At 67.3% G+C, this 57,671-nt stretch carries 51 protein-coding genes and 1 other RNA gene (1 of these 52 running past the window's edge); 25 read left to right on the top strand and 27 right to left on the bottom strand.

Annotated features, from left to right (window positions below):
• Positions 1–89: 89 nt before the first annotated feature.
• Positions 90–1,604, bottom strand: a complete 1,515-nt coding sequence (locus tag NV1_RS26265; RefSeq protein ID WP_067896797.1) for an MFS transporter — start codon at positions 1,602–1,604, stop codon at positions 90–92.
• Between the two features lie 115 nt (positions 1,605–1,719).
• Between NV1_RS26265 and NV1_RS26270 the strand changes: the two genes are divergently transcribed.
• Positions 1,720–2,394, top strand: a complete 675-nt coding sequence (locus NV1_RS26270; RefSeq protein ID WP_067896800.1) for a TetR/AcrR family transcriptional regulator — start codon at positions 1,720–1,722, stop codon at positions 2,392–2,394.
• A 94-nt stretch (positions 2,395–2,488) separates the two neighbouring features.
• The gene (locus tag NV1_RS26275) at positions 2,489–3,787 is read left to right on the top strand and encodes a D-arabinono-1,4-lactone oxidase (protein ID WP_067896804.1); all 1,299 of its coding nucleotides are present in this window, start codon (positions 2,489–2,491) and stop codon (positions 3,785–3,787) included.
• A gap of 6 nt (positions 3,788–3,793) precedes the next feature.
• On the opposite strand, the gene NV1_RS26280 is transcribed toward NV1_RS26275, so the two are convergent.
• From NV1_RS26280 to NV1_RS26300, 5 genes are all read right to left on the bottom strand, one after another.
• Positions 3,794–4,354, bottom strand: coding sequence for an Asp23/Gls24 family envelope stress response protein (locus NV1_RS26280; protein ID WP_067896807.1), 561 nt, complete (start codon positions 4,352–4,354; stop codon positions 3,794–3,796).
• 127 nt (positions 4,355–4,481) lie between these two features.
• Entirely contained in the window at positions 4,482–5,114 is a 633-nt protein-coding gene (locus NV1_RS26285; RefSeq protein ID WP_067896810.1) for a DUF6286 domain-containing protein, read from the bottom strand.
• The gene (locus NV1_RS26290) at positions 5,111–5,449 is read right to left on the bottom strand and encodes a hypothetical protein (RefSeq protein WP_084525785.1); all 339 of its coding nucleotides are present in this window, start codon (positions 5,447–5,449) and stop codon (positions 5,111–5,113) included. The genes NV1_RS26285 and NV1_RS26290 overlap by 4 nt, the downstream gene beginning before the upstream one ends.
• Positions 5,450–5,580: 131 nt before the next feature.
• Positions 5,581–7,107, bottom strand: coding sequence for a glycerol kinase GlpK (glpK, locus tag NV1_RS26295; RefSeq protein ID WP_067896813.1), 1,527 nt, complete (start codon positions 7,105–7,107; stop codon positions 5,581–5,583).
• Positions 7,108–7,133: 26 nt separating this feature from the next.
• Entirely contained in the window at positions 7,134–7,898 is a 765-nt protein-coding gene (locus NV1_RS26300) for an IclR family transcriptional regulator (RefSeq protein ID WP_067896816.1), read from the bottom strand.
• Positions 7,899–8,155: 257 nt separating this feature from the next.
• On the opposite strand from NV1_RS26300, the gene NV1_RS26305 reads away from it, so the two are divergent.
• The 3 genes from NV1_RS26305 to NV1_RS26315 all read left to right on the top strand — a co-directional run bounded on the left by NV1_RS26305 (position 8,156) and on the right by NV1_RS26315 (position 12,339).
• On the top strand, positions 8,156–8,983 hold the full coding sequence (locus NV1_RS26305) for an MIP/aquaporin family protein (protein ID WP_067896819.1): 828 nt from the start codon (positions 8,156–8,158) through the stop codon (positions 8,981–8,983).
• A gap of 97 nt (positions 8,984–9,080) precedes the next feature.
• Entirely contained in the window at positions 9,081–10,601 is a 1,521-nt protein-coding gene (glpK, locus tag NV1_RS26310; RefSeq protein ID WP_067896822.1) for a glycerol kinase GlpK, read from the top strand.
• Positions 10,602–10,665: 64 nt separating this feature from the next.
• Positions 10,666–12,339, top strand: coding sequence for a glycerol-3-phosphate dehydrogenase/oxidase (locus NV1_RS26315; RefSeq protein WP_067896825.1), 1,674 nt, complete (start codon positions 10,666–10,668; stop codon positions 12,337–12,339).
• 136 nt (positions 12,340–12,475) lie between these two features.
• Here NV1_RS26315 and NV1_RS26320 read toward each other — a convergent pair whose 3' ends face one another.
• Positions 12,476–13,309 carry an MmyB family transcriptional regulator gene (locus NV1_RS26320; RefSeq protein ID WP_245713930.1) on the bottom strand — a complete coding sequence of 278 codons (834 nt, stop codon included), beginning with the start codon at positions 13,307–13,309 and terminating at the stop codon, positions 12,476–12,478.
• A gap of 93 nt (positions 13,310–13,402) precedes the next feature.
• Between NV1_RS26320 and NV1_RS26325 the strand changes: the two genes are divergently transcribed.
• Positions 13,403–13,936, top strand: a complete 534-nt coding sequence (locus tag NV1_RS26325; protein ID WP_067896829.1) for a YceI family protein — start codon at positions 13,403–13,405, stop codon at positions 13,934–13,936.
• A gap of 104 nt (positions 13,937–14,040) precedes the next feature.
• Here the strand turns inward: NV1_RS26325 and NV1_RS26330 are convergent, their stop codons facing one another.
• Positions 14,041–14,901: a helix-turn-helix transcriptional regulator gene (locus NV1_RS26330; RefSeq protein ID WP_067896832.1), complete on the bottom strand. Its 861-nt coding sequence runs from the start codon at positions 14,899–14,901 to the stop codon at positions 14,041–14,043.
• Positions 14,902–14,970: 69 nt separating this feature from the next.
• On the opposite strand from NV1_RS26330, the gene NV1_RS26335 reads away from it, so the two are divergent.
• From NV1_RS26335 to NV1_RS26345, 3 genes are all read left to right on the top strand, one after another.
• Positions 14,971–16,641, top strand: a complete 1,671-nt coding sequence (locus NV1_RS26335) for an AMP-binding protein (RefSeq protein ID WP_067896835.1) — start codon at positions 14,971–14,973, stop codon at positions 16,639–16,641.
• Positions 16,638–18,359, top strand: coding sequence for an AMP-binding protein (locus NV1_RS26340; protein ID WP_067896840.1), 1,722 nt, complete (start codon positions 16,638–16,640; stop codon positions 18,357–18,359). Before NV1_RS26335 ends, NV1_RS26340 begins: the two co-directional genes overlap by 4 nt.
• Positions 18,360–18,580: 221 nt before the next feature.
• Positions 18,581–18,790, top strand: a complete 210-nt coding sequence (locus NV1_RS26345; protein WP_084525803.1) for a hypothetical protein — start codon at positions 18,581–18,583, stop codon at positions 18,788–18,790.
• Here the strand turns inward: NV1_RS26345 and NV1_RS26350 are convergent.
• Positions 18,787–19,767, bottom strand: a complete 981-nt coding sequence (locus tag NV1_RS26350) for an AraC family transcriptional regulator ligand-binding domain-containing protein (RefSeq protein WP_245713931.1) — start codon at positions 19,765–19,767, stop codon at positions 18,787–18,789. The genes NV1_RS26345 and NV1_RS26350 overlap by 4 nt on opposite strands.
• A 203-nt stretch (positions 19,768–19,970) precedes the next feature.
• Between NV1_RS26350 and NV1_RS26355 the strand changes: the two genes are divergently transcribed.
• Positions 19,971–20,351, top strand: coding sequence for a VOC family protein (locus NV1_RS26355; protein ID WP_067896846.1), 381 nt, complete (start codon positions 19,971–19,973; stop codon positions 20,349–20,351).
• Here NV1_RS26355 and NV1_RS26360 read toward each other — a convergent pair.
• Positions 20,333–21,070: a helix-turn-helix domain-containing protein gene (locus NV1_RS26360; RefSeq protein WP_245713932.1), complete on the bottom strand. Its 738-nt coding sequence runs from the start codon at positions 21,068–21,070 to the stop codon at positions 20,333–20,335. The two genes, NV1_RS26355 and NV1_RS26360, sit on opposite strands and share 19 nt — an antisense overlap.
• 149 nt (positions 21,071–21,219) lie before the next feature.
• On the opposite strand from NV1_RS26360, the gene mscL reads away from it, so the two are divergent.
• Entirely contained in the window at positions 21,220–21,705 is a 486-nt protein-coding gene (gene mscL / locus NV1_RS26365) for a large conductance mechanosensitive channel protein MscL (protein WP_067896849.1), read from the top strand.
• Between the two features lie 27 nt (positions 21,706–21,732).
• Here mscL and NV1_RS26370 read toward each other — a convergent pair whose 3' ends face one another.
• The 4 genes from NV1_RS26370 to NV1_RS26385 form a co-directional block, all read right to left on the bottom strand.
• Entirely contained in the window at positions 21,733–22,392 is a 660-nt protein-coding gene (locus NV1_RS26370; protein WP_245713933.1) for a PP2C family protein-serine/threonine phosphatase, read from the bottom strand.
• A 202-nt stretch (positions 22,393–22,594) separates the two neighbouring features.
• A complete protein-coding gene (locus tag NV1_RS26375; protein ID WP_067896857.1) occupies positions 22,595–23,371 on the bottom strand; it encodes an ABC transporter permease in 777 nt (258 codons plus the stop codon).
• Positions 23,371–24,027: an ABC transporter ATP-binding protein gene (locus tag NV1_RS26380; protein ID WP_245713934.1), complete on the bottom strand. Its 657-nt coding sequence runs from the start codon at positions 24,025–24,027 to the stop codon at positions 23,371–23,373. The genes NV1_RS26375 and NV1_RS26380 overlap by 1 nt, the downstream gene beginning before the upstream one ends.
• 94 nt (positions 24,028–24,121) lie before the next feature.
• Positions 24,122–25,396 carry a hypothetical protein gene (locus NV1_RS26385; protein WP_067896860.1) on the bottom strand — a complete coding sequence of 425 codons (1,275 nt, stop codon included), beginning with the start codon at positions 25,394–25,396 and terminating at the stop codon, positions 24,122–24,124.
• A gap of 359 nt (positions 25,397–25,755) precedes the next feature.
• Between NV1_RS26385 and NV1_RS26390 the strand changes: the two genes are divergently transcribed.
• Together NV1_RS26390 and NV1_RS26395 are read left to right on the top strand one after the other, a co-directional pair.
• Positions 25,756–26,985: a cytochrome P450 family protein gene (locus NV1_RS26390; RefSeq protein ID WP_067896862.1), complete on the top strand. Its 1,230-nt coding sequence runs from the start codon at positions 25,756–25,758 to the stop codon at positions 26,983–26,985.
• Positions 26,986–27,158: 173 nt separating this feature from the next.
• Positions 27,159–27,920: a 3-hydroxyacyl-CoA dehydrogenase gene (locus tag NV1_RS26395; protein WP_067896893.1), complete on the top strand. Its 762-nt coding sequence runs from the start codon at positions 27,159–27,161 to the stop codon at positions 27,918–27,920.
• A 114-nt stretch (positions 27,921–28,034) separates the two neighbouring features.
• On the opposite strand, the gene aspA is transcribed toward NV1_RS26395, so the two are convergent.
• Positions 28,035–29,450 carry an aspartate ammonia-lyase gene (aspA, locus tag NV1_RS26400; protein WP_067896895.1) on the bottom strand — a complete coding sequence of 472 codons (1,416 nt, stop codon included), beginning with the start codon at positions 29,448–29,450 and terminating at the stop codon, positions 28,035–28,037.
• 229 nt (positions 29,451–29,679) lie between these two features.
• Between aspA and NV1_RS26405 the strand changes: the two genes are divergently transcribed.
• Positions 29,680–30,597 (top strand): aldo/keto reductase, encoded by a 918-nt coding sequence (locus tag NV1_RS26405; RefSeq protein WP_067896897.1) that lies wholly within the window; start codon positions 29,680–29,682, stop codon positions 30,595–30,597.
• A gap of 173 nt (positions 30,598–30,770) precedes the next feature.
• Here NV1_RS26405 and NV1_RS26410 read toward each other — a convergent pair whose 3' ends face one another.
• The 5 genes from NV1_RS26410 to NV1_RS26430 all read right to left on the bottom strand — a co-directional run bounded on the left by NV1_RS26410 (position 30,771) and on the right by NV1_RS26430 (position 37,246).
• Positions 30,771–31,535: a 3-oxoacyl-ACP reductase gene (locus NV1_RS26410; RefSeq protein ID WP_067896899.1), complete on the bottom strand. Its 765-nt coding sequence runs from the start codon at positions 31,533–31,535 to the stop codon at positions 30,771–30,773.
• Between the two features lie 67 nt (positions 31,536–31,602).
• Positions 31,603–32,964 carry an aldehyde dehydrogenase family protein gene (locus tag NV1_RS26415; RefSeq protein WP_067896902.1) on the bottom strand — a complete coding sequence of 454 codons (1,362 nt, stop codon included), beginning with the start codon at positions 32,962–32,964 and terminating at the stop codon, positions 31,603–31,605.
• Between the two features lie 19 nt (positions 32,965–32,983).
• Positions 32,984–34,357 (bottom strand): glutamine synthetase family protein, encoded by a 1,374-nt coding sequence (locus NV1_RS26420; RefSeq protein WP_067896904.1) that lies wholly within the window; start codon positions 34,355–34,357, stop codon positions 32,984–32,986.
• Positions 34,358–34,710: 353 nt separating this feature from the next.
• The gene (locus NV1_RS26425) at positions 34,711–35,769 is read right to left on the bottom strand and encodes a zinc-binding dehydrogenase (RefSeq protein ID WP_218027213.1); all 1,059 of its coding nucleotides are present in this window, start codon (positions 35,767–35,769) and stop codon (positions 34,711–34,713) included.
• Between the two features lie 100 nt (positions 35,770–35,869).
• Positions 35,870–37,246, bottom strand: a complete 1,377-nt coding sequence (locus tag NV1_RS26430; protein ID WP_067896909.1) for an MFS transporter — start codon at positions 37,244–37,246, stop codon at positions 35,870–35,872.
• A gap of 220 nt (positions 37,247–37,466) precedes the next feature.
• On the opposite strand from NV1_RS26430, the gene NV1_RS26435 reads away from it, so the two are divergent.
• The 4 genes from NV1_RS26435 to NV1_RS26450 are packed head-to-tail and all read left to right on the top strand — an operon-like array spanning position 37,467 to position 41,223.
• The gene (locus tag NV1_RS26435) at positions 37,467–38,006 is read left to right on the top strand and encodes a MaoC family dehydratase (RefSeq protein WP_067896911.1); all 540 of its coding nucleotides are present in this window, start codon (positions 37,467–37,469) and stop codon (positions 38,004–38,006) included.
• Positions 38,003–39,232: a CaiB/BaiF CoA transferase family protein gene (locus NV1_RS26440; protein ID WP_067896912.1), complete on the top strand. Its 1,230-nt coding sequence runs from the start codon at positions 38,003–38,005 to the stop codon at positions 39,230–39,232. The genes NV1_RS26435 and NV1_RS26440 overlap by 4 nt, the downstream gene beginning before the upstream one ends.
• Positions 39,233–39,235: 3 nt before the next feature.
• Positions 39,236–40,402: an acyl-CoA dehydrogenase family protein gene (locus NV1_RS26445; protein WP_067896914.1), complete on the top strand. Its 1,167-nt coding sequence runs from the start codon at positions 39,236–39,238 to the stop codon at positions 40,400–40,402.
• A complete protein-coding gene (locus NV1_RS26450; protein ID WP_067896916.1) occupies positions 40,399–41,223 on the top strand; it encodes an HpcH/HpaI aldolase/citrate lyase family protein in 825 nt (274 codons plus the stop codon). Before NV1_RS26445 ends, NV1_RS26450 begins: the two co-directional genes overlap by 4 nt.
• A 153-nt stretch (positions 41,224–41,376) precedes the next feature.
• Here the strand turns inward: NV1_RS26450 and NV1_RS26455 are convergent, their stop codons facing one another.
• Positions 41,377–42,762, bottom strand: coding sequence for an MmgE/PrpD family protein (locus NV1_RS26455; protein ID WP_067896918.1), 1,386 nt, complete (start codon positions 42,760–42,762; stop codon positions 41,377–41,379).
• 203 nt (positions 42,763–42,965) lie between these two features.
• On the opposite strand from NV1_RS26455, the gene NV1_RS26460 reads away from it, so the two are divergent.
• A complete protein-coding gene (locus NV1_RS26460) occupies positions 42,966–43,712 on the top strand; it encodes a FadR/GntR family transcriptional regulator (protein ID WP_067896920.1) in 747 nt (248 codons plus the stop codon).
• Between the two features lie 110 nt (positions 43,713–43,822).
• Entirely contained in the window at positions 43,823–44,656 is an 834-nt protein-coding gene (locus tag NV1_RS26465) for a helix-turn-helix transcriptional regulator (RefSeq protein WP_067896922.1), read from the top strand.
• 20 nt (positions 44,657–44,676) lie between these two features.
• Here NV1_RS26465 and NV1_RS26470 read toward each other — a convergent pair whose 3' ends face one another.
• Entirely contained in the window at positions 44,677–45,093 is a 417-nt protein-coding gene (locus NV1_RS26470; RefSeq protein WP_218027214.1) for a nuclear transport factor 2 family protein, read from the bottom strand.
• 101 nt (positions 45,094–45,194) lie between these two features.
• Between NV1_RS26470 and NV1_RS26475 the strand changes: the two genes are divergently transcribed.
• From NV1_RS26475 to NV1_RS26485, 3 genes are all read left to right on the top strand, one after another.
• Entirely contained in the window at positions 45,195–45,767 is a 573-nt protein-coding gene (locus NV1_RS26475; protein ID WP_067896929.1) for a PadR family transcriptional regulator, read from the top strand.
• Positions 45,768–45,890: 123 nt separating this feature from the next.
• Positions 45,891–46,577 carry a DUF899 domain-containing protein gene (locus NV1_RS26480; RefSeq protein ID WP_067896932.1) on the top strand — a complete coding sequence of 229 codons (687 nt, stop codon included), beginning with the start codon at positions 45,891–45,893 and terminating at the stop codon, positions 46,575–46,577.
• A gap of 126 nt (positions 46,578–46,703) precedes the next feature.
• On the top strand, positions 46,704–47,600 hold the full coding sequence (locus NV1_RS26485) for an alkaline phosphatase family protein (protein ID WP_067896934.1): 897 nt from the start codon (positions 46,704–46,706) through the stop codon (positions 47,598–47,600).
• Positions 47,601–47,879: 279 nt separating this feature from the next.
• Here NV1_RS26485 and car read toward each other — a convergent pair whose 3' ends face one another.
• Positions 47,880–51,422: a carboxylic acid reductase gene (gene car, locus NV1_RS26490; protein WP_067896937.1), complete on the bottom strand. Its 3,543-nt coding sequence runs from the start codon at positions 51,420–51,422 to the stop codon at positions 47,880–47,882.
• An 803-nt stretch (positions 51,423–52,225) separates the two neighbouring features.
• Positions 52,226–52,595: a transfer-messenger RNA gene (gene ssrA, locus NV1_RS26495) on the bottom strand.
• A 346-nt stretch (positions 52,596–52,941) separates the two neighbouring features.
• Between ssrA and NV1_RS26500 the strand changes: the two genes are divergently transcribed.
• Complete coding sequence (locus tag NV1_RS26500) at positions 52,942–54,363, top strand: WGR domain-containing protein (protein WP_067896939.1); 1,422 nt, start codon at positions 52,942–52,944, stop codon at positions 54,361–54,363.
• Between the two features lie 94 nt (positions 54,364–54,457).
• Here the strand turns inward: NV1_RS26500 and NV1_RS26505 are convergent, their stop codons facing one another.
• The 3 genes from NV1_RS26505 to NV1_RS26515 form a co-directional block, all read right to left on the bottom strand.
• On the bottom strand, positions 54,458–55,321 hold the full coding sequence (locus NV1_RS26505; protein WP_174557486.1) for a DMT family transporter: 864 nt from the start codon (positions 55,319–55,321) through the stop codon (positions 54,458–54,460).
• On the bottom strand, positions 55,318–55,791 hold the full coding sequence (smpB, locus tag NV1_RS26510; RefSeq protein WP_067897081.1) for an SsrA-binding protein SmpB: 474 nt from the start codon (positions 55,789–55,791) through the stop codon (positions 55,318–55,320). The genes NV1_RS26505 and smpB overlap by 4 nt, the downstream gene beginning before the upstream one ends.
• Before the next feature lie 171 nt (positions 55,792–55,962).
• On the bottom strand, positions 55,963–56,949 hold the full coding sequence (locus tag NV1_RS26515) for a YeiH family protein (protein WP_373864657.1): 987 nt from the start codon (positions 56,947–56,949) through the stop codon (positions 55,963–55,965).
• Positions 56,950–57,119: 170 nt separating this feature from the next.
• Here NV1_RS26515 and NV1_RS26520 point away from each other — a divergent pair, with 170 nt between their 5' ends.
• Positions 57,120–57,671, top strand: the 5' portion of a protein-coding gene (locus NV1_RS26520; RefSeq protein WP_067896943.1) for a LysR family transcriptional regulator. Its footprint extends 381 nt past the window's final position; 552 of the gene's 933 nt are visible here — the first part of the coding sequence; it begins with the start codon at positions 57,120–57,122; the stop codon falls past the right edge of the window.

Consider the following 57,671-nt stretch of genomic DNA (forward strand, 5'->3'; position numbering starts at 1 on the left):
AGCGAAGCGGAGGCCAAAGATACAGCGCCCGCCTGCATGCGCAGGCGGGCGCTGGTACGGACGGCATTGTCCGGAAAGGGAATTCGCGATCAGTGGACGATGACGGGCTCACCTTCCGCCGGGGCGGGGGCGGTGTTCGGCATCAGGGCCAACATGACCGCGGCGCCGGCCAGGAAGATCCCGGCGGCCCACCAGAAGCTGGTGGTGTAGCTCTCGATCAACGACTGCGCGACGTTCAGCGGGGTGGGCTGACGGTGCGTCAGATAGTCCGACGCGGCCGAGGCGGCGATGGTGCTCAGCAGTGCGGTACCGATCGAGCCGCCGACCTGCTGGCTGGTGTTGATGGTCGCCGAGGCGACACCCGCGTCCTCGTGGTGCACTCCGGCCGTCGCGCTCTGGAACGCGGTGGACATCGCACCACCGAGGCCCAGGCCCAGCAGGATCAGCGCCGGCAGGATGTGCGAGGCGTATCCGGTGTGCAGACCGATTCGCGTCAGCCACACCATACCCACCGCGGCGATCAGGAATCCGCCGCTGACAACGAGTTTCGGCCCGATCTTGGGCAGCACCAGGGACGGGACGGTCGTGGACGAGGCGATCATCGCGGCCACCATCGGCAGGAAGGCCACACCGGTCATGATCGGCGAGTAGTGCAGGGTCAGCTGCATGTAATAGGTCAGGAACAGGAAGATCGCGAACATCCCGATGCCCATCACGAAGATGGTCAGATAGGACCCGCCGCGGGTGCGGTCGAGCACGATCCGCAAGGGCAGCAACGGGTTCGACACCCGCGTTTCCAGCCAGGCGAACACACCGAGCAGCACGACGCCGCCGATCAGGAAAGTCAGGGTCAGGCCGTTGGTCCAGCCGTGCGATTCCGCGTGCGAGAAGCCGTAGACGATGCCGAACAACGCCGCGGTCACCGCCACGGTGCCGGGGATGTCCAGCTTCGGCCGCTCGGTCGTGACGTGCTTGGCCAGCAGCGCGACCGCACCGACCAGGGCGATGGCGGCGAAGACCAGGTTGACGTACATCACCCAGCGCCAGGACGCCCATTCGGTGAGCGCGCCGCCGAGCAGCAGACCCAGCGCGCCGCCGGTTCCGGCGACCGCGCCGAAGATGCCGAATGCCTTCGCCCGTTCGGATGCCTCGGTGAACGTCACGGTCAGCAGGGCCAGTGCGGCGGGAGCCAGCAGTGCGCCGAACGCCCCCTGTGCGACGCGCGCTGCGACGAGCATCACGAAACCGTTCGCCGCACCGCCGACCGCGGAGGCGACGGCGAATCCGACCAGCCCGACGATGAACGTCGTACGCCGCCCGAACAGGTCACTCAGTCGTCCGCCGAGCAGCAGCAGGCTGCCGAACGCCAGGGCGTAGCCGGTGACGACCCATTGCCGATCCGCATTGGAGAAGCCGAGATCCAACTGCGCCGCGGGCAGCGCGATGTTCACGACGGTAGCGTCGAGCACGACCATCAACTGGGCCACGCCGAGGACGGCGAGCACCCACCAGCGCAGGGCGTGCGAACCGCGGCGGCTCTCGCCGCGGTCGCGCCGGGACGAGGATGTCGCCCGGTCTTTCCGGAGATCTGTCGAAGTGGTCATTGGGTCCCTTGTCCGATGCCGTTATGCGGAGGATGTCCCTCCGCTTAGTTGGAAAGCTACCACAATAACGGAGGTATTGCCTCCACTTAATCCCGGATCTTGGTAATATGGGGATGTGAACCCCGCCACTACCCCCGCACCACCCCGGCGCCTGCGCGCCGACGCCGCCCGCAATCAGCAACGCATTCTCGAGGCGGCGCGCAGACTCTTCGCCGAACGCGGCCTCGAGGTCACCCTCGACGACGTGGCCGAGGCGGCGGGCGTCGGCGTGGGCACGGTGTACCGGCGGTTCGCGAACAAGCAGGAACTGATCGTCGAGGTGTTCGAGCACAACATCGCGGAGATGGCGGAGATGGTCGAGTCGGCCAACCGCAACCCGGATCCTTGGGCGGGGTTGACCGAGGTGTTCGAATACGCCTGCCAGCACATGGCCCAGAACCGCGGCTTCGGTGAGGTGATGCTCGAAATCCCCGATGCGCAGGCACGTTTCGCCTGGGTACGGGATCGGATCAAGCCCGCGATCGAGCATCTGATCGAGCGCGCGCGCAGCGCGGGGGTCCTGCGCGAGGGTATCGCGCCCTCGGATTTCTTCGTCCTGGTCAGCATGGTGGAGACGATCGCGGCCTTCGCGCGCCCGGTCGATCAGCAGGTCTGGCGGCGCTATATGACCATCGTGCTGGACGGCGTGCGAGCCGACACCGTCCCCCGCAGCCCCCTCACCATCCCCCCGCTCGACGAAGAGGCGATCGACCGCGCCAAGGCCGCCTGCTTCCCGCCTCGCAAGAAGTAGTCACACCCGGCCGATACGGTCGGGCCGCCCACGAACGTCGCCGACAGGGGTGCCGAAGTGGCGTGCCACACACCTATCACTTAAAGTTGGACGCGTGACCAACTCGTGGGTGAACTGGGCAGGCGATCAGCGATGCGAGCCGGATGTCATCGCCGCGCCCGAGTCCGCCGATGAAGTCGCCGAACTGGTTCGCGAGGCGGGAGATGCGGGGCGGACCGTGCGGGTCGCCGGCGCGGGGCATTCGTTCACCGACACCGTGCTCACCGACGGCACGCTGCTGCGGCTCGAGAAGATGAACCGGATTCTGGAGGTCGATCGCGCCAGTGGGCTGGTACGGGTCGAGGCGGGGGCGACGCTGAACGCGCTGAGCAGTGCGCTGCATCCGCTGGGGCTGGCGTTTCCCAACCTGGGCGATATCGATGTGCAGACCATCGCGGGTGCGACCGCGACCGCGACGCACGGCACCGGGTCCCGACTGCGAAACATCTCCGCCGCATTGCATTCGGTGGAGCTGGTGCTGGCCGACGGCAGCCGATTGGAACTCGACGAGCAGAGCGATCCCGAGGGGTGGCGCGCGGCACGGGTGAATCTGGGCGCACTCGGCGTGGTCACCGCGGTCACGCTCGAGCTGGTGCCCGCCTTCGTGCTCGAGGCGATCGAACGTCCGTTGCCGCTGGCGGACGTGCTCGCTGATCTGGACGAATTCGTCGACGGTAACGAGCATTTCGAGTTCTACATGTTCGCGCACAGCCCGATCGCGATGACCAAGCGCAACAACCGGGCCGACCTTCCGGAGCAGCCACGCGCCAAACCAGTGGACTGGTTCGCCGACATCCTGCTGTCCAATTACACGTTCGACGCGCTGGCCCGGCTGTGTCGCGTTCGGCCACAACTGATTCCGTGGATACAGCGGGCGGCCGCCTATGCCGGTTCGTACCGTCGCCAGGTGGATCGGTCGTACCGAGTCTTCGCCTCCCCCAGACTTTTTCGCTTCACCGAGATGGAATACGCGGTGCCGCGCGAACATTCGGTGGACGCCATTCGCGAGATCAAGGAGGTGTCCCGGCGGTTCGCCGGCCCGATGCCGATCGAGGTGCGCTGGGTGGCCGCCGACGATGCCTACCTGTCCCCCGCGGCCGGCCGGGACACCTGCTATATCGCGGTGCATCAGTACCACGGCATGGAGTACGAACCGTATTTCCGTGCCTGCGAAGCGATTTTCGATCGTTACCAGGGCCGCCCGCACTGGGGTAAGCGACACTTCCAGACCGCGGACACGCTGCGCGAACGGTACCCGGAGTGGGAGCGGTTCCAGCAGGTCCGCCGCCGCCTGGATCCGCAGGGGCGCTTCAGCAATCGGTATGTGAACCGGGTACTGGGCCCGCTCGGCTGACCTCGATCAGCGAGACCGCTCGCGCGCGAGGCGCAATTCCATCTCCACGGGCAGTTCCTCCAGTTCGAGGGCCTGCCGCAATCGGGGAACCGCGTGCGTGCGGATCCGGTCGCGCAGGGCCGTGACGTCGGCGTCGGGGGCCGCCGTCACGACCAGGTGCAGACCGGGCCCGCGCCCCGGCCCGGACAGCCGGGCCGTGGCGCTGCGCACCCCGTCGTACGATTCGATGTCGGTGGCCACCGGAGCACAGGCGACCGCCGTATCGAGCGCGACGGTATCCGCGCAATCCCTTGCGCGAGCACGCCATCGGGCCGGTCGCGGCGTCCGGGGAATCTGTGCGACCGCCCACCGCACGGCACCCAGCGCGGCCAGGCAACCGACACCCACGACCGTCCACAACACCCAAACAGGCGGCACGCCGTTCGGCACCAGAGCTGATCGACGCCCCACCCATCCGAGCCGGCCGAAGTGCGCGGCAAGCGCGTACCCGCCCACCGCTGTCAATGCCAGCCCGAACACCGCGAGCAACGTCCGGTTCAACCGAGCCGCACCATTGCGAGTCGTCATGGCGCACCCACCCCGCCATCCCGCCGCGCCTCGCAGGCAGCGGCCGTATTGCTGTCCCCCGCGGCATTGCAGCGCCGCGCCGCTGCGGCAACGCCGATACGTCGAGGCCCCGCCGACATCGCCCGCGTCATCCGGCCCTCCCCACGACCTGCTCCGGTCCCGCGACCGCGATCGAATCGCCGCCCACCGCGGCGTCGCCGGCACGCGGTTCCCGCTGGCCACCCGGCTCGGCCGATCGGCCCCCTCGGCGGGCTGCCACCACGACGCGTCGCGCCGGGTCCGGGCCGATCAGGGTGAGACGTTCGTCCACGACCGTGCGGACGCGCTCGTTCAACCCGGCGGAGTGTACATATGCGGTTCGAATCTTGACGTGAACCTTCTTGTGCCGCAGCCGGACTCGGGCCGAGCGCACCCCTTCGACCGATTGCGCGGCGTCCCGCAGGGCCGCGCACAGGCCCCGGCGGGCGACGCCCGCGGCGAATCCGTCGTCACCGGTCAGGGGCAGCACCACGGCGCGTCCGGGCAGGATCGCCGACATCAGCAGCGCGAGTCCGGCCGCGATGGCGACCACACCGCCGACCGCGACCCACCGGTCGTCCCAGGCGATCCCGTGCAGCCTGGCGACGACCCGCCCGATGGGCACGAATCCCTCTGTGCCGGTGAGGTGTTGAATCAGCAAGCCGACGGTGACCACACAGGCGGCCAGCAGGGCGACGGCCAGCACACTCGCGGGCAGGGCCCGGCGCGGACGTCGTTTCATAGCTCCACCAGCTCGCACATCTCGATCTCCAGGCGGCGCACCGCCAGGTCGAGCCGCTCGCGCACGCGTTCCACGACATGGCTCCGGCAGGCCGAGCTCACCTGCCAGACCGGCATCGGATAGCGGATCGGCAGTCGCATGCTCAGCTCCGCCGCACCACGGACGATGCGAACCCTGACCTGCACGTCGGCACATACACCGGTGATCTCCCGCGCGGCCTCGGCGGCGATCGCGCCCACCGCGCCGGGATCGATGACATCGGACGCATCCGGCCGTATCACCGCGGGTGTGGCGACCGTCGATACAGCAGGGACACCGCTGAGAATGCTCGTCATCAGTACCTCCGGTATTCGGTAGGGGCCGACCAACTGCTCCCCCCGCAATAGCCGAACAGTAACCGAAAATGACGTTCACCTCGCCTTACGCGCCGTGCGCGCGCCGATTCGCTGAGCGAGGCGCCCGGGTTTCACCGCTCGGCGGACACGCCGTGCGCCCGGCGACGGGCCCAGCCGAAGCTGAGCTGCACCGCGCGCTTCCAATCGTCGTACTGATCCTCGCGGCGCGACGGGTCCATGCGCGGGGCCCAGCGCCCGGCCGGACGCCAGTTGTTGCGCAGTCCTTGCAGGTCCGGCCAGTAACCGACGGCCAGCCCGGCAGCATAGGCCGCACCGAGCGAGACGGTTTCGGGGACGAACGGGCGCATCACCGGAATGCCCAGGAAATCGGCGACCATCTGCATCAGCAGATTGTTCGAGGTCATCCCGCCGTCCACGCGCAGGGTCGCGGCCTGCAATCCGGAATCGGCATTCATCGCGTCGACGACATCGCGGGTTTGCCACGCGGTCGCCTCGAGCACCGCCCGCGCCAGATGGCCCTTGGTGATGTAGGAGGTGAGACCGATCACCAAACCCCTCGCGTCACTGCGCCAATGCGGTGCGTAAAGCCCGGAGAACGCGGGCACGATGCAGCAGCCGCCGTTGTCTTCCACTGTGCGAGCGAGGGTTTCGATCTCCGGCGCGCTGGCCACCAAGCCGATGTTGTCCCGGATCCATTGCACCAGTGAGCCGGTCACCGCGATCGGGCCCTCCAGTGCGTAGACCGGGTCTCGATCGATCTGATAGCCGATGGTGGTCAGCAGGCCGTGGGTGGACTGCACGAGTTCACCGCCGGTGTTCATCATCAGGAATCCGCCGGTGCCGTAGGTGCACTTGGTTTCCCCACGGGCGAAACAGGTTTGGCCGAACAGCGCGGCATGCTGATCACCCAGTGCGGCGGCGATCCGGATACCCGGCACCACCCGCCGGGTGGTGCCGTAGGAGGCGGTCGAGGGCTGGATGCGGGGCAACATCGCCGCGGGAATGCCGAAGAAGTCCAGCAGTTCCGGATCCCAGCTGAGACTCGCCAGATTCATCAGCAGTGTGCGACTGGCATTGGTGACATCGGTGACGTGCTCACCACCGTCGACGCCACCGGTCAGATTCCAGATCAGCCAGGTCTCCATGGTGCCGAACAGCACCTCCCCGCGTTCGGCCCGCTCGCGCAGGCCCGGAGTGGTGTCGAGCATCCAGCGCAGCCGGGGCGCGGCGAAGTAGGTGGCCAGCGGAAGTCCGCACAGCTGGCGAATCCGTTGCGCGCCAGGACGTTTCTCGAATTCGGCGACCAGTTCCTCGGTGCGCACGTCCTGCCAGACGACCGCATGGCCGATCGGGTTGCCGGTGCGCCGATCCCATACGACGCTGGTCTCCCGCTGATTCGCAATCCCCAGTGCCACAATCTGTTCCACGCCGACGCCCGCATTGCGCAACACCTGCGGCACGATCCGGTCGACATTGCGCCAGATCTCCATCGCATCCTGTTCGACCCAACCGGGCCTGGGGTAGTACTGCTGATGCTCGCGCTGCGCCACCCCGGCCAGCTGCGCCCGCTGATCGAACAGGATGCAGCGCGTCGAGGTCGTGCCCTGGTCGATCGCCAGCACATATCGTTGTGTCATACGCCCAACTCTCCGATCGCCAATGGTCACCGCCCCGTGGCCAGATCCCGGGATATGGCGTGCGCCGCGTCGCGCACGAGCGCGATCAGCGGCGGGCGATGTCGCAGCTGTGCGTCGCAGATCCGATCGACGGGTCCGGCGATACCGATCGCGCCGATGACCAGTCCGCCCGGGGCGCGAATGGGCGCGGCGATACCGGCTTCGCCCGGCCGGAACTCCTCGACGTCGCCGGCCCAGCCGTTGCGCCGGACCTCGGTCAGCGTCCGGGTGAGCGCACCGCGATCGGTGAGGGTGCGGTGCGTCAGCGAGGTCAGCTCGCGACGCCGGACGGCGCTCGCGAGGTCGGGCTCGGCCGCGAGCAGTACCTTGCCCAGCGCGGTGGCGTGCGCGGGCAGCCGCTCGCCGACCTGCATGGCCTGCTCGGAGTTGTCCGGCCGAAAGACGTGATGTACCACCAGAACTCCGCCGTCGGTCCACACGCCGACGCGGACCGCCTCACCGCTGCGCGAGGCCAGCGAGTCCGCCCAGTTGATCGACCAGGACCGCAGGTCGTTGGCGTCGACCCCCGCTACGCCGAGTTGCCGCACCGCCGCACCCAGCCGATATTTGCCGCTGGCCGCGTCCTGATCGACGAAGCCGACACCCTGCAGAGTGCGCAGGATGCCATGGGCGGTGGGTTTGGCGAGATCGAGTGCGGCAGCGATATCGCCTACGCCGAGACGGCCGGAGCCGCGGGCGAGCAATCGCAGAATTGCTGCCGCCCGTTCGATCGATTGGATCGGACCGGGCATTGCGGGAACCTATCTGGAAAGTTTCGATTCGACAATGTCGAACGCTGGGTGATCGACCGATGACATCACCGCCACCATATGTGACCTGCACCATGAAGTCCTCCCAGCCGGAAGGAACGTAACCAGCTCAGCAGGGCCCGGCCAGCCCGGTCGTTCGGCATTGTCGAACGTTAACAATTCCGCTGTTCCCGGGCGATTCGTACCGTTTGCCGGTGCGGTCGCAGTGGCGACCGATGGCTCATCACGGAGGCTCAACGGTGAACTTCGGCTCGATCTTCGTCAGCGAGGCGTTCGGCACAGGACTTCTGATCCTGCTCGGCGCCGGCGTCGTGGCGAATGTGCTCTTGACCAAATCCAAGGGATTCGACGGCGGCTGGCTGCTGATCAACTTCGGCTGGGGACTGGGTGTCTTCGCCGGTGTGTACGCCGCCTACAAGACCGGCGCGCATCTCAATCCGGCGGTCACCGTCGGTATCGCGTTCAGCGGCGCGCACGAGTACGCCACAGGTATTCCGATCACCGTCGGCAATACCATCGCGTATCTGCTCGGGCAGATGATCGGCGCGTTCCTCGGCGCGTGCGCGGCCTATCTGGCCTACAAGCGGCACTTCGACGCCGAGACCGACGGGGCCAAGAAGCTCGCGGTGTTCTCCACCGGACCGGAGATCCGCTCCTACGGCTGGAACTTCGTGACCGAGGTCATCGCCACATTCGTGCTGGTCTTCGTCGTGCTGGCCTTCGGGCACACGCCGACCGGTCTGGGCCCGGCGGCGGTCGCGCTGCTGGTCGTCGGGATCGGCGCATCGCTGGGCGGTCCGACCGGATACGCCATCAATCCCGCCCGCGACCTGGGTCCACGCATCGCACACGCACTGCTGCCCATGCATTCCACCGCCCTGGCCGAGCCGGAGCGGGTCGCGGTCGGCGTCGGCGCGCATGAGGGGCGCGCCGAGCCGGAGCGGCCCGCGACCGCCGTGGGACCGGCACACCGCAAGAACTCCGACTGGTCCTACGCGTGGGTTCCGGTCGTCGGCCCGCTGATCGGCGGCGCGCTGGCCGGACTGATCGCCCACCTGGTGCTGTAGTTCGCGAACTTCCCGGCCGTGGCCCTTGCCATCGCCGCGAGATCCGATTAGAGACTTCTGCACCCCTTCTCCAGCACATTCTTTCGAAAGGACCGCGATGAGTCAGTTCGTCGGAGCCATCGACCAGGGCACCACGAGCACCCGTTTCATGGTGTTCGATCACGGCGGTAACGAGATCGCCCGTCACCAGCTCGAGCACGAGCAGATCCTGCCGCAGGCGGGCTGGGTGGAGCACAATCCCACCGAGATCTGGGAGCGCACCCGCGCCGTCATCGAAACCACGCTCACCAAGGCGAAGCTCAGCGCGGCGGACCTGGCCGCGGTCGGGGTGACCAATCAGCGTGAGACGACCGTGGTGTGGAATCGGCGCACCGGCCGCCCGTACTGCAACGCCATCGTCTGGCAGGACACCCGCACCGACAAGATCGCCGCCGACCTCGAGCGCGCGGGTCACGGGGACACCATCCGCCGCAAGGCCGGCCTGCCGCCCGCCACCTATTTCTCCGGCGGCAAACTGCGCTGGATCCTGGACAACGTGCCCGGTGTGGCCGAGGACGCCGAACGCGGGGAGGCGCTGTTCGGCACCACCGACACCTGGCTGATCTGGAATCTCACCGGCGGCATCGACGGCGGTGCGCATCTGACCGATCCCACCAATGCCAGCCGCACCATGCTGATGGATCTCGAGACGCTGGACTGGGACCAGGAACTGTTGTCCATCTTCGGAATTCCGCGCGCGATGCTGCCCGATATCGTGCCGTCGTCGAATCCGGGGCTGTTCGGCACGACCCTGGCCAACGGCCCGTTCCACGGCGAGGTGCCGCTGGCGGGGGTGCTCGGCGATCAGCAGGCCGCGACCGTCGGTCAGGTGTGCTTCCGGCCGGGTGAGGCCAAGAACACCTACGGCACAGGCAATTTCCTGCTGTTGAACACCGGCGAGGAGGTGGTGCGGTCCAAGCACGGACTGCTCACCACCGTCGCGTACCAGTTCGGTGATCAGAAACCGGTGTACGCGCTGGAGGGGTCGATCGCGGTCACCGGCTCGGCCGTGCAGTGGCTGCGCGATCAGCTGGGCATCATTTCCGGTGCGTCACAGAGTGAATCGCTCGCCGCGCAGGTACAGGACAACGGCGGGGTGTACTTCGTGCCCGCGTTCTCCGGACTGTTCGCGCCCTACTGGCGCTCGGACGCGCGCGGCGTCATCGTCGGGTTGTCCCGCTACAGCACCAACGCGCATCTGGCCCGCGCGACGCTGGAGTCGGTCTGCTACCAGACCCGCGACGTGGTGGCCGCCATGCAGGCCGATTCGGGCGTGGAACTCGATGTGCTGCGCGTGGACGGCGGCGTCACCGCCAACGAGCTGTGCATGCAGATCCAGGCGGACTTCCTCGGCGTCCCGGTCTCGCGGCCGGTCGTCGCCGAGACCACCGCACTGGGCGCCGCGTACGCCGCGGGTCTGGCGGTCGGATTCTGGCGCAGCACAGATGAACTCGAACAGAACTGGCAGGAGGACAAGCGCTGGGAGCCCACCCTCGGCGAGCAGGACCGCGAACGCGGTTATGCGCGTTGGAAGAAGGCCGTCGAGCGGACCTTGGACTGGATCGACCTCGACGAATGAGCGCCCGGCCCGGCGCCGTCCGGGCCGATCATCGAAAACCTTTGGAACAAGGAGAGTTACGGCAGTGCCCGCACATCTGGATCCCACCTATCGCGCCGACGCCCTCGCCTCGCTCGCTGCGGACGAGGTGGACGTCCTCGTCATCGGCGGCGGCGTGGTCGGTGCCGGAGCCGCACTCGACGCCGCCTCCCGCGGCCTGACCACGGTGCTGGTCGAGGCCCGGGACTTCGCGGCCGGAACGTCGAGCCGCTCCAGCAAACTCATCCACGGGGGCCTGCGCTATCTCGAACAACTCGATTTCGCGCTGGTGCGTGAGGCGTTGCGGGAACGGGGTCTGCTGCTGAACAAGCTCGCCCCACATCTGGTGCATCCGGTGTCGTTTCTGTTTCCGCTGCAACACCATTGGGAACGGCCCTATATCGGCGCTGGCGTCGCGCTGTACGACACCCTCGGCGGTGCGCGGGCATTGCCCATGCACCGGCACCTGAGCCGTTCGCGCGCACTGGGATTGGCCCCCGCCCTGCGCGAGGACGCGATGGTCGGCGCGATCCGCTACTTCGACGCGCAGGTCGACGACGCTCGGCACACGATGACGTTGGCGCGCACCGCCGCCCGGCACGGCGCCACCGTGCTGACCCGGGCGAGGGTGACGAGTCTGCTCCGCGAGCAGGAGCGGGTCGTCGGCGCCGTGGTCACCGATCGGGAGTCCGGGCGCGAATACCCGGTGCGCGCCCGCCGGGTGATCAGCGCGACGGGCGTGTGGACCGATGAGATGAATGCCATGACCGGCGTGGACTTCCCGTTCCATGTGCGGATGTCCAAGGGCGTGCACATCCTGGTGCCACGGGAGCGGCTGGACCTGGGCACCGGGCTGATCATGAAGACCGAGAAGAGCGTGCTGTTCGTGATCCCGTGGCGGGAGCACTGGATCATCGGCACCACCGATACCGACTGGTCGCTGGACAAGAATCACCCGGTGGCCAGCGCCGCGGATGTGCGATACATCCTCGATCACATCAATTCGATTCTGCGCGAACCACTTTCGAATGCCGATATCGTGGGAACCTATGCGGGGTTGCGGCCGCTGCTGTCCGGGACGTCGTCGAGTACCGCCAAACTCTCGCGCGAACACGCTGTGGCCGAACCGGTTCCGGGACTGTTCGTCATCGCGGGCGGCAAGTACACCACCTACCGGGTGATGGCCGCCGACGTGATCGACGCCGCGGTGGCCGGATTCGGGCGCGGAGTGGCCCGCTCGGTCACCGCCGATCTGCCGATTCTGGGCGCGGCCGGTTACCACGAACTGCTCGAGGATATCGACAGCGTCGCTCAGCGGGCCGGGCTGTCGGTCGCCGCGGCCGCCCATCTGGTGTCCCGCTACGGGTCGCTGGCCACCGAACTGTTCGCCATGATCGATCGCGAACCCGAGCTCGGCATGCCGCTGCCGGGTACCGAATATCTCGGCGCGGAGGCGGTGTACGCGGTCACCCACGAGGGCGCACTGCACCTGGACGACATTCTCACCCGCCGCACCCGGATATCCATCGAGGTCGCCGACCGCGGACTCGCCGCAGCCGCCACGGTGGCCGACCTCGTTGCCGGACAACTGGGTTGGGACGAAACCACCAAGAACCGGGAACTCGCCCACTACCGGGACCGAGTGAACGCCGAACTGGCCGCCAACGCGGCCGCCGACGACGACGCGGCCAACGCGGCACGCACGGCCGCACCCTGCTGAGCGCGTCTTCCACCCACACGCACGTGCGCGGTCCCGAGGCCTCGCCGGGCCGCGCACTGGATCCCCGGGAAACCCGTTGTGGTGCGAACGATTCAGCGATTCACGCGGCCGAACCACAGTCCGGCGCGAGAGCGAGCTACTCGTTGACCAGCCGCAGCCCCGGCGCGTGAACCCGGCGCCGGTCGACCAACCACACCATCACACTCTGATCCACCGCGGGATTGAGGGTTTCGATCTCGACCTCGACCTCACCGCGGATCGGGTGGTTCAAATGTACTGTGGCCGAACGGTAATCGGTCACGCGATGTTCCTGCCAGCGGCGGGCGAACTCCGGAAAGCGTTGCAGCGCTTCGATCGTCGTCGTCAATTGCGGATCGTCGGCCCATTGGGAGCGGGCCGCGCGCAGGGACGAGGTCATCAGGTCGGCGGCCACGGGCCAGTCGGTCCACCACTTCGCCGCCGCCGGATGGCCGAACAGGTAGTGCGCGAGGTTGCCCTCGACCTGTGCGTCGAGCAGCCCGAGCGGCTCGGCGAAAGCACGCCACGCGGCGTTCCAGGCCAGGATGTTGAGCCGGCGACCCAGCACGAAGGCCGGGGTGGGGTGTATCGCGTCGAGCACCGCTTGAACGGTGTCGCTGACGCGCTCGAAGGCCCGCCCGTCGGAGGGACAGCTGCCCACCTGGTGATCCAGCCCCAGCGCCAGCTTGCTGAAATGGTGTCGTTCGACCTCGTTCAGCCGCAGCGCATCGGCCAGGGCGGCCAGGACCGCGGTCGAGGGATTGGTGTCCCGCCCCTGTTCGAGGCGCGCCAGATAGTCCACACTCACCCCCGCCAACGCCGCGACCTCCTCGCGACGCAGCCCCGGCGTGCGGCGGCGACGCCCCGACGGCAACCCGACCTCCTCGGGCTGCAACTGCGCACGCCGGGCTATCAGAAACTCGGCGAATTCGGACCTCGACACGCCATCCATCCTCTACTGTCCCGGACCCGTTATCCGCGCCCTGCCAGTACCAGGATAAAGGCGGTGTGGATAACCGGACCACGGTCCGGAAGGCTGGAACGCATGACGACTTCCGAACAGACCCTCGCGACCGGAGCCTGGACGCTGGACGCGAACCACTCCTCGGTCAACTTCACCGTGCGTCACCTGGGCATTTCCAAGGTGCGCGGACGTTTCAACAACTTCGAGACCAGCTTCGTCGTCGACGAATCCGGCACCGCCGCCATCGAGGCCACCATCCACCTGGACTCGTTCGACACCGGCAACGAGGGCCGCGACAACCACGTGCGCAGCGCCGACCTGCTCGACGTCGAGAAGCGCCCCACCCTGCACTTCAAGGCGTCCGAGCCGGTGCGGGTGAGCGAGGAATTCGAGGTCACCGGCGAGGTCACCCTCGGCGGTATCACCAAGCCGGTCACCCTCGACGTCGAGTGGGGCGGCCTGCAGGAGTTCCAGGGCGACGGCAAGCGTCACGCCGGATTCTCCGCCACCGGTTCGTTCAAGCGCACGGACTTCGACGTCGCCCCGGGCCTGCCCGCCGCGATGCTGAGCGACAAGATCGCCATCGAACTGGACATCCAGCTCATCGAGCCGTAGTCCTGATCATCGGATCACGGGTCTGATTCATCACACCGAGCCGCCCTCGCCCACACCGGCAGGGCGGCTTCGGCGTATCGCACCCCGAGAACCGATTCGGCCGATCAGGGCAGCAGGCCGTGCCGCCGCGCCCGCACCACGGCCTCGTGCCGGGTGTGCGCGGACAGTTTCGTCATGGCACTGCGCAGATAGCTCTTCACCGTTTCCGGGCTGACCGAAAGACGTTCCGCCGCTTCGACATTGGTGCAACCGAGCGCGATCTGCGCGAGCACGTCGAGCTCGCGCGGCGCGAGCGTGGGCACCTCGTCCGGGATCCCGGGATCGGCCATCAGCCGGGCCAGCCGGTCGGACAGATCCCGCAACCGCGTGCGGGTCACCGCATCGGCGGCGGTCTGCGCGATACCCCGCACCTCGGCGTGAATGGCACGCAGCTGTTCGGCCAGCACCGCATCCGGTCCGGGCGCGGTCGCACCGGCCGCGGCCTCGCGCAGGCGCAGCCGCCGGTCCACCTCGTCGCGGATCGCCAGCTCGACCGATAGTCGCCGCCCCGCCGCCATGGCCAGATCCGCCGCGCGGTCACCGACCGGACCCGCGTCGCGACTCGCGACGTACAGCACCGCACGCGACTCCCCGTGCACCACGACCGGAATTCCGACCACCGCGCGCAACCCCTCGGTCAGCACCGGCGCATCGTAGTGGTGGGTGATCGTGGAGGCCGCCCGATAGTCCGCGACCGAGGTCGGACGCTTACTGGCGAAGGCCGCGCCACCCACCCCTGACGCCGAGGTCACCACCAGCCCCCGCATCGCATTGGTGCGAGTGCCCAGGAACTCGGTCAACACCAGCGCACCCGCGTGCACCTGACCACCGAATACCACCGGCATCCCCGAAACAGCCGCGACCTGCCGTAATTCCGCTCGCAGCGCATCGGAATCGCGGGGGCGCAACACATCGGCGGAACTCATTCTCGGCACCCCTTTCCGGGGGTAGCGGCGGGCAGGTGTGACCTAGATCCTATATCCGTGAGTAGGACCATGGGCCTGGCTCGGCCGACCAGCTATACACACGGAGCATGGGATACGCCGCTACTCGGCGATACCATCGGCGACAATCTGGACCGCACGATCGCGACCTTCGGCGACCGCGACGCGCTCATCGACCGCGTCACCGGAACACGCTGGAACTATCGCGAACTCGGCGCTCGGGTCGACGCACTGGCTTCGGGTCTGCTGGCCTCGGGCATCGGCAAGGGCGATCGGGTGGGCATCTGGGCGCCCAATCGTGCGGAGTGGACACTGGTGCAGTACGCGACCGCGAAGATCGGCGCGATCCTGGTCAACATCAACCCCGCGTACCGGATGCACGAACTACGATATGTGTTGCAGCAGGCCGGAATCCGGCTGCTGGTAGCCGCGACCGAGTTCAAGGGATCCGACTACGCGGCGATGATCGAACAGGCTCGACCCGAATGCCCGGATCTGGAACGCGTGGTCCTGCTCGACAGCGAAGAATGGTCCGCCCTGCTCGCGACGGGTGCGGCCGCGGACCCGGCGGAACTGGCCGCGGCACAGCGGAACCTGTCCCCCGACGATCCGATCAATATCCAGTACACCTCGGGCACAACGGGTTTCCCCAAGGGCGCGACACTCTCGCACCACAACATCCTGAACAACGGCTATTTCGTGGGCGAGCTGTGCGGTTACACCGCCGAGGACCGGATCTGCATCCCGGTGCCCTTCTACCACTGTTTCGGCATGGTGATGGGCAATCTGGCCGCGACCAGTCACGGCGCGGCGATGGTCATTCCGGCCGCCGCGTTCGACCCGGCCGCGACGCTGGATACCGTTGCGCGCGAACGCTGTACATCGCTGTACGGTGTGCCCACGATGTTCATCGCCGAACTCGCCGACCCGGGATTCTCCTCGTACGATCTGAGCTCGCTGCGGACCGGGATCATGGCCGGGTCGCCGTGCCCGATGGAGGTCATGAAACAGGTCATCGACCGGATGGGCATGCGCGAGGTCTCCATCTGCTACGGCATGACCGAGACATCGCCCGTCTCCACGCAGACCCGCCGCGACGATTCGCTGAGCCAGCGCACCGCCACCGTCGGCCGGGTCGGCCCGCATCTGGAAGTCAAGATCATCGATCCCGCAACGGGTCTCACCGTGCCGCGCGGGGAACAGGGCGAATTCTGCACGCGCGGCTATTCGGTCATGCTCGGCTATTGGAACGATCCCGGGCGAACGGGCGATGCCATCGACGCCGGACGCTGGATGCACACCGGCGATCTGGCGGTGATGGACGAGGACGGATACGTCGCGATCACCGGCCGGATCAAGGATATGGTGATCCGCGGCGGGGAGAACATCTATCCCCGCGAGATCGAGGAATTCCTCTACACCCATCCGGATGTCCTCGACGCTCAGGTGGTCGGCGTACCCGATCCGAAATACGGTGAGGAACTGGTCGCCTGGATCCGGATGCGCGAGGGCACAATGCCGTTGGACGCGGCCGCGCTGCGCGAATTCTGCACCGGCAAGCTCGCTCATTTCAAGATTCCCCGCTATGTCCATCTCGTCGAGGAATTCCCGATGACGGTGACCGGCAAGATCCGCAAGATCGAGATGCGGGAGATCTCCGCGACGTTGTTCCGCGCGGATTCCGCGGACATCACCCCAGGCCCGACAGGAGCGGCTCAGTGACCCGGCCCGAACCCACGTCCAATACTGCGCTCTACCGCGCGGCTCGCGACCAACTCATCGGTGCGGCAACCGATTACGAGACCGCGCGGAGTACCTTCCGCTGGCCTCGGCCGACCGGGAAGTTCAACTGGGCCGTCGACTGGTTCGACGTGATCGCGCACGGCAACGACCGCACCGCACTGTGGATCGTGGAGGAGGACGGCAGCGAGCGCAAGGTCGGCTTCCAGGAGATGGCCCAGCGCTCGGATCGGGTCGCGACCTGGTTCGCGAATCTGGGTATGCGCAAGGGCGATCGGGTGCTGCTGATGCTCGGCAACCAGGTCGAACTCTGGGAGTCGATGCTGGCCGTCGCCAAACTCGGCGCGGTCATCATGCCCACCACGGCCGCGCTCGGACCCGCCGATCTGAGTGACCGAATCGACCGTGGCGCAGTGCGTTTCGTCATCGCCAATACCGGCGACACCGCGAAGTTCGCGGAGGTGGCCGGCGATTACACCCGGATCGTCGTGGGCGATCCGGTTTCGGGCTGGCACGCCTACACCGAGGCCGACGCGGTCGAGACCGCGGGACCGTTCAGAGCGGTCACCGACGTCACCGACGAACTGCCGGTCTACTTCACCTCCGGCACCACCAGTAAGCCGAAGATGGTGCGGCACAATCAGATCAGTTATCCGGTCGGACATCTGAGCACGCTCTACTGGATCGGCGTGCGCCCCGGCGACGTCCATCTGGCGATCAGCGCCCCGGGCTGGGCCAAACACGCCTGGAGCTGCTTCTTCGCGCCCTGGATCGCCGAGGCGACGATCTTCGTCTACAACTACGCCCGCTTCGACGCCGCGGCACTGCTGAACCAGTTGCACCGGGCGGGCGTGAACACCTTCTGCGCGCCCCCGACGGTGTGGCGCATGCTGATCCAGGCCGACCTCGGCGAACGCCCGGCCGGACTGCGCGAAATCCTCGGCGCGGGTGAGCCGCTCAATCCCGACGTCATCGCGCAGGTGCGCAAGGCGTGGGGCCTGACCATCCGGGACGGCTTCGGCCAGACCGAGACGACTCTGCAGGTCGGCAACACTCCGGGCCAGCCGGTCAAACCGGGATCGATGGGACGTCCCGTGCCGGGAGTGCCTGTGGTCCTGGTGGATCCGATCACCGGCGAACTCTCCGACGAGGGTGAGATCTGCCTTGATCTGAGCGCCGATCCGGTCAATCTGATGACCGGATACCTCCAGGACCCCGAACGTAATGCCGCGGCGATGGCGGGCGGGTACTACCACACCGGCGATGTCGCCACCCGCGACGCCGACGGCTACATCACCTACATCGGCCGCACCGATGACGTCTTCAAATCCTCGGATTACAAGGTCTCCCCCTTCGAATTGGAGAGCGTGCTCATCGAACATCCCGCGGTGGTGGAGGCAGCGGTGGTGCCGCAGCCCGACGACACCCGCCTGGCCGTGCCGAAGGCATATGTCGCACTGGCCGCCGGATGGGCTCCCGACGACGAGACCGCCCGCGCCATCCTGGAATACGCGCGCGATCACCTCGCGCCGTATCTGCGCGTGCGCCGCGTCGAGTTCACCGAACTTCCCAAGACCATCTCGGGCAAGATCCGGCGGGTGGAACTGCGTCACCGCGAACAGACGGCACACGCCTCGGGTACTCGCATAGACACCGAATTCCGTTACGAAGAACTCCTTCGCACAACGACACTCGACTAATGCCCACACCGCGCACATGATTCGGATAGTCTCCCATCCGGCAGTTCCAGCGGGCCTATCCGAGTTCCGTCTCGGGTATGCGGTGTCCGGCCGAGATTGGCGCGTTTGCCCGAAAGTGGCGTGTTCCGCGCTAGCAGAGCAATTGGTCAGCACACCAGGCTGGGGCTCACATCCCGATTATTCGTGATCGACAGTCCGTAACTCGACGATTGGAGATTACCTTGGCGCAGCACACCGGTTGCCAGCACAACAGCGAGAGCGCCACGGCGTACGTCGTGGCCGCCCTCGAGGCAAAGGGCACTGCAACCCGCGACGATTTCGACGTACCCGCGATCGTCGCCGCAACCCATGCGATAGCGGAGAGCTGGGATTTCGATTCCCTGGAACGCACCACGTTCTGGGGAATCGCCGCGACCCACCTGAAATTCTAAGGACCGATGGCGGTCCCCGCCTCGACGAACGAACGCGCTTGCGCCGCAACGTTCCACCGCTGCGCGGCGCGACGGACCGAGGCGGCGTCCGCATATCCCAGCAACTGCGCCTGCCGGGCACGGCTCACCGGGCCCGCGGCTGCGGCGCGATGGAGCCTGGCGCGATCCAACTCCCGGCGCCAGGTCGTGCCCGCCTCGGTCAGCCTGCGTTGCAAGGTGCGCGGACTCGTGGCCAGGCGGCGAGCGACCCGTTCCAGCGAGACCTCGCCCTCGTCCAGCGCTTCGGCCAGCGCGGCGCCCACCCGTTCGGCCCAGCACAGTTCCAGGGGCGGCGGTGGCGGCAGCGTGGCCGCCAGCGGTTGCAGCACCTCCGCCAGCACCGGATCGGCGGTGGTCAGCGGCAGATCCATATCGCCGGCCCGGAACGTCATCGCGTCCAGGGGCGCGCCGAAATCGACAGTCGCCGTGCCGAATACGTCCCGGAAGGTCCGCAGATTCCGCGGCGCGGACTGCCGCAGGGAGACCCGGATCGGGTCCAGCGGCGCGTCCACGACGGCGCGAGCCCTGGTCAGCACGGCCACCAGTCCCCAGATCTGAGTCAAATCGCGGGCCCGGCCCTCACCATCGATCATGTCCAGTGTCAGGGTGGCCTCCCGCTCGTTCTCCTGGAGCAGGTCGAAGCGGTGATTGCTGGTGACCGCGGTGACGTACGGCCCGCAGGTCGCCAACCCCGCCCCGACCGTTGGCCCACTGGTGAACAGGTAGTCGTAGAGCCGCGTGGTCGACAGCTTGTATCGGCTCGCGATGCGTAACGCCACGTCGGGATCGTCGAGCCATTGCTCGGCGATTACCCAGAGTCGGCCGAAATGGTCGTTCGGTACATGTGTGCCGGGCCCGGTCATCGCCCAATCGGGCAGCCCGCATTCGCGTAGCAGCCGGTCACGATCCAGGCCGGCCTCAGCAAGTCGCGTAATCACAAATCGGTGCAATAGCGTCGAATCGGTCCCCATGCCCCTCCTGCCTACTGTTTCCCCGAAGAATCTTCCTGGAAATAGCTACCTGGCAGAGTAGCCGCAACGGCCGCGACGTTTCGCATTACCGCCGGACCGCCGGTACTTCTCGGCGCGATGTCCGATTTGTTCAAGACCTCGTCGCGGTCACCGCCATAGAGTCCGGATCCATGACTCTTCGACTGAATGTGATCGGCCTCGTCGCCGCGGATCTCGATGCCACCGTGGCGTTCTATCGCCGTCTCGGACTGGATTTCGGCGAGGTGACCGGAGGTCACGTGCAGGCCGGGCTACCCGGTGGCATGCAGCTGATGATCGACACCGAGGACACCGTCCGCTCCTTCCACCCGGACTGGCAGGGGCAGCCCGGCCGGATCGGGCTGGCGGTCGAATGCGACGGGGTCGCCGAGGTTGACAAGGTCTTCGCCGAACTCACCGCGGCCGGATATCGCGGGGAACTCGAACCGTTCGACGCGTTCTGGGGCCAGCGCTATGCCACTGTCCTGGATCCGGACGGGAACGGGGTCGATCTCTACGCACCGCTGGGTTGAGCGGGCCGCCCCCGGGCGATCAACCGGGCCAGTGACGTCCCGGACAGCTCGCGCACATCCCGTGCCAGATGGGCCTGATCGGCATATCCGGCGCGGAACGCGGTCTCGGCGAACGGGACTCCCGCGCGGGCCAGAACCAGCGCGCGTTGCAGGCGCAGCACCCGGCCCAGCAACTTGGGTCCGTACCCGAAGGCGGACAGCGACATTCGATGCAGTCGGCGCTCCCCCAGGCCGAGCGACTCGGCGACGGCGGCCACCGAAGCCCCCGCGTCCAGTCGCCGCACCACCGCGCGCAACGCCGGATCGACCGGATCGGCCTGGGCGGCAACGAGTCCGGCGATCCGGTCGAGTCCGGTCATGGGATCGGCCGAGGCGGCGAGGATCTCGGCCAGCGGACGCACCCGCGCGGGCCGCCACAGCTGGTCGAGATCGGCACGGCGGTCGAGCAGTTCGCGCGCCGGGACCCCGAGCAGTGCGGGCGCGGCGCCGGGGAAGAAGCGGATTCCGCTGATTCGCGTTCCGGGCGGGGCGGTGGTCGGATAACCGCGAGTGTCCGGACCCGCGACGACCAGCCGCCCGCCCGCCCAGAGCAGATCCATACATCCGTCCGGCAGGACCGGAGCGTCGTCGACCGGGCCGATCGTGCGCGTCCACACTGTTGCGCCGGGAACCGTCCGGGAACGCCGTTCCCGATACCGCGGCGGCGGGTGGATCTGCACCTTCGACACACTACGCGGCACGCCACGCCCGTCGGTGTTCATCGCCACACGGACCGGGGAGCATCCGGTGACGCCGCAGTCGGGCCACTAAGCTACCCAGGACTTTCCGGAGGGAAGAAAAGCTAGTTCAGATTGGGGTCCACACCACCATGCTCAAGGGTTTCAAAGACTTCCTGATGCGCGGGAACGTCATCGACCTGTCCGTCGCCGTCGTGATGGGCACCGCGTTCACCGCGATCGTCCGGTCGGTCACCAAGGGGATCGTGGAACCGCTGCTGGCGATCTTCGGCAGTAACAGCCCGCTCGGGCTTGGTTTCCAGCTGGTGCCCGGCAAACCCGCGACCTTCATCGCGATCGGGCCGATCGTCAGCGCCGCGGTCGACTTCATCATGGTCGCGGCAGTGCTGTACTTCGCGCTGATCCTGCCGATGAACACCCTCGAGAAGCGCTTCGCCAGGGGCAAGGTCAAGGAACTGGTGCCCACTCAGGAAGAGCTGCTGACCGAGATCCGCGATCTGCTCGCCGCTCAGGCGAGCGGGAAATCCGACGTCTCGAAGCGCTCGGACGAATCGGAACGCACCGATGGTTCGGCTGTCGACGCCCGGCGCGTCACCGCGAAAAGCATCGCCGACTGAATTCCGCGCCCTCGACCGCCGAGGCCGTCAACCGCAGTCCACCACCAGGGCGGTGGTGTTGTCACTGCCTCCGGCCCGCAGTGCGCCCTCCACGAGAGCCTCCGCGGTGATCGCCGCGGTCGCGCATCCGGCGAGCGTCTGCTTGATCTCCGCCATCGCCAGTGGTTTGTGCACGCCGTCGGTGCTCAGCAGGAATCGGCCGTGACTCGATCCGGTCATGGCCCGGCCGATGGCCTCGGGAGCGACCGTGCGCGCCGACGTGGTCACCAGATGTTCGAAGCGCCGCGCGGGACGCCGCCCGAGGGACCGGAAGTATTCCGCGGCGGTGTGGTCGGTGGTGATCTGATGCAGCACCCGGCCGTTCCACCGGTAGGCGCGGCAGTCGCCGACCCAGGCGATATCGCAGGGCCCGTCGTCCCGCGGAAATACCGCGACGACGAGGACCGCGTCGGCCTCCTTCTCCGGGAACTGCCGCAGCAATTCCGCTTGCGCCGCAAGGATCCCGGCCGCGGCTCCGGCCTGCGCCGCGGCCCGCGCGGCCACCGCCGCCACCGTGCGAGCGGCACGGGCGGCCAGCAGATTATCGCCGACTCCGTCCGCAACGACGAACGCGTTTGTCCCGGTGGCCGAATCGGTCCAGCTGGACACGGCGTCGGCATTCAGTGACCGCAGGCCTCGCCTGCTCACCGATGCTCCTGCGACGCCGGCCACCCGAATCAGCTCACGGCGGGAAAACGCGGCGGTAACTCCACTGTCCACGGCCGCCTCCTTGGGCGCTCACCCCCCTGCTGCCTGTCGGCAGCTATTTCAGTAAACCTCGCACACCCGTGCACAACACCAGATCCGGCTGTGGGATTCCTGAGAACCGGACGACCAGCATGTTCCGCGGTCATCCCGGCAGGGTGATCAGTCGCTGAGCATCGTCGAACAGCGCGCGCTCGGCGACCCGGGCGGAGGCCAGCGCGGCCAGCGATGCCGCGGCGAGCAGCATGTACATCACCACGATCTGGTAGCGGATCGCGGTGAGCGGTTCGACGCCCGCCAGGATCAGGCCGGTCATCGCGCCGGGCAGGCTGATCAGGCCGACGACCTTCGTGGAATCGATGCCGGGCACGAGCGCGGTGCGCAGCGCCGATCGCCGGTAGGGCAGGAATGCGGTCCGGGCGGGCAGGCCGAGGCACAGGCGCGCCTCGATCGCGGGACGGGCCGCCACGGCGTCCTCCCGCAGGCGGCGCAGGGCGATTCCGGTCGCCTGCATGGCTCCCGAGACGATCATCCCGCCGACCGGGACCACCACCCGCGCCTGAGTCGAGATGACCTGCAACGCGATCAGCGCACCGAGGGTGATCGCCGTTCCGAACGCGACCCCGGCGGTGGCCGCTCGAATCGCATGCGGCAGGCCGTCGCCGCGCCGTCCGGCGACCTGTCCGGCGATGCCGATCATCAACGCCACCCAGGCCAGCGCACCGGGTAATCCGGTGTGCCGGAACAGAATCAGCAGAATCGCCCCGACCGCGACCAGTTGCACCCCGGCACGCGCGGCGGCGATCAGCAGCTCACGCGTCAGATGCAACCGCTGCCGGTACGCGATCAGCGCGGCCAGGGCCACCAGCGCCACCGACGTGCCCACGCCCTGCCAGTTCGGAACCGAAAGTCCTTGTACCATCAGGCTTTCCGATCGTCGTGCGCAACGATCCGGGACAGTCCGCCGCTGCCCAGCAGCAGCACCTCGTCGGCGACCCGCCCGACGAATCCGCTGTCGTGGCTGACCAGCACCACCGATCCGCCCTCGCGGGTGTGCTCGGCGATGAGATCCGCGACCGCTCCGGCGGCGGCCTCGTCCAGAGCCGAGGTCGGCTCGTCCAGAATCAGCGCCTGCGGGCCGACGGCCAGCTCGCGCGCCAGGCAGACCCGTTGCGCCTCACCGCCGGACAGCTCGTCGCAGCGCCGATGCAGGAACGTCGGCGGTAGTCCGGCCCGTCGCAGGAGCTCGGCCGCCTGTTCGTCGGTCAGTTCGGGACGGCCCACCCGCACCTCGTCGGCGACGACGTCGGTCAGCAGCGTCGGCTGCTGCGGGACCAGCCCGACCCTGCGGCGCAGATCGAGGACGTCGAGTTCGGTGATCGGCACATCGTCCAGCAGGATCCGCCCGCTGGTCGGTTCGGCGAGCCGATTCAGCAAGCGCAACAACGTGGTCTTGCCGACCCCGCTCGGCCCGACCACCGCGGTACACCGGCCGCCCGGCAGCCGAACGCTGACGTCGGCGAATATCGTGGTCGGCCCGTAATCCACGCCGACCTGCTCCAGAACGATGCTGTGCACGCCACCACCCTGCCGCACCAGGGCACATAACGCACCGCAACCGCACGAACGCGCTGCCACCCGGAACCGGATGACAGCGCGTCGCGGAGTTCGGTCAGTCCTCGCTGAACGAGGAGGCGCGCTGCTTGCTCGCGCGGGCGCGGCGACGCTCGGCGCGCAGTTCGGCGAGTTCCTGTTCGAGGGTTTCGGCGATCCGGAACTGGCCGGTGTCGTAGCCGTTGAGCGGATCGTCCTGTGCGGCATCGGGGTCCGCGCCATTGCTCGCGGATTTGCCGTTGACGCCGGACTTTCCGTTCTTGGACGCCGAGCCGTTGACATCCGAACCGCTCAACCAGGCGTCGTTGGCGCGGTAATCGGTGGTGACCGCGGAATCGTCGGCGGCCGAGGAACGGAACGATGCGACCGGATCGTCCGCGTCCACCGTCGAGGGCTTGTCCGAATCCTTCGCCCTGGCGTCCATCCGGGTGGTGTCCTCCGCCGAGGTGGCCTCGCCGCCCGGCAACGCCATCAGCGCACCGCTGGGCCGGGTCACATCCGGGGAGACGTTCTGCCGGAAGAAACTCACGAAGGTCGGCATCGTGCGCCGGATCTGCTCCGAGGGGTCGGGCAGATCGCGGACCTGATCGGTGGCCTGCGCGATGGCCATGCCGTATCGGGAGCTGGCGGCGTGGTGGATGAGCAGCGCGACACCGATCATCACCGGGGCGACCGCGTGCACGCCGACGTCGTACCAGCGGCCCGACCTGATGTAGGGGTAGGTGTTGAGTCCGACCGTCAGCGACAACAGGGCCAGTTCGGCGATGGCGACCTGCTTGCGGCTGTCCAGGATGCCCCATTCGGCGACCTTGTTGGTGCCGATCATGATGATGACCAGACACACGCTGATCATGGCTTCGAGCAGGTAGCTGAACCAGTACAAGGGATCGGTGGGACCACCGGGGGCGATGTTGTGTTGCACGTTGACCGCCGACCACAGCATGCCGGCCGCGACCACACCGGCCAGCGCGCGCAGCGACCACGCCCGATGCCGGTACAGCGAGGCGAGTTTGGCGTGCGGACTCGATTCACGCCGCTGCGCGGCGAGCGCCCGGCGGGCGAGCAACAGATCACGCATGTCGGCCTTCGCGATCTTCTGGGATGTTGTCCTGGCTTCGTCGGAGGCCGCGGCCGCGGCTTGGACGTGCTTCCAGCGTTGGTCGCGCTCGGCCTCGCGAATCTTTTCGGCTAGTTCACGTTCGGCGCGCAGCTCGTCTTCGGACAGGGCCTCGGTCAGCGCGGGGTCGAACTGATAGGCCAGCCGTCCGCGGGCATGCTCGACCCGCTTCGCCAGATGCGTGACATCGTCTTCACTCGAGTGCTCGATGGTCATCGCGCCTCCAAGCGTGTGAGATGCTGCGGCAGCCAAGGGGTCACGGTTGGTAGCGGCACATAGCATTAATAGTCGATAGACCGCCCATGGCGAAACCGCAAGCTTGCCATCGGACACGAATTACCGGCGTGGCGCGCGCGACACGCGCAGAAGACGGGTGCACCCGAGCATCTCGAACTGGACCACCGACCCGGAACCGGACGGTACCGAACGCGCGGGTCGTCCCATTTCGCGGGCGTCGTCGTGATCGCTTGCGGCACAGCCTGTCCCGGTACTCACGAGTAGTTTGGTCGGGGTGGGGCCAACAGCCGCACGGGGAGCGCGATCGGATCCCGATCGCAGGAGACAGTGAGGATATCGTGGTCGAAACCGAAGCACCCGCGCCGACCGAAACAGTCGGCGATGATTTTTTCGCCGACCCATACGCGTACTACCGTCGCTGGCGCGAACGAGGCCCGGTTCTGCGGGTCCGATTGCCCCGGACGGGCATATCCGGCTGGGTCGTCATCGGATACGACGAAGGGCGCGCCGCGGCCACCGATTCCCGGCTGCGCAAGAACGTTCCGGGATTGCGAGCGATCTTCGAACGCAAAAATCCTGCGGCCAGGGCGAATCCGGGCGCTTTCGATCTGTCCGCGCACATGCTCAACAGCGATCCGCCCGATCACACCCGGCTGCGCAAGCTGGTCAACAAGGCATTCACCGCACGCAGCGTGGCCGCGCTGCGCCCGCGCATCCAGGAGATCACCGACGGTCTGCTGGACGCGATGGAGGGCAGCGCCGAGGTCGATCTGATCCAGTCCTTCGCGGTGCTGCTGCCGGTCACCGTGATCTGTGAGCTACTGGGCGTGCCGTTCGAGGATCGCGGGGACTTCCAGCGCTGGACCAAACTGCTGATCGGCGGCGCGGCCGCGACCGACGAGGAGGTCTTCGCCGCGGGTTCGGACATGTCGCGATATCTGCAACGGCTCGTCCAGACCAAACGCGAGGCGCCCGGCGAGGATCTGCTGTCCGGGCTGGTGCACACCAGCGACGAGGACGACGATCGGTTCACCGAGCAGGAACTGGTCTCGATGGCCTTCCTGCTTCTGGTCGCCGGTCACGAGACGACGGTGAATCTGATCGCCAACGGTACCCGGGCGCTGCTGCACAACCCCGCCCAGTTGCACGCTCTACGCGAGAATCCGGACGGTATTCCCGCGGCGGTGGAGGAATTCCTGCGCTACGACGGACCGGTCGGCTGGGCCACCGTGCGATACACCGAGGAGCCGGTCGAGATCGCCGGGGTGGAGATTCCGGCGGGCGAGTTGGTGTACATCGCGCTGAACGCGGCCAATCGGGATCCCGAGCGCTACACGGATCCGGACACGCTGAACGTCACCGGCGATTCGAGCGGACATCTGGCCTTCGGGCACGGCATCCACTACTGCGTGGGCGCCCCGCTGGCCCGGCTCGAGGCGGATATCGCGTTCCGGACGTTGCTGCGCCGATTCCCGGATCTGGGCCCGAGCGCCGCGGCACCGGAACCGATCTGGCAGCCGAGCTTCCTGATCCACGGGATGACAGCCTTCCCGGTCCGGCTCAGGTAGGCGGCATACGGATAACAACTTCCCCCTGTTCGCAGTAGCACAATTCCGCTCACCTGCCACAATACAGCCGAAACTGTAACAGGTTTTACCTGCTGGTATAGCGAAGCGGTATTTACTTATTCCGCGTGTGGCAGTTAATCTCTCCGCGGACGCAGAGCAGAAGGGAACGTGATATGCAGATCAGCAACGCGGTCGCCGTGGTGACCGGCGGCGCGTCGGGCCTGGGCCTGGCGACGGTCAAGGAATTGCACGGACAGGGCGCGAAGGTCGTCATCATCGACCTGCCCTCCTCCAACGGTGAGTCCATCGCCAAGGAGCTGGGCGAGGGCGTCGTGTTCGCGCCGGCCGACGTGACCAACGAGGAGCAGGTGGCCGCGGCGCTGGACGCGGCGCAGGCGCTGGGCACGCTGCGGATCGCGGTGAACTGCGCGGGTATCGGCAACGCGATCAAGACCGTCAGCAAGAAGGGCGCGTTCCCGCTGGACGCGTTCACCAAGGTCGTCTCGGTGAACCTGATCGGCACGTTCAACGTGATCCGCCTTGCCGCCGAGCGCATCTCGGCCACCGAGCTCGACGGCGAGGAGCGCGGTGTCATCATCAACACCGCCTCGGTCGCGGCGTTCGACGGTCAGATCGGCCAGGCCGCGTACTCGGCGTCCAAGGGCGGCATCGTGGGTATGACGCTGCCGATCGCGCGCGATCTGGCGAGTGTGAACGTCCGGGTGGTCACCATCGCCCCGGGCTTGTTCCACACCCCGCTGTTCGAGTCGCTGCCCGACGAGGCGATCGCGGCCCTGGGCGCGCAGGTGCCGCATCCGGCGCGTCTGGGTGACCCGGTCGAGTACGCGGCGCTGGCCCGGCACATCGTGGAGAACCCGATGCTCAACGGTGAGACCATCCGCCTCGACGGCGCGATCCGCATGGCGCCGCGCTGAGGCAGGCGCCGATCCGTCGGCGATCGACACGGGGCCCGGTCCGCATCCCCCACGGACCGGGCCCCGTCGTTCGTTCGGGCGCGGGATACCTTCGCCCGCAACGTATTCGAAGTCTCAGACGACGACGGGCTTGACCCCGGCGACCAGCTCGGGCCGCAGGATGTCGGCGAGGCGCTCGGGCGGCAGCAGGCCCTTCTCCAGCACCAGCTCGGCCACGCCGCGTCCGGAAACCAGCGCCTCCTTGGCGATCTCGGTCGCGGCGAGATATCCGATATACGGGTTCAGCGCGGTGACCAGGCCGATGGAGTTCTGCACCATGGCGCCGGTGACCTCGGCGTTGGCGGTGATACCCGCGACACACCGGTCCGCGAGGGTGCGGCAGGCCGCGCTCAGATGCACCATGCTCTTGGACAGCGAGTGCAGGATGATCGGCTCGAACGCGTTGAGCTGCAACTGACCCGCCTCCGCGGCCATGGTGATCGTCATATCGTTGCCGATCACCTCGAAGGCCACCTGGTTGACCACTTCGGGAATCACCGGATTCACCTTGCCGGGCATGATCGACGAACCCGCCTGCACCGCGGGCAGATTGATCTCGTTGAGCCCGGCGCGCGGCCCCGAGGACAGCAGGCGCAGGTCGTTGCAGGTCTTGGACAGCTTCACCGCGATCCGCTTGAGCACGCCCGAAAGCTGAACGAACGCACCGCAATCCTGCGTGGCCTCGATCAGATTGGTCGCGGTCACCAAGGGCAGCCCGGTGATGGCGGCAAGATGACCCCGCGCGGCCTCGGCGTAACCTTCCGGGGCGTTGAGCCCGGTGCCGATCGCGGTGGCGCCCAGGTTGATCTCCTCCATCAACACCACGGCCTCGGCCAGGCGGCTCTGATCCTCCTCCAGCATCACCGCGTAGGTGGAGAACTCCTGGCCGAGCGTCATCGGCACCGCGTCCTGCAACTGGGTGCGACCCATCTTCAGCACGTCGTGGAACTCGGTCGCCTTGTCGGCGAACGCGTTGCGCAGCACCGTCATCGAGTCGAGCAGCTCGTGCACGGCCAGGATCGTCGCCACCCGCACCGCGGTCGGATAGGCGTCGTTGGTGGACTGGCTGAGGTTGACGTCGTCGTTCGGATGCAGGTGCGCGTACTCGCCTTTGGCGTGCCCGAGAATCTCCAGCGCACGGTTCGCGATCACCTCGTTGGCGTTCATATTGGTCGAGGTGCCCGCACCGCCCTGGATGACGTCCACGATGAACTGTTCACGCAGCCGACCCTGTTCGCGGATCTCCCGGCAGGCCGCCGCGATGGCCGCGGCCTTGTGCGGCGCGAGCAGACCGAGTTCCTCGTTGGCTCGCGCGGCGGCCTCCTTCACCGCGGCCAGGGCGGTGATCAGATGCGGATACGCGGCCAGCGGGGTGCCGGTGATCGGGAAATTCTCGCTCGCGCGCAGGGTGTGCACACCCCAGTAGGCGTCGGCGGGAACGTCGCGGTCCCCGAGCAGATCGTGTTCGCGGCGGGTCACGGCGGTCGTCATCGTGCGGGTATTCCTTCGCTGGAACGGAACGCGCCGAGGCCGGAAGGGTACCGCGGGCCACGGCGCATCCCATAGGTTTCGCGCCGGTCGGCGCCCGGATGACCCTACGCCGATCACGAGATATATGCCACCATTTACTGGCATATACCAAATTTCGTTGGCCCATAGACAGGTGGTGCGGCGCGTGGGACTACCGCCTCGGGCGTCCCGGGTGACTAGTGTGGTGGCCATGTCCACCGACTCGCGTCCCGCCACCGCCTCCGGAACCTTCACTCTCGGCGGCGATCTGCCCATCCATCGCCTCGGCTACGGCGCGATGCAGATCACCGGCCCCGGCGTGTGGGGTGAGCCGAAGGACCTGGACGAGGTGGTGCGGCTGCTACGGCGCGCGGTCGAACTCGGCGTCAACTTCATCGACACCGCGGATTCGTACGGCCCGTTCGTCAGCGAGACCCTGATCCGAAAGGCGCTGCACCCCTACGCCGACGATGTGGTCATCGCCACCAAGGCGGGTCTGACCCGGCCCGGCCCCGACGTGTGGCTGCCGCTGGGCCGCCCCGAATATCTGCGCCAGCAGCTGGAATTGAGCCTCCGGCACCTCGGGCTCGAGCGCATCGATCTGTATCAGCTGCACCGGATCGACCCCAAGGTCCCGCTGGCCGATCAGATCGGCGAGCTGGTGGCGCTGCAGAAGGAGGGCAAGATCCGGCACATCGGCCTGTCCCAGGTCACCGTCGCGCAGCTGGAGGCCGCGCGGAAACTGGCCACCATCGTCTCGGTGCAGAATCTGTACAACCTGGCCGACCGCACCTCCGAGAAGCTGGTCGACCACTGCGAGGCGAATCAGATCGCCTTCATCCCGTGGTTCCCGATGGCCACCGGCAAGCTCGCCCGGTCCGGCGGCCCGCTCGACGACATCGCCGAGACGCACGAGGCCACCCCGTCGCAGCTGGCCCTGGCCTGGTTGCTGCGCCGCTCGCCCGTGATGCTGCCGATCCCGGGCACCTCGAGCGTCGCCCATCTCGAGGAAAACGTTGCCGCGGCGACGGTTTCGCTCTCCGACGAGGACTACGCCGCGCTGTCCGCGGTGAGCGCGCCGGCCAACTCCTCGGGCGGCGCCGTCTCGCGGCTGTTCAAGCGGCGCTGATCGAATGTGTGGTGCGGGCGGACAGATCCACCCGCGCCACACAACTCACCGATGCCACCGCATCGGCAACAGGCATGCCGTTCGGGCCGAGGCGAGTGATCGCACCGATTCCTCTCGCCGCCAAGGGCTTTCGGGCTGAGCATCGTGACTTCGGCAGCCGCGGCCAACGGGCCTCACAGCGGCGTCACGTACGCGCCCGCGATTCCCCCGTCGACCAGGAATTGCGATGCGGTGATGAAGGAGGAGTCGTCGCTGGCGAGGAAGGCGACCGCGGCCGCGATCTCCTCCGGCTCGGCGAAACGGCCGAGTGGAACGTGCACCAGACGCCGCGCCGCGCGTTCGGGGTCCTTGGCGAACAACTCCCGCAGCAACGGAGTGTCGACCGGCCCGGGACACAGCGCGTTCACCCGAATTCCCTGACGTGCGAACTGCACTCCGAGTTCGCGGCTCATCGCCAGTACGCCGCCTTTGGACGCGGTGTAGGAGATCTGCGAGGTGGCCGCGCCCATGACCGCGACGAAGGAGGCGGTGTTGATCACCGATCCCCGGCCGCGCACGAGCATCTGCTCGATGGCGTACTTGCTGCACAGGTAGACCGAGGTCAGGTTGACCTGCTGCACCCGCTGCCAGGCGTCCAGGCCGGTGGTGAGGATCGAATCATCCTCCGGCGGTGAGATTCCCGCGTTGTTGAACGCGATATCGAGCCCGCCGTAGACCTCCACCGCCGTCCGGAAGAGCGCCCGCACCTGCGTCTCGTCGGTGACATCGGTACGCACGAAACGTCCGTCGACCTCCGCGGCGGCGGACTCGCCCGCGGCCTCGTCGATATCGGCGACCACCACCCGCGCGCCCTCCTGCGCGAAGCGGCGGACGGTGGCCAGGCCGATACCGCTGCCGCCGCCGGTGACGACGGCGACGCGATTCTCCAAGCGCTGCACGGTGACTCCTCTGCGAACGAGCTCCGGACGTTCCGGAGCGGGGAGATGAGAAGGCTGCCTCGAGGGGTTATTCGGTGGCGATGAAGACGTTCTTGGTCTCGGTGAACGCACGCGCCGCGTCCGGACCGAGTTCACGCCCGAGGCCGGACTGTTTGAATCCGCCGAATGGCGTCCAATAGCGCACGGAGGCATGCGAATTCACCGACAAATTCCCGGCCTCCACCGCGCGCGAGACGCGCAGCGCCCGGCCGACGTCGCGGGTCCAGATCGAACCGGACAGCCCGTACTCGGTGGCATTGGCCAGCGTGATCGCCTCGGCCTCGTCCTCGAATGGCAGCACCGCAACGATCGGGCCGAAGATCTCCTCGGTGGCGACCGGATCGGATGCGCTGCCCGGCAGCACAACCGTTGGCGGATACCAGAATCCGGGACCGGCCGGATTCGTGCCGGTGTACGCGACCGTGGTCGAGGAGTCGACGAATCCGGCGACCCGCTCGCGATGTTCGGCCGAGATCAGCGGGCCCATCTCGGTCGATTCATCGGCGGGATCACCGACCCGCACCGCCCGGACGGCCGGCTCCAGCAGCTCGAGAAACTTGTCGAAAATATTGCGCTGCACCAGGATTCGCGACCTGGCACAGCAGTCCTGCCCGGCGTTGTCGAACACTCCGGCCGGTGCGGTGGCCGCGGCCGACGCCAGATCCGCGTCGGCGAACACGATATTGGCGCTCTTGCCGCCCAGTTCCAGCGTGACGCGTTTGACCTGACGGGCGCATCCGGCCATGATTTCGCGGCCGACCTCGGTGGATCCGGTGAACACCACCTTGCGCACGGCCGGATGGGTCACGAACCGCCGGCCCACCACCGAGCCCTTCCCGGGCAGGACCTGGAAGACATCCCGCGGCAGCCCCGCCTCGAGCGCGAGTTCCCCGAGCCGGATCGCGGTCAGCGGGGTCAGCTCGGCCGGTTTGAGGACCACGGTGTTACCCGCGGCCAGCGCGGGCGCGAAACCCCAGCCCGCGATCGGCATCGGGAAATTCCACGGCACGATCACCCCGACCACGCCCAGTGGTTCGCAGAAGGTGACGTCCACCCCGCCGGGCACGGGAATCTGGTTGCCCAGCAGGCGTTCCGGCATACCCGCGCAGTAGTCGAGCACATCGCGGACGTTCCCGGCCTCCCAGCGCGCATTACCGATGGTGTGCCCGGCATTGGCGACCTCGAGGCGAGCCAGATGCTCCAGGTCCGCGTCGACGGCCGCGGCGAACCGACGCAGCAACCGGGCCCGATCGCCCGGCGCGACCTCGCGCCAGGACGACGCCGCCTCGGCCGAGCGCGCGATCGCGGCGTCGACCTGCGCCAGATCCATCGATTCCACTGTGGCCACGGGCCGTTCGGTGGCGGGGTTGATCACCTGCACCGTTGTCACCGCTGACACTCCTTTCGCCTCAGAGCCGTTCGAAGCCGCGGACGCGTTCCCAATCGGTGACCGCGGCGTCGAAGGCGTCCAGTTCGACCTGCGCCGCATTCCGATAGTGCCGCACCACGTCCTCGCCGAACGCGGCCCGCGCGACCGTGCTCTCGCCGAACAGTCGCGCGGCCTCGCGCAGCGTACCGGGCACGCGCGGACGCTGCGACCGGTAGGCGTTGCCGTGGAATTCGGGCTCGAGCGGGAGGCTGCGTTCGATGCCGTACAGGCCCGCCGCGATCAGGCCGGCCACGGCCAGATACGGATTCACATCCCCGCCGGGCACCCGGTTCTCCATCCGCAAGGACGGGCCGTTGCCGACCACGCGTACCGCGCAGGTGCGGTTGTCCCGGCCCCACGCGACCGCGGTCGGCGCGAAACTTCCCGAAACGAATCGCTTGTAGGAGTTGATATTCGGTGCGTACAGATAGCTGAACTCACGCAGACAGTCCAGCTGCCCGGCCACGAAGTGCCGCATCAGCGCCGAGGGTTCGCCGTCTTCGCTCGCGAACACCGGACGATCCTGCTCGTCCCGCAGGCTCAGGTGAATGTGGCACGAATTTCCTTCGTGCTCATCGAATTTCGCCATGAACGAGATGCTGCGGCCCTCCTGGGCGGCGATCTCCTTCGCACCGGTCTTGTAGATGCTGTGGTTGTCGCAGGTGGTCAGCGCCTCGTCGTAGCGGAAGGCGATCTCGTGCTGGCCGGGGCGGCATTCGCCCTTGGCCGACTCGACATACAGTCCCGCGCCGGACATCTCGCCGCGAATCCGGCGCAGCAGCGGTTCGATCCGGGCGGTGCCGAGCAGGGAGTAGTCGATGTTGTACTGATTGGCCGCGGTGAGATCGCGATAGCCCGAGCGCCAGGCCGCCTCGTAACTGTCGTCGAAGACCAGGAATTCGAGTTCGGTGCCGACGTAGGCGCGTAATCCGTGCTCCGCCAGCCGATCCAGCTGCCTGCACAGCACCTGCCGCGGCGATACCGCCACCGGTACGTCACCGGGCGTGCCCGTCGCGTCCACCTGGACGATATCGCACAGCACCAGCGCGGTGCCCGGCCACCACGGGACCAGCCGGGCGGTACTCATATCCGGTCGCAAGGCGAAATCGCCGTATCCGGTGTCCCAGGAGGACATCGCATATCCCTGCACCGGCGTCATCTCGACATCCACCGCCAGCAGGTAGTTGCACGCCTCGGCACCGTGGGCGAGCACCTCGTCCACGAAATACCGTGCCGAACAACGCTTCCCCTGCAACCGCCCCTGCATGTCGGTCACCGCGATCAACACGGTGTCCAACGTCCCCTCCTCGGCCAACTCGACCAACTCGTCCACACTCAACAGCCCCGTGCGCATCCCGAACCCCTCTCAGCTCGACCCGCCCAACGCTAGAGGACCCGGGGCGCACGGACCCGGCGAACACGCGATCACGCCGCAGACCCGCATCGACGGCGGCCACCGCGCTTGCGGACGAGGCGGCGACGCACAAGCACCTGGCGCGATCAGAAGACCTCCGCACGCGCACATCGACCGACCGGACCGGTGGCCCGGTCGACACCCCCGATACACGGACCTCGGCCCGGAATCCGTTGTGCTGCAGAGGACGAGGACACGCCGGAGACCGTGCCGCCGAACCGCCGGCCGCTCGATGTGCCGCGCCGGAACTCACGCCGATCACACCCGGCCGCGGGGTATTCGGCGCGGATTGATCAGGGCACCAGGACGACGACGCTCGGGCCGTGCGCACCGGCCGCGGCGGACAGGGCCGCCGCGGGATCGGCCAGTCCGACCACGGTGACGTCCAGTACCGACAGGTCCAGCACGCCGTGCCGGATCATCGACCACACCTCACGCACCGTCGTGTCCTGGCACATCCACGAGCCGCGCACGGTCAGCCGGCGGTGCATGAGGTCGTGATACGGAATGGGCAGTTCGTGGCGCACTCCGCCGATCAGCACCCACGTCCCGTCGATCCGGATCGCGTCGTACCCGGCCATCGTCGGTTCCGGACCGGGCACCATGCCGAGCGTGTCCAGGACCGCGTCCAGCGGCCCGGCCGCCGCGCGGATCGCCCGAGCGTCGGCCGTGCGGTCGCCGGACAGCGGTACTGTCAGCACGCGCGAATCCACGGCCGCGAGAGCGGCGAGCGTCGTGCGATTGCGGCCGACCGCGACCACCGCGGCCGCACCGCGTGCGAGGGCCATCAGGACCGCCGCCGTGCCGAGCTGTCCGGTCGCGCCGACCACCCCGACCGTGTGCCCGGGGCGAACACCGGCACGATCGACTCCCTCACCGGCAATGCACAACCACTGCAGGAAGGCGAGTCGTTCGGGTGCGGGATAGGCGTCCGCACCAGGCAGTGCGACCAGGGTGCGTTCGGGCTGCAACGCGCGCTCGGCGAACAGTCCGTTCCGCCAGACCTCGCGCATGCGGTCCGTGGTCGGCGTCGGCCGGCCGTCGCCGCCGATTCCGGTCCAGCCCAGCAGCACCTCCTGTGCGTCATCGGTGCGATTCGAGCGGAACATCGCGTTGGCGGCGACGATATCGCCCGGCTGCACCGCGAACACGTCGTCGGCGGTCTCGGTGACCCGCGCGATTCCACAGGGCCCCAGTACGATCGGGGTCGGGAAGCCGCCGCGCTGTCCGGCCACGAGGTTCCCGGTGTACGCGGGAATCATCGCGGCGAGCACATCGAGGGTGGCCCCGCCGCCGCGCAACCGCGGTTCGGGGACGTCCGCGAGATGCAGGCCGCTGTCGAGTGCTGTCATCTGCCATGCCTTCATGTCCCCCAGTCCACCGCTGGTCCGGAGCGGTATCCAGAACCGCGTGATCGTGGAATCGGGAGTACCAGCATGAGCGGCGCGCCCGCTACGCCGATTCCGCCGCGGCGGCGACATCCTCCAGGCGGCGACGGGTCGTGCGTTCGCCGAAGGCGGCCAGCACGGTGCCGAGCAGGACCATGACCACGGCAAGATAGAGGAATACCGCGGTGTATCCGAGGCTCGAGTAGATTCCCGCCACGATGAACGCACCGGCCACCCCGGACAGCCGGCCGACACTGTTGGCGAATCCGGAGCCCAGTCCGCGTAGCCGGGTCGGGAATACCTCCGGCAGGTAGGTGTACAGCACCGCGACGAGCGCCTGCATCAGCATGATGATCAGAAAGCCGATCACCATGACAGCCACCGCGCCGGAGGAGATCCCGAAGGCGAGCAGCAGCACGGTGACGACCAGGCTGAGGCACAGGATCAGCGTCTTGCGCTCCCACCGGTCCACCAGCGGCCACGCCGACAACGCGCCCGGCACCGCCGCGATCGAGAGCACGAGCGAGTAGTTCAGGCTCTGTGTGCGGGTGTACCCGTCCGCGACCAGCAACGTCGGGATCCAGGAACTGAATCCGTAGTAACCCAGGATCAGGCAGACCATCACGATGGAGGCGATGATCAGGCGTTTGAGGTAGGGCGGGGTCAGCAGGTCCCGGATGTGACCGGAATCGGCGGTCTCGGCCGACGAATCCGCTTGTGGCAGTTCATGCCCCACGATCGCGCGGGCCTGCGCCTCCAGCTTCGCCAGCACCGGTTCGGCAGCCGTGTCACGTCCCTGGGCGACCTGCCACCGGATCGATTCCGGCAGCAGCCGCGCCGACAGGATCACCCCGACGATGCCGCCCGCGCCGATCACGAACACCCATCGCCAGGCTCCCGGGCCGATCGGCACGAGCAGTCGCGCGACGGCGGCCGCGATCGGCACCCCGAGCAGACCCAGCGCGAGGGTCAGCGACTGATAGCGCCCGCGTTTGTCCCTCGGGAACATCTCGGTGACGTACACCAGCAGCACTCCGGTCATGGCCTGCAGCCCGAATCCGGTGAGCACCCGAGTGACCGCGAGCATCACCGCGTCGACCGACAATGCCGAGAGCAGCGAGCAGACCGAATAGAACGTCGCGGCGACCAGGATCGTCGGACGGCGTCCGTACCGGTCGGCGAGGCGACCCCCCAGTAGCCCGCCGACGAACATCCCGAGGAACGAAGCCGAGGTCACGACCCCGACCGTGGTGATCGACAGTCCCCATTCGCTGCGCAGGGCGGGTGCGACGTAGGCGAAGGTGTTCAGGTCGACCAGGTCGAAGGTGAAGAAGATCCCCAGCAGCGCCACCCATGTCCGGTGTGAGCGGGTGATGACCGAAATCCGGTCCAGTCGGGCGTCGACCGCGTGGGACAGCGGTCTGACGGGCGTGGCATCCATGGGCACTCCAAAGTGACGTAGCTTACAACGAAAACATCAGACATTAACCTGAAAGCGGTTGTCAACCCCTTGCGTTGCGACCGGATTAGGCTGCTAGTATCCCGTCGCATCGATGGTTCGTTAATACATCTGATGTATTCAGACCAAGTACTGGTACGACAGTCGGCGATTCCGCGGGAATCCGCGAGACCGGCCGATCACGGACGAAGGAGGCTGCGCCGTGACGGTGCACACCGGATGGCAGGGACGTTTCTACGAGGACTTCGAGGTCGGCGACGTATACCGGCACCCGCTCGGGCGCACGATCAACGAGGCCGACAACACCTGGTTCACATTGCTGACCATGAACACCCACCCGGCCCACTTCGACCAGCACTACGCCGCACAGACCCCGTTCGGGAAAGTGCTGGTCAACTCGGGCCTGACGATCGCCATGCTGATCGGCATGAGCGTCACCGACGTCAGCCAGCGCGCGGTGGCGAACCTGGCGCTGACCGACGTGCAGCTCACCCACCCGGTATTCGTCGGCGACACCCTGTACGCGGAGTCGCTGTGTACCGGCAAGCGGGAATCGGCCTCCAAGCCGTACGCCGGGCTGGTCGAGGTGCACAGCCGGGCGCTCAACGCCGACGGCGACGAATGCCTCTCGTTCGACCGCACGATCATGCTGTACCGGCGCAGCGCGGCTGCCGATATCGACTCCTTCCCGGAGGCGAAGAACGGTCCGCTGTCCCTCCCGGAACCGGGAGCCGCGAAATGACCCGGCTGCCACTGGCCGACGTACGCATCATCGCGGTCGAGCAGTACGGCGCCGGTCCGTTCGGCTCGGTGCACCTGGCCGACCTGGGCGCCGAGGTGATCAAGATCGAGGATCCGAGAAGCGGCGGCGATGTCGGGCGCGGCGTCCCGCCCTACGCTCAGGACGGTGATTCGCTGTTCTTCGAGACGTTCAATCGCAACAAGCGGTCGGTAACCCTGGATCTGACCGATCCGGCGGGCCGGGAAGCCTTCGAGGAACTGGTGAAGGTCAGCGACGCGGTCTATTCGAACCTGCGCGGCGACGTGCCCGCCAAGATGCGGATCACCTACGACGACCTGAAGCAGCTCAATCCGCGGATCGTGTGCTGCTCGCTGACCGGCTACGGGATGACCGGCCCGCGCAGCAGCCAGCCCGGTTACGACTACATGCTGCAGGGTCTGTGCGGCTGGATGTCGGTGACCGGCGAGCCGGACGGGCCACCCGCCAAGTCCGGGCTGTCCATGGTCGACTACTCCGGCGGGCTGGTCGCGGCCATCTCGCTGCTGTCCGGAGTACACGCCGCGCGCCGCGACGGCATCGGAATGGACTGCGACGTAAGTCTTTTCGATACCGCTCTGAATATGCTGACCTACCTGGCGACCTGGCATCTGAACGCGGGCTTCGAGCCCGCGCGCACGCACCACTCGGCGCACCCGAGCCTGGTGCCGTTCCAGAACTTCCGCACCGCCGACTCGTGGATCGTCATCGGCTGCGCCAAACAGAAGTTCTGGGAGCGATTGGTCGAGGCGATGGGCAGCCCGGCTTGGGCGGCGCAGGACCGGTTCGCCACGCCCGCACTGCGCTATGCCAATGCGGCCGAATGCATCGAGCATACGGAATCCGAACTGGCCCAACGTACTACGGCGCAGTGGCTGGCGCTGCTCGAGCAGCGCGGAGTGCCTTGCGCGCCGGTCAACACGGTGGCCGAGGCACTACGTGACGAGCACACCACCGCACGCGGAATGATCACCGCCACCACGCATCCGCGGTTCGGCGAGGTGCGCCAGGTGGTTTCACCGGTGCGGGCGGGCCGGTTCCGGGACGACCATCGCCGGGCGCCGCGCATGGGCGAGGACAACCGCGCGGTGCTCTGCGACATCGCCGGCATGTCCCCGGACCGCTACCGCGAACTCGCCGATCGGGGCGCGTTCGGCACTACCGCATCTTCCACACCGAAAGGACAGTGACGCATGGACTTCCGATTGAACGCCGATCAACAGGAGTTCCGCTCGGCCCTGCGCAAGCTGGTGGACTCCGAGATCGTCCCGGTGGCACGCGACTGGGAACAGTCGGGCCGCTATCCGGCCGAGATCGTCGAGCAGATGAAGCAGATGGGCTTGTTCGGCCTGACCATTCCGGAGGAATTCGGCGGCGCGGGTGCGGATTTCGTCTCGTTCACGCTGATGTTCGAGGAGATCGCACGCGGGTGGATGGGCGTGGCCGGAATCCTGGGCAGTCATTCGCTGGCGTGCTGGATGCTCTCGCGGCACGGCACCGAGGAGCAGAAGACCAGGTACCTGCCCGAACTGGCGACCGGCGCGCGACGCACCGGCATCGCACTGACCGAACCGGACGCGGGCACCGACCTGCAGGGCATCCGCACGGTCGCCACCCGCGACGGCGACGACTACATCGTCAACGGCAGCAAGATGTGGATCACCAACGCGCGCTACGCCGATCCGCTGCCCGTACTGGTCAAGACCGACCCGAGCGCCGCCCCGGCACACAAGGGCATGAGTGTCCTGCTGGTCGACGCCGGCACCCCGGGATTCGAGGTGACGCGCGACATCCCGAAGCTGGGTTACAAGGGCACCGAATCCTGCGAGGTGGTGTTCACCGACGTCCGGGTGCCCTCGCGAAACCTGTTGGGCGGCACGGAGGGCCGCGGAATGCAGCAGGTCCTGTCCGCGCTGGAGATCGGACGGCTGAACATCGCCGGACGCAGCCTGGGCATCGCCCAGCGCGCCTACGACGAGTCGCTGGCGTACGCCAACGGCCGGCGCGCGTTCGGGCAGCCGATCGCCGATTTCCAGGCGATCCAGATCAAGCTGGCCGATATGGCGACCCAGTTGCAGGCGGCCAGGCTGCTGACCTATTGGGCCGCAACGGATGCGGACCGGGGTGAGCGCTCGGATCTGCAGACCGGGATGGCCAAACTGTTCGCCTCCGAAGTCGCGCTGCAGGCGGCCCAGAACGCGATGCGCATCCACGGCGGATACGGCTTCTCGACCGAGTTCGAGGTCGAGCGGCTGTATCGGGACTCGATCCTGATGACGATCGGCGAGGGCACCAGCGACATCATGCGCACCGTGATCGCCCGCTCGCTCAACGCGGGCAAGGGCAAGGTGGGCTGGTGACCACGCCGCCACGGAGCTGGTTGTTCTGCCCGGCGGACCGGCTGGACCGGCTCGCCGGGGCGGTGGCTCGCGCCGATGCGGTGATCGCGGATCTCGAGGATGCCGTAGCCCCGGCCGGTAAGCCGGACGCACGCGACGGGCTGGTGCGCTGGCTGCGGGAAAATCCGGCCACCGCGACATCGGTGTGGGTCCGGGTCAACAGCCATCCCCGTTATCTCCCAGGCGATCTCGACGCATTGACCGGCGGCGGCACGCCGCTCGCGGGATTCGTGCTGCCGAAGGCCGAGCTGTCCGGGGTGAGGTCGGTGGCCGAGCGGACCGACCGGCCGTTGCTACCACTACTGGAGACCGCGGCCGGGCTCTGGCAGGCTCCGGAAATAGCTTCCGGCGCGACGGTATACACGCTGGCTATCGGCGAGTACGACCTGTCGGTCGAGCTGGGCACAGCCGCACCGGACATCGACGCCGCACCACTGGCATGGGCGCGATCCCGGGTGGTCGCGGCGGTCTCGGCGGCCGGTATCGCACCGGCGCCGGCACCCGTATCGGCCGTACTCGACGACGAGGCCGGTTTCCGCGCGGACACGGCCGCACTACAGCGCTGGGGATTCTTCGGCCGGATGTGCGTTCACCCCGCGCAGGCCGTGGCCGTGCGCGAACTGCTCACCCCGACGACGAAAGAGATCGACCGAGCCCGCGAGATCGTCGAGCGGGCCGAGCAGGCCGAACGCGAAGGCGCGGGGGTTCTGGTGATCGACGGCAGAATGGTCGACCTCGCGGTGGTGCGGCGTGCACGTCGCACGCTGGCGCTCGCCGAATAGGCACGGCGACACCATCGGCATCGCCGACCGGACGGACATATCTCGCCGTCTGCGGCACCGCGGTCGCGCGTGCGGACACTCGCCCGCACGCACGACCGGCCGCACGCGCCCCTCGGACGACCGTGAGCCGGCCGGCGCGTGCGGCCGAATCGGTCACCCGCGGCAGGCTTCGGCGAACTCCCGGGCCGATGCACCCGACCCCAGGCCGAGTACCGCGCCGCGCACCCGGTCCGCGGTGGCGGCGTCGGTCGCCAGAGCCATACTCGCGGAGAACTTTTCGACGATCTCCGCGTTGCCGAGCGGTCGCTCGTCGTGGCCGCGGTTGACCTGCTCGCGGTGGGCGATCGTGCGGCCGTCGGTCAGCCGGATCTCCACGGCACCGGAATATGCTGCGGGGAAGGCGCTTTCGGGATCGTCAACGATCTCCACCTTGCGCGCGAGGGCAAGCACCGCCGGATCGGCCAGGGCGGCGTCGTCCAGTTCGGCCAGGGTGAACCGCCCGCGGGCCAGGACCGTGGCGACGACGTACGGGAGACTGAATTTCGCGTCGTACTCACTGCTCGGAGCCCACTTGTTCGGTTCCGGTTCACACACCACCCGGCGGGGCGTGGCGTGGATCGCGCATCGCACCGACACAATATCATCGGCTCCAAAATTGTTGTCCCGCAGCAGGATCTGCGCACTGTCGGCGAAGGCGTGGATGAAATGGCACACCGGGTAGGGCTTGACCGCCGTACGCATCAGTTCCCATGTTTCGCCCAGGTCCGCGGCGACCGCGCCGGGGTCTCGATCACGGTCGGCCAGGTGGGTGTTGAACAGCCCGAACCGGCCCTCGTAGATCGCCCCGGGTCCGGTCCAGCCCGCCTTGGCGAAGGTGGCCGCGGTCAGTCCGGACATGGCGGCCCAGCCGGGGTGCAGGCGCTTGGTCCAGGCGCCGTCCTGGAGGAATTCCAGCAGGCCCGACGCCATCGATCCGACGATCCCCTGCGCGGTCGCCAGACCGGCGGCATCAAGGCCCATCAGCTTGCCCGCGGCAACGGCGCTGCCGAACGCGCCGACCACGCCGGTGGGGTGAAAGCCGATGTCGTGGAATGCACCGTGCGCGGCGATACCCACCCGCGCGGAGACCTCCACTCCGAGGATGTACGCGGTCAGCAGGTCCATTCCGTCGGCATCGGCCGCGATCGCCGCCGACAGCGCGGCGGGCAGCGCGGCGGCCGAGACGTGCGTGACGGCGGGGATGTGCGTGTCATCGAAGTCGAGTCCGTGGACGAGAACGCCATTGAGCATGGCCGCGTCGCGGGGCGAGAGCAATTCCTTCGATCCGAGCACCGGGCATTCACCCGTCCCGAAGGTACTCAGCGCATCGCGCGCGATGGCGCTGAACGGGTACGTCGTCGCGGCGAATGCGAGCCCGACGGAGTCCAGGATCAGGTGGCGTGCCCGCTCGAGCACCTCGTCAGGGATGTCCTTACGCGTGGTGCGCGCGGCGAATTCGGCCACACGCGCGGCAAGCGGGGCGCTCGGCTGCTCGGTCACTATTTCCTCCTGATGTGTCGCTGCACCATGCAATGTAAACATCAGACATTTAGATGGCAAGGGCCAACGGCCAGAACTACCCCGAGCTGAGGGCACGATGATTAAACATCAGACTTACTGCGCACAGGTTGGTGTGCAGCCCTCCCGAGCAGGTAGGCTGCGCTCAGCGAACAGTAGATCGTCGGATGAGCGGAAGGCGTGGGATGTCGGCACAAGGTGCGGGCGCGGAGCAGGGGCTGCGCGTACAGCGTGTGCAGGCCGCCTACCGGCAGGTCGCCGATCAACTCAAGGACCGGATCGTCGGCGGGGAACTCGGGCCCGGAACCCGGCTGCCCAGCGAGTCGGAGCTGTCGCGGATGTTCGGCGCCAGCCGCAGCACGATCCGCGAGGCGCTGCGCCTGCTGGCGAGTCAGAACCTGATCAGCACCACCAGGGGCGTCACCGGCGGTAGCTTCGTATCCTCCCCCGATGTCGCATCCATCGCCGAAAACCTCAGTGGCTCACTGGGTCTGCTGGTCAACAGCCGCAATCTGACCGTCGCGCACCTGCTGGAGGCCCGGCTGATCCTCGAACCGTTCGCCGCCCGGTTGGCCGCTGAGCGCGCCGACGCCGAAACACTCGCCGAGTTGAAACACCTCACGGCGAGCACCCACCAGATGGCCCCCGCCCGAGGTTTCGTCGTGCACTGGGACTTCCACGAGGGCCTCGTCGCCGCGACCGGCAATCCGCTGCTCGAGCTGATGTCTCAACCGATCAACGAGGTCCTGCGCGGCCACCTGCATCGCGACCGGATCGAACGCGCCGCCTGGGACGCGGTCGACCACGATCACGTCGGCATCTACGAGGCCGTAGCGCGCGGCGACGGCGCCGAGGCCGAACGTCTCACCCGCGAACACCTCCTCGAACTCCGCGGGATCTACGAACAGATGGGCGAGCCCGCTCAGGAGTGACCCGCCAGATACCTCCGCGCCCCGGACGGCCCGGACTCGATATCCGCGGCTCGCGTGCGACCGCGCATGGTATTGGAGAATTGCGTGATGGTGGAATCAGGAGTAGCGGCATGAACGGCTCGGCGAACGTCCGCGTGAGCGCCGATGCCCGCAGGTCGCAAACCGCGGCCCGCCGCCGCGAACTCGGCACATTCCTGCGCGCTCGGCGCGAACGCACCAGCCCCGCCGAGGTGGGACTGCCGGGTTCGGACCGCCGCCGCACCCCCGGTCTGCGCCGGGAGGAGCTCGCGGTGTTGTCGGGCGTCAGCACGACCTGGTACGCGTATCTGGAGCAGGGCCGCGATGTGAACCCGTCGGATCAGGTGCTCACCGCCATCGCCGATGCCTTGCGCCTGACCGGGGATGAGCGCGCCCACCTGCGCGCCCTGGCCGACGGCACAGCCGGGTCGGCTCCCCCGCCTCCCGTGGAGAACCTGTCCGCCGAGGTCGCCGCCATCCCCGCCCTGCTGTCCCCCGCCCCCGCGTACATCACCGGCGCCACCACCGACCTGCTGGCCTGGAATGACGCCGCGGCGGAATATTTCTCGGGCCTGATCGTGCAATCTGCTTCCGCCGCACCGAATCTCGCACGCTGGGTATTCCTCGACCCGGACGCCCGGCGAATCCTGCTCGACTGGACCGAGGTCGCCCAATCCGTTCTGGCCCGCCTGCGCACCAACGCCGGCCGCCATCCCGATGACGCCCGATTCGCCCGTCTGGCAGCCGAACTCCGCGAGGGCAGCGCGGAGGCGGCCGCCTGGTGGCCGCGCTACGACATCGCCACCAGCCATTCGGGGACGAAACGCCTGCACCATCACACGCTCGGGCCGCTCACTCTCACCCACGCGTCGTTCACCGTGACCGATGCTCCGGACCAGATCCTCGTCGTCTACTCCGTGCCCTGATCGCACCGGCGGACAAGACCTCAGGCCCCGGCAGCATCCGGATAGAAGCTGCGCCCCTGCGCCCCGCCCGATACCGACCACACTTCGACGATCTTCCCCTCCTCGAAGCGCAGGATGTCGGTGCCGCTGAGATTCAGCTCGCCGTCCGGTCCGGATCGGCGCGCACCATACGGCCGGGCGATCAAACCCGTTCGCGCACTGTCGATCTCGATGACGGGTACACCTTGCGTCTCGTAGCGCAGGCCCGGCCGCTCGGCCCGGAACCGCGCGATCTGTTCGACGAAGGTCCGCGGATCGTGAATCTCGTCGTAGACCGTGGCGCCGGGCTGGGCGTATCGCAGCGTCAGTTTCGGGGCCAGGATCTCCTGGCCGAGCGTGAGATCGCCACTCCACAGGGCCGTCCACTTGTCGAACAGCTCGATCGCGAAGTCTCGCACGATTCCTCCAATAGTATTACTGATACAGTCTCATTGATACGGTCTCAATGAGACTAACATATAGTCTCAGCGATACGGTGTCAACGGACAGGGAGACGCGGATGCCCGAACTCGGACCGCAGGACCACGTCGTGCTCGGCCTCGTCGCACGCCACGGCCCGCTCACGCCGTACGAACTCAAGGCCAGGGTCGAAGAGAGCGTCGATTATTTCTGGCCGGTCCCGCACGCGCAGCTGTACCGGATCCCCGCGCGCCTGGCCGAGCAGGGATTGTTGCGCGAGGAAGCCGAGGAGACCGGCCGTCGCCGCCGGGTGTTCCACCTGACCGACGCGGGCCGCGAAGAACTCGAACGCTGGCTCTCCGAACCGAAGTGCCCACCCGCCGAGACCCGCGACCCGGCCCAACTCAAACTCTTCTTCGCCGACCTCGGTGCACCGCGGGACGTGATCGCCCTGGCCAACGACCAGGCCGCCCAGCACCTGCGCTGGCTCGACCTGTACCGCACCCTCCAGGCCGAGATCGACCCGAAGGACAGCATCCGCGCCGAATCCCGTTCCCGCATCCTCGAACTCGGCATCAAACACGAACAGGCCTACGTCGATTTCTGGGAAGCCCTGGCGCGCGACCCCGTCCGCTCCCCCTCGCCGGCACCCGACCCGGACACGGGCCCCTGACCGCACAACATCGGCAGATCCACCACGCGTACGAACCGAGCCCGGCGTCCACCGATGAATTCCACGGGCCAGCGGCGTCTACCCCTACAACCCGCACGCTGTGGACCCGTCAGGGAGGACTCAATGAGCACCGAAGCACTGCCGCCCGTCGTCGACGCCGAGACCTGGCAACGCGAACTCGACGCGCTGCGCATCCGGGAGAAGGCCGCGACCCGCGAACTCGACGCGATCGCCGCCCAGCGCCGCCGCTTGCCGATGGTCGAACTGCCCGATTACACCCTCGAGGGGGAACAGGGCCCGATCCGGCTGGCGGACATCTTCGAGGGCAGATCGCAGCTGATCGTCTACAACCACATGTGGTTCGAGGGCGAGCAGTGGCAGTGCCCCGGCTGCACCGGATTCACCTCGCAATTCACGCGTCTGGAGTTCCTGGACAACTATGACGCCCGTTTCGTCATCGTCACCCAGGGCCCGATCGACGAGGCCCTGGCCTACAAACGCCGCGTCGGCAACAAGATGCCCTGGTACTCCACCGCCAACAGCCCGTTCGGCGCCGCCGTCGGCGCACCCCCGAACAGCGGCTTCGCGGTGAACGTCTTCCTCCGCCACGGCGACACCGTCTACCGCACCTGGCACACCGACGGCCGCGGCACCGAACAACTCGCCCACACCTTCCCGCTCATCGACATCCTCCCGTACGGCCGCCAGGAAGAATGGCAGGACTCCCCCGCGGGCTGGCCCCAATCCCCCACCTACACCCGCTGGTCCAGCGCCCAGGACATCGCCGCCGTCTATGGCGAGCCGGACTGAGAGCCGGACCGCCGGCCGGCCGAATCCGAGAGCCGTGATCGAATCGGGGTCATCACCCCCGTTCTATGAATGGTTACCGGTGGGCACTACTGTGAGCGGCGTCTCGTCGAGTCACCAGGAGTGCCGATGCGTGGGATCCGCGGAATTGCCCGCCTCATATCCGTTCTCGCCGGGACGGTGACACTGGGGGCGGCCGCCGCCCTGGTCCCGGCCGGCGGCTCCGCGGCGGTGCCGAGGTTCGACCACATCGTGCTGGTGATGTTCGAGAACGCCGGATTCGATTCGATCATCGGCAGCTCCCGCGCGCCCTACTTCAACCATCTCGCCGACAACGGCGCGCTCTTCACCGACGCGCATGCGGTGACCCACCCCAGCCAGCCGAATTACCTCGCCTTGTTCTCCGGCGGGACGCAGGGCGTGACCGATGACAGCTGCCCGCACAACCTCACCGGGCCGAACCTGAGCACCGAACTCGTCGCGACCGGACGCTCCTTCACCGGATACGCCGAGTCGATGCCGACGCCCGGCTACACCGCGTGCACCGGCAGCAACGGCCGATACGCCCGCAAACACAACAGCTGGGTGGACTTCGCCGACGTACCCGCGGCCGCGAACCAAACCTTCGCCGCCTTCCCCCGCGACTACTCGCGCCTGCCCACGATCTCGTTCGTCAGCCCCGACATGTGCGACGACATCCACGACTGCCCCGTCGCCACCGGCGACACCTGGCTGCGCAACAACCTCGGCTCCTATGCGGACTGGGCCAAGGCCAACAACAGCCTCCTGGTTGTGACCTTCGACGAGGACGAAGGCACCCACGCCAACCACATCCCCACCATCTTCTACGGCGCGGGCATCACCTCCGGCCGATACAACCAGCGCATCGACCACTATTCGGTGCTGCGCACCCTCGAAGACGCCTACGCCCTCCCACCCCTCGGCGAATCCACCCACGCCGCCCCGGTCGGCGATATCCGGGGCCCCACTCTCGGCGGCCTCCCCCTGCCGACCGGCTCACACTGATCACCTCCGCTTCAGCTCACCAGTGCATCAGCGCACCCGAGTTCCATTCCACAGCACAGTAATCCGATGCACCGGTGTCGAACCATCTTGTGGTCCACGGCAATCAGGTCCGCCCGAACTCCGACGGCCGAGCACCGATGCGAAACGCATTGGACGACATCGCATTCCAGACACGTACAGCTCCCGGAAAGACGCGGGCCGAGTCCCGATGAGCCGGACCTGCCGAGAATTCCTCTGGCAGATCGCGGTGGATCCGGTTGCGGCCGTGATGACCTCAGGTCACCGGGCTCCTCGGCCGGCCTCGAGCAACCCCAGCTGCCGCAGGTCGGTCACGTACTTGTCGATCAACGGCTCGGTCAGGTGCGGCACGTCCTGGGTTCGGTCGATCGCGACGGATTGCACCGCGGAGCGGAACTTTTCCGCGGGCATGGGGGTTTTCGGCATCGGCGCCGCGGGCCGGGCATAGGCGCTCAGCAGCGGTAGCACGGAGTTCTTCCGCTGGTTCTCCGGCAGCGCCCGCAACGCCGCCTCGAATCTGCTCAGCCACTCGTCGTAGTCGTCGATCCGGTCGATCCGGTTGCCCGCCGCACTGAGCCAGTCGACGAACGTGTCCAGGGAAATTCCGTCGTCGTAGGTGTTGAGCACGTTGTAGGTGCGGTATTCGTCGGTGATGTCCCTGCCCAGGGCGGTGATCGCGGCGGCGGTGAAGTCTGCCGGTAGTCCGTCGTAATGGGCGCGCTGCGGGTTACCGGCCGGGTCGAGCTGATAGAAGGACCGGGGCGCGATATGGGTCGTCACCAGACTCAAGACCAGGCGCGTGAACATATCGGTCACGTTGACCTGGCCGGAGTAGCGGCTGTGCGCCAAGATCATGTCCGACCGGAATACCGCTACCGGCAACCCACACAGATCGTGCGCCCGGCGCAGCAGCACCTCTCCGGCCCACTTGCTGGTCGCGTACCCGCTGGCATACGAAGTACCCAGGGAACGGGCAGGGCTGGCCGCGCGCACGTCCGCGTCCTCGCCGATGAACCCGCCGTCGGGCAGTGCGGTCACCGCCACCGTCGAGATGAAATCGATCGCCTTGAGCCGCTTGGTGATTGCCAGCTCGATGATTTCGGCGGTACCCACCACGTTCGGGCCGAACAGCTGGCTGTAGGGCAGCACGTGGTTGACCATCGCGGCCGCGTGCACGATCAGGTCCACCGACTCGGTCAGGCGATTCCAGGTGCGGGTATCGAGGCCGAGGTGGGTCGCGCCCACGTCACCGACGAGGACCTCGAGATGTTCATCGGCCAAGGCGCGAAAGCGGGCGGACAACTCCGCGTCCCCGCTGTCGATCGCGGCCTCGATGCGCTGCCGCGCTGCGATCGGGTCGGCGCCACGGGCCAGGCAGATCAGCGTTCCCCCGACCTTCGCCAGCCGTTCCAGCCACTCCAGGCACAAGAAGCGACCCAGATACCCGTTGGCGCCGGTGAGAAGGACGGTGGTCACCGAACCGGTCGGCGCGGCGAGCGTGGGTGCGGCAGCCAATGTCTCCGCGTCGATGAACTTGTCCAGCGTGAGGTCGGCCGCGTGCGCGACGGTGGCGTCGCGGCCGTGCACCGAGGTGAACGTGGGCCGCGCCGAAGCCGAAGTGCGCTCGCCGTCAACGTAATCCGCGATAGTGGCCAGCGTGGCCGTGGGACCGATGATCGTCTGCACCGGCACCTCGATGTGATAGATCTGCTCCAGCAGCGAGCCGAAGGAGAAGGCCGAGAGCGAATCACCGCCGAGCTCGATGAATTTGGCATCGGCCGGCATGCCCGCTCCGGCAGCCTCGGAGCCGAGCGTTACGAGAGCGGCCCGCCGGACGGTTTCGATCGTCGGAAGTTCCCGGGCGTCGGCACGCAGCTCATCGATCCGGTTCTCTTGTCCCGCAGCGATGTCGGCGTACATCGCGTTCAACCGTTCGCCGTAGCGGGCCTTCAGCGCCGGGCGCAACAGCTTGCCGATCCCCGACAGCAGGCCGTTCGCACGGGTGAACGGCTCGGACTCCAAGAGGAACTCTCGCGGGATCTCATAGCCGTTGAGGCGATTCTCGGTTGCGATGTGCTGCAACGACTCCGAGATCAACGTGCGGGCATCACCGGCTCCGATCGCGTCCTGGTTCGGGACGACCACCGCCAGCAGGAACGATTGTTCGCTGCTGCCGTAGACGAATATCTGCCGAATGTACGGGCTGGCAGAGTATTCGGCCTCGAGCTTGGACACCGCGACGAACTCGCCTTGCGAAAGTTTGATGACGTTATTGCTGCGATCGAGATACACCAGGTGATCGGGGGCGGTCTCCGCCATGATGTCGCCGGTCTTGTAGAAACCGTCCTCGTCGAATATCTCGGCCGTCAGCTCCGGATGCTTGTAGTACCCGGGAATCAGGCTGGTCGACTTCAGGTACAGCTCGCCGCGCGGATGCGGCCGGTCGGTGGTGAGGTACCCGAGTTCGGGAACGTCGACGAGCTTGTAATCGGTCACCGGTGGACGCATGATAGTTCCGCTGCGCATGATTCCGCCGGCGTTCTCCGTCGAGCCGTAGCCGTCGCTGACCGGACAGTCGAGCAGGGACTCCATGAAAGTGTGCATCTGCGTCGACAGCGGTGCGCTGCCACACATCGCCGACACCACGCGGCCACCGAGAAAGTCTTGCCGCAGTTCGGATTTCACCGCGTCCTCCAGAATGTCGAGACTCTGCCCGCCGACCGTCGACTGATCGAGCTCTCTGCGGTAACGCCGAAAGATCATGTCGCACACCCGCGGAACGAGATTGAGCGCGGTGGGGCGGACCAGCCCGATATCCTCGAACAAGGTGGACATGTCGCTCTCGGCGGCGAAATATCCGATACCGCCGGCGGACAGCGTGCTGATCAGCCACGCCAGCCCGTACACGTGACTCAGCGGCATGTACTGCAGGTGAATCGCTGGGATCTGGATGCCGATATCGAGCGACGGGCTGTGCGGGCGCAGCCACAGCCGCGAGACCAGGTCGGCGGTGTACATCGCCCCTTTGGGCGTGCCGGTGCTGCCCGAGGTGTAGATCAAAGTGGCCAGTGGGTCCTCGCCCGCCGCGGGGGCGAACGCAGGCGCCTGCGGTAGTCCGCGCCCGGCATCCAACTCCTGCCGCAGCGGTATCACGTCCACCGCGCGACCAGCGGCGGCCAATCGCATCGTGGCCGACCGGAAACGCTCGTGCTGCTCATCGTCATCGCTGCGGTAGTCGAAGACCACCAACCGCTCGACCGAGGAAGCGCCGAGCACCACGTCGACCGCGATGTCCACCGATTCGATGCTGGCCGCGAAGATCCGCGGCTCGGTCTCGGCGGCGATGGGCGCCAGCCGGGCGGCGGTCGAACTGGTCTGCAACGGTACGAATACGGCGCCCAAGCGGATGCACGCCAGGTCGATCAGCGTGTAATCGATGCTGGTGAAGCCCAGCACGGCGACGAAATCCCCGGCCCGAAAGCCACTGGACCGCCACGAGTTGGCCAACGCGATGACCCGGTCACGCAACTGGCCGTAGGTGATCGTGTCGAAGCCCGACAGCAGCGTAGTGCTCTGGAGTCCGGTGGCCTCGCCCCGCGTCACCTCACGCGCGCGCTGCCCCAACGCCGGCCGCTCGGCGTAGCCATTCAGGTACTCCTCCACCACTTCCCACAGCCCGAGCCCCGGCCGTTGCGCGGCCTCGACTACTTCCGGCAGTGGCGCCGCGGCCCGAAATTGCGGATCGGTCGCGTACAGATGGTCGACTCGGCGGGTCAACCGCTGGAATCGCTCGGTTTCATCCATGATTCCTCGCCTTCTGAAGGTGTCCGTGCCCATCGGTCCGACGCGTCGAGTCACCGCGTCGACTCGCTCCGGCCAACAACCGCCTCGCCAGTTAGCTCACTGATCGCCACATAGGAGTTCCAGAGCGGCCAACCTCCCCGAACCCGGTCGCGCCCGGAGCCCGACAGCCTGTCCACTGTCGCGCCAAGCACGAGTTCAGAGCAGTTACGGCTCACATCCAGTGAAGCTCTGCCGAGCCCCCTCTTCAATAGGCAGAGGCCATGACCAGCAGATAGCTGGATCGACCGCGCACGCGAAGCACCACCCATCCGCCGGGGCGAATGCGACCTGATTCACGAAGTCTTCCGGCGGGGCGGGGCGGATGTGGCAGCGGAGTGGTGAACATCATCGCCGCCCGAACTGTCTCCATCTCGCGGTGACATCCAGCATCTGAAATGGGACCTGCGACACCAGTTCGTGAAATGTCGTCGCCCTACCGTCGAAGGTGTACGAGCCGCACGGCAGGCGCCGCGACAGGAGGAGCACATCATGAACTGGCCGACCGCCGCAGTCCTGATCGCCCTGATCATCATGGTCATGGTCATCGTGACCACCTATCTGACCGGCCGCTTCTCGAAGCGGTAGACATCGTCAACGCACGTATTCGTGCCCGGCGCCGCCTTCGACTCGGCGATGCGGTCCGGCGCAAGAAAGGCCACCGCGTTGACCATCGACGCATTCGGCCGGAGCGGTGCCCGCGTCCGCGATCCCATCGGCAAGCCCTCGAACGACGAAGGCCCGGTCCTGTCGGACCGGGCCTTGCTCAGTGGAGCTGCCGGGAATCGAACCCGGGTCCTCCGCCGCTTCTCCAGGGCTTCTCCGTGTGCAGTTCGCTGTGCCTCTGCTTGGATCTCCCGGTCTTGCGAACGAGCCGAGATGACGATCCCAGTCGCTGTTGGATGTCCCGTCCTACTCCGCGACCGAGCCGGACGGTGAGCCTTCTAGCTGATGCCAGGGGCCGGGCCGAAGGCGAACCCGGGCTGACAGACACGCTCTACTGCTTAGGCAGCGAGAGCGTAGTCGCGCTGATGAGAATCGGCGCTTATAGGGTTGCAGCGACGCTTACGGTGGTCTCTTGCCTGCACCGACACGCTTCCCCTGAATCGACGCACGTAGTCGAAACCGTTCAGCCCCGTACTTCAATCCAGTTACCCGGCTGGTGACCGGGCTGTTCATAGTAACACCTCGCGCACCACGAACATTCCCGCCACCCCGGGGCTCGCGCCGAGCCGTCCGGGACCGACGAGTGCACCACGGGGTCCACACGCGCCACAGATCGACGCCGGCGAATCGATCGCCGGATGCCACCGCACCCGCTCACCCGGAACGAGTGGGACAACCGGCCCGTCCGCACATCACCGGCTCCGCCAGGCACCCGAGCACGACGGGCCGGTCCCGGGAGCACCGGGCGAACGAAATTTGTCGGTACCCCCTGATACCTTCCGATTCGTACCGATGATTCGAAATCTAAGGCGATGCAATGACTTTCGGGGGCACTACCTATCTCGAGCTGTCCGAGGCGAACGGCTCTGCGCACAAATTCTACGAGGTCGCCGTAGCAGGCACCCAGGTCACGATCCGATACGGGCGGATCGGGGATACCGGGCAGAAACAGGTGAGCTCTTTCGCCACCGCGGAGAAGGCCGCAGCCGCGGCCGGCAAGAAGGTGGCCGAGAAGATGCGCAAGGGGTACGCGCCCGCGGTGATGGGCGCGCGGGGTAAACGCCCGGTGACCCGGCGAACGATCGTCAGCCAGCGCTCGACCGCAAAATCCGCTCCGGTGCTGTGGACATTCGACTCGGGCGCGCCCGCGTACGGCATCTTCGTCGACGAGTCCCGCTGCTGGGTCGGCAATGAAGCCGGCGATGTGTTCACCCTCACGCCCGAGGGCACCCCGATCGGCCGGTTCCGGCTGCCCGATTCGGTGAAATGCATTGTTGCCGATGATTTCTGGATCTATGCGGGCTGTGACGACGGCCGCGTGTACGACCTGTCCGGCAAGGTACCCCGCGCGGCATACGACATCGCCTCCGATGTCGATATCTACTGGCTCGACATCCACGACGGCATACTCGGAGTCTCCGACCGGCAGGGCGGCCTCACCGTGATCGACCACGAGGAGGAGTCGCTGTGGAGCAGGCGCAGCGCCGGCAATTCCGGCTGGATGGTCCGCGTGTCCCCCGAGGGTGTCTACCACGGTCATTCGCATGGCGTCACCGCGTACGACCTCGACAGCGGCGAGTCCCGCTGGCATGTGAACACCGGACCGGTGCTGTTCGGCTGGCAGGAATCCAGCTCCGTCTATGCCGGAACCAGCAGTCACGAGGTACGCATGGTCGCCAAGGACGGCCGGTCCCAGCGGACGTATCGGTGTGATGCGGCCGTATTCTCCTGTGCCACATCGCCGGACGGCCACTACGTCTTCGCGGGTGACAACTATTCCTCGGTCTACTGCTTCGATGCCGACGGCCGCCGACTGTGGAAGCTCGCCACCGGCTGCGGTTCGGCGTTCTCGATGCAGTATCACGCCGACAAGCTCTACCTGGTGACCACAAACGGCACTCTGGCCTGCCTGGATGTGAGCGAATCGGGTGTACGCGACGCCGAGCAGGGCGTCCTGCCGCAGACGCTCTCGATCAAGGCTCCGGAAATCGCCGCCGTCGCCCCCAGCGCCACCCTGGAGGTGACGGCCGATCCCGGCACCGGCGTGGTGGTGGAGTGTGTGCGCGAAGGTGGAAAGCTTCGCGTTCACGTCACTTCCCCCGGCTATCAGAATTCGTGGAATGTCCAGTTTCCGAAGGAGATTCGGGAGTACGGCGCGCGATACGTCGTCGATGCGGTCAGCGAGTCGGCGCGTGGCGGCTTCTATCGCGTCCGCGGCGATATCCGCAAGTTGAACTGATCGTTCGCGCCCGCGGCAGTCGACCAGCGCCGCCGCGGGCGGCCCGCCGCTGTCCGGCGCGCCTGCGTCGAACCCGCCTGAACATTCGAGGAGCTCACCCGATGGCTATCAGCGCGACCGACCCCAGCGCCATCGCCATACCGATCTTCTGCAACGGTCCGGCCCGTTCGCCGAGCAGGACCATGGCCAGCAGAACCGTTGCCGCCGGGTAGAGCGAGCCGATCACGCTGATCAGGGACAGCAGGCCCGAATGGAAGGCGTACTGCATGGCCACATTCGCTATCACGTCCAGGACGCTGACGTAGCAGGCCAGCCGTAACGGCTCACCACGTGGCGCTCGAAACTGACCGGCGACCAGCGCCGCCACCCAGACGACCAGGGTCGCCGCGACGCGCGAGAGCAGCACCGGCCATATCCTCGACGCGGTCGTGGTCTCGTGCAGACAGACGAAAGCGAGTCCGAACGCCAGACCCGAGCCGACCGTCAGCAACGCGACGCGACGATCGAAACGCAGCTTCCGGCCGCCGGTGATCTCCTCGGTGACGTCATCGGGCGATTCCTTGCTGACCAGTACCACCGCGATCAACGCAAGGCCGATCCCGACATAGGCCGGAGGACTCGAACGCTCCCCGATCGCCATTCCGACCAGCACCGGAACCCCGGCAACCAGCACCGCCGTCAGCGGTGAGACCACCGCCATCGGCCCACTGGCCAGGGCCGCGTAGAACCACCACACCGCAAGCCCGCTCGCCACCCCCGAGGCCACGCCCCACAGCATCGAAGCGGTATCACAATGCCCGCCGACCAGCGGCGCGATGATCAACAGCATCAGCACCGACAGCGGATAGGACACGATCACCACCCGCAGCGCGGCAACCCGCCGGGATGCGACCCCGCCCGCGAAATCGCTCACGCCGTAACCGATCGCCGCCAGCAGCGCCAGCAGAACTCCGATCAACGCATACCCTTCACACGCCGCCCGAGCTCCCGAGTCACCTCCCGCTCCATCGTGCGGCGCGCCAGATCCTGACGCTTGTCGTAGTCCTGCTTACCCTTGGCCAACGCGAGCTCCACCTTGACCTTGCCGTCGGAGAAGTACATCGACAGCGGCACCAGCGTCTGATTGCTCTCCTTCACCTTGCCGGTGAGCTTGTCGATCTCCCGGCGGTGCATCAGCAGTTTGCGGGTGCGGCGCGGCGAATGATTGGTCCACGTGCCGTGCCCGTATTCGGGGATGTGCAGCCCACGCAGCCACACCTCACCATCGTCGATGGTGGCGTACGCGTCCACCAGCGACGCCTTACCCTCGCGCAGGCTCTTGACCTCGGTACCGACCAGCGCGACCCCGGCCTCGTAGGTGTCGAGGATCGCGTAGTTGTGCCGCGCTCGCCGGTTGGTGGCGATAACCTTGCGCCCCTGCTCCTTCATGTACACCCTTCTAGCACATCCGCCCTGGTGAGCGGCAATCGATTTACCCCGGCACCACGAGCCAGATCACCCTGCCCGATCAACTCGGGGGGCAGGCGTGGACGAACCTCCCACACATAACAACCCGTAGGGGCGGTATCTTCCGGCACTGCGGACCCGCGCCGGATGCCCCTACGCTGCGATCAGCACGCCCGTGAACGCGATCGTCGCCACCCAGACAGTGGACAGGACCGCCAGTACCAGGGGCCGAGCGCCGACCTTCGCGATGGTGGCCGCGCGCACTCCACAACCCAGGGCGAACATCGCCGCGGTCAGCAGGATCGTCTGCGCGGTCTTGGCATTGTCCAGAATCACGCCGGGCAGCAGTCCGGAGGAGCGGAGCAGAACGCAGCCGAGGAAGGCCAGGACGAACAGCGGGACGAGCGGTGGACGTTTCACACCGGCGCCGGATCCGAGCCGATTACGTTGCCGCACACTGAGAGTCAGCATCACCGGAGCCAGCATCAACACGCGCGCGAGTTTCACCACCACCGCCACGCCCAGCGCCGCACCGCCGATCGCGCTGCTGGCTGCGACGACCTGTGCGACCTCGTGGATCGAACCGCCCGCCCACAGGCCGGCAGTCTGGTCGGACAAACCGAACTCGTGCGACAGCAACGGGACGACCGGAATCATCAGCGTGCCGAACAGGATGACCAGCGCGACCGCGGCGACCACCTCCTGTTCATCGGCGTCGACGACACCGTCGACCGCGGCGACGGCGGCGGCGCCGCAGATGGAGAATCCGCACGCGATGAGCAGTCGTTGTGTCCAGCCGAGGCCGAGAAGTTTTCCGGCGAACATCGTTCCGGCGATGCCCAGGAAAACGATCGCCAGCACGACGACGATCATTCCCCAGCCGAGATCGATGATATTTCGCAACATGAGCTGCAAACCGAGTAGAGCCACACCGACACGGAGCAGCCGCTTGGCGGAGAACTGCAATCCGGGCTGAATTCGCTCGGGTATTCGCACCGCATTCGTCAGAATCGCGCCCAGCACTATCGCAACCAGCAACGGACTTACCGTCGGCAGGAAGTAATTCACCGTCATCGCGATCGCCGTGGCGAGGACGCACAGCGCCGACCCGGGCGCCAGCGCAGCCCCGGCGGCAATCATGCGCGAACGGCGTGATTGCGCAACGTCCTCGACCACGCTTGCCGCGTCACCATTCACTCGAGTGCTCATGAATTCACGGTCGGTCATTACCGGCAGATGCGGAAGCCCGATTTTCTACATGAGGCCATATCAGATGGACATGCCCCTGGGCGAGACTATATCGTCGACGCATGTCGAGGCGGTTCCCGGATTTCGGTGCATTGGAGCTGCTGGTAGGCGTCGACGACTACGGGAGCCTCAGCGCCGCGGGCCGTAAGCTGGGGATTCCGCAACCCAATGCGAGCCGGGCCGTCAAGCGGCTGGAGCGGCAGTTCGGCGTGCCGCTGCTCGAACGCAAGACCAGCGGCTCAGCACTGACGGCGCAGGGAACCGTCGTCGCGCACTGGGCGCGAATCGTCCTGGCCGACGCGAACAAACTTCTCGACGTCGCGGAGGGGCTACGCGTCGGACATTCACCGGAACTCACGGTGGGCGCGAGTATGACGGTCGCCGAACATCTTGTGCCGCGTTGGCTCGGCCGCCTGCGCGGATTGCATCCGGAAATAACCGTTCATCTCCAGGTATACAATTCCACCCAGGTATTCGAGCGGGTGATCAGCGGTGAATGCGGAGTCGGATTCGTGGAATCACCGACGGTGCCGCCCGAATTGCACAGCATCGCCGTCGCCCGGGACAGGCTCGTTGTCGTCGTACATCCGGCACATCCGTGGGCTCGAAGCGGC

It is taken from the genome of Nocardia vaccinii NBRC 15922 (genome assembly GCF_001613305.1).
Classification (GTDB): domain Bacteria; phylum Actinomycetota; class Actinomycetes; order Mycobacteriales; family Mycobacteriaceae; genus Nocardia; species Nocardia vaccinii.

Bases quoted from the DNA above. Each gene is read 5' to 3' on its own strand.
- NV1_RS26265 (WP_067896797.1), bottom strand. From the start codon at position 1,604: ATGACCACTTCGACAGATCTCCGGAAAGACCGGGCGACATCCTCGTCC.
- NV1_RS26280 (WP_067896807.1), bottom strand. From the start codon at position 4,354: ATGACGACTCGCAATGGTGCGGCTCGGTTGAACCGGACGTTGCTCGCG.
- NV1_RS26285 (WP_067896810.1), bottom strand. From the start codon at position 5,114: ATGAAACGACGTCCGCGCCGGGCCCTGCCCGCGAGTGTGCTGGCCGTC.
- NV1_RS26290 (WP_084525785.1), bottom strand. From the start codon at position 5,449: ATGACGAGCATTCTCAGCGGTGTCCCTGCTGTATCGACGGTCGCCACA.
- glpK (WP_067896813.1), bottom strand. From the start codon at position 7,107: ATGACACAACGATATGTGCTGGCGATCGACCAGGGCACGACCTCGACG.
- NV1_RS26300 (WP_067896816.1), bottom strand. From the start codon at position 7,898: ATGCCCGGTCCGATCCAATCGATCGAACGGGCGGCAGCAATTCTGCGA.
- glpK (WP_067896822.1), top strand. From the start codon at position 9,081: ATGAGTCAGTTCGTCGGAGCCATCGACCAGGGCACCACGAGCACCCGT.
- NV1_RS26320 (WP_245713930.1), bottom strand. From the start codon at position 13,309: ATGGATGGCGTGTCGAGGTCCGAATTCGCCGAGTTTCTGATAGCCCGG.
- NV1_RS26325 (WP_067896829.1), top strand. From the start codon at position 13,403: ATGACGACTTCCGAACAGACCCTCGCGACCGGAGCCTGGACGCTGGAC.
- NV1_RS26330 (WP_067896832.1), bottom strand. From the start codon at position 14,901: ATGAGTTCCGCCGATGTGTTGCGCCCCCGCGATTCCGATGCGCTGCGA.
- NV1_RS26335 (WP_067896835.1), top strand. From the start codon at position 14,971: ATGGGCCTGGCTCGGCCGACCAGCTATACACACGGAGCATGGGATACG.
- NV1_RS26355 (WP_067896846.1), top strand. From the start codon at position 19,971: ATGACTCTTCGACTGAATGTGATCGGCCTCGTCGCCGCGGATCTCGAT.
- mscL (WP_067896849.1), top strand. From the start codon at position 21,220: ATGCTCAAGGGTTTCAAAGACTTCCTGATGCGCGGGAACGTCATCGAC.
- NV1_RS26375 (WP_067896857.1), bottom strand. From the start codon at position 23,371: ATGGTACAAGGACTTTCGGTTCCGAACTGGCAGGGCGTGGGCACGTCG.
- NV1_RS26385 (WP_067896860.1), bottom strand. From the start codon at position 25,396: ATGACCATCGAGCACTCGAGTGAAGACGATGTCACGCATCTGGCGAAG.
- NV1_RS26395 (WP_067896893.1), top strand. From the start codon at position 27,159: ATGCAGATCAGCAACGCGGTCGCCGTGGTGACCGGCGGCGCGTCGGGC.
- aspA (WP_067896895.1), bottom strand. From the start codon at position 29,450: ATGACGACCGCCGTGACCCGCCGCGAACACGATCTGCTCGGGGACCGC.
- NV1_RS26405 (WP_067896897.1), top strand. From the start codon at position 29,680: ATGTCCACCGACTCGCGTCCCGCCACCGCCTCCGGAACCTTCACTCTC.
- NV1_RS26420 (WP_067896904.1), bottom strand. From the start codon at position 34,357: ATGCGCACGGGGCTGTTGAGTGTGGACGAGTTGGTCGAGTTGGCCGAG.
- NV1_RS26425 (WP_218027213.1), bottom strand. From the start codon at position 35,769: ATGACAGCACTCGACAGCGGCCTGCATCTCGCGGACGTCCCCGAACCG.
- NV1_RS26430 (WP_067896909.1), bottom strand. From the start codon at position 37,246: ATGGATGCCACGCCCGTCAGACCGCTGTCCCACGCGGTCGACGCCCGA.
- NV1_RS26440 (WP_067896912.1), top strand. From the start codon at position 38,003: ATGACCCGGCTGCCACTGGCCGACGTACGCATCATCGCGGTCGAGCAG.
- NV1_RS26445 (WP_067896914.1), top strand. From the start codon at position 39,236: ATGGACTTCCGATTGAACGCCGATCAACAGGAGTTCCGCTCGGCCCTG.
- NV1_RS26460 (WP_067896920.1), top strand. From the start codon at position 42,966: ATGTCGGCACAAGGTGCGGGCGCGGAGCAGGGGCTGCGCGTACAGCGT.
- NV1_RS26465 (WP_067896922.1), top strand. From the start codon at position 43,823: ATGAACGGCTCGGCGAACGTCCGCGTGAGCGCCGATGCCCGCAGGTCG.
- NV1_RS26475 (WP_067896929.1), top strand. From the start codon at position 45,195: ATGCCCGAACTCGGACCGCAGGACCACGTCGTGCTCGGCCTCGTCGCA.
- NV1_RS26480 (WP_067896932.1), top strand. From the start codon at position 45,891: ATGAGCACCGAAGCACTGCCGCCCGTCGTCGACGCCGAGACCTGGCAA.
- NV1_RS26485 (WP_067896934.1), top strand. From the start codon at position 46,704: ATGCGTGGGATCCGCGGAATTGCCCGCCTCATATCCGTTCTCGCCGGG.
- car (WP_067896937.1), bottom strand. From the start codon at position 51,422: ATGGATGAAACCGAGCGATTCCAGCGGTTGACCCGCCGAGTCGACCAT.
- NV1_RS26500 (WP_067896939.1), top strand. From the start codon at position 52,942: ATGACTTTCGGGGGCACTACCTATCTCGAGCTGTCCGAGGCGAACGGC.
- smpB (WP_067897081.1), bottom strand. From the start codon at position 55,791: ATGAAGGAGCAGGGGCGCAAGGTTATCGCCACCAACCGGCGAGCGCGG.
- NV1_RS26515 (WP_373864657.1), bottom strand. From the start codon at position 56,949: ATGATTGCCGCCGGGGCTGCGCTGGCGCCCGGGTCGGCGCTGTGCGTC.